Consider the following 44,512-nt stretch of genomic DNA (forward strand, 5'->3'; position numbering starts at 1 on the left):
ACAAGGGTGGGCAAAGGCGCTCTTGCGCCGTGCCCACGATCCGACTCCGGTGGAGAGAAGTGGTGGGCACGCGTTCGCTTTGCCCACCCTACGAAGCTGCCTCAGTAATTTATCCGTAAGCCCACGCCGCCGTGGATGGTGTTGCCGACCGGCTGTGGGCCGAGCGTGCCGTTGGCGAAGAGATCGACGACCCAGCCCTTCTGCACGCGGAAGCCGAGACGGCCGCCATATTCGAACCAACCCTGGTTGCCCATGGTCGGCACCACCACGCCGTCGCCGGTCACGGTGGCGACGATGCCGCTGCGGCTCGCAAACGACTGCACCCAGCCGCCATTGATATTGGTCTCGATGTTGCTGCCGAACAGATGCGTCCACTGGCCGCCGATCTTGACCAGGCTGGTGCGGTCGGTGCCGGTCGCAATGGTGGCGTCGAACGGGTTGAAGGCCACGGCATTGTCGCTATAGCCGGACACGCGCTGCCAGAGCTGCCAGACCTCGATCGAAGCTGCGACCTCGTCGCGCGGCGACACGCGGCTCATCCAGCCGGCGCGGCCGTAGACCGCGTAGTTCGAAGCGTTGGTCGAGCTCGTCACGCTCACCGGGCCGAGGCTGGTGTTGTAGCTGCGGGTGTAGCGCGCCTTCTCCCAGGGAGTCAGGATCGTTCCGACGTCGAAGAACGGACGCGACGATCCCCAATCGGTGAAGTCGTAGCGCAGCGCGAAGGCGCCGATCGGCGCGCTCGTGATCTTGTAGCCACCCTCATTGTAGTGCGTGTAGGCGATGCCGGCGAGCAGCGACAGATTGTTGGTGAGCTCCTTGCGGCCGTGGATGCCGGCCGAGAACGAGCCGGCCGAGCCGAACGCGCTGATGCAGTCGCTGCAATTGACCTGCTCGTTGACGCCGAGCAACACCGTGCCGAGCACGCGGTTGGTGATCATCTGGTTGAAGCGCTGGCCCGCGAGGCCGCCGATCGAATTGCCGCTGGAATCGGCGCCGGTCGGTGTCGGGCTCGGCGACGGATAGGGCGACGGTGACGGCGATGGGTATGGCGAGGGGGATGGGGACGGCGACGGGCTGTAGGTCGGCGTGGGCGTCGGCGAGCAATTTGTCTCGCAATTGGCCAGAGTTAGGGTTGCGGCGGCGGCCGGCTGCAGAGCCCATGTCAGCATCACGGCGGCCATGGCCATCAGCGCGGAGGCAAGCAGCAGGTCGCGGATGCGGAGCTTTGCCATCGTCAGCGCCCGCACAGCATGCCGTCTTCCTGGACGGCCGGCGTGATGGTCGGCGAGGCGCCGGCATACTGGTTCACCGCGCACAGGCCGGCACTGGCGGCGCAGTTGGCCGCGAAGGTCCAGGGCGGCGTGTTGGCCTTGGTGATCGAGACCTTGCCGCCGGTCGATGTGATGATCGCAGTGTCGCCCGGCTGGGTGAGCTGCACGCATTGGGAGCTGGTCGTGCAGACGCTGGCCGCGCCGTCCTGAAGCACGACGACGGAGCGTCCGCGCTGCGAGAGGATGTCGAGCGTGGTACCGCGCACGCCGATGGTCGCCAGCGGCGTCGTGATCTTGTAGGCGGTCTTCTCGGAATGTCCGGTGACGAAACGGAACGCGCCGGTGGTCATGCGGATCGCGACGTCGCGGTAGCTGTGCTCGTCGTTGAAGACGGTCCGGTCGAGCTTGAGCGTGGCGCTGGGGCCGAGCGACAAATTGGTGCTGTCGGCCATCACGAAGCGCGCGGCACTGTCGGCGCCGGTGCGCACGGTCTCGTCGCGCAGCATGCTGTCGCCGACACTGATCGGCGTGGTGGCCGCGGCCACGCGCACCACTTCGTTCTGGATCACGACCGCTTCGCCGACGCGCGTCTGCGCCTGCGCAGCAGGCGCCGCGCACAATGCGGCCGACGACAGGATGGGGAAGAGCCAGAAACGGAAATTCATTTCGCAACCGATCGATGTGTCCCTGATCGTACCGGATCGCGCGCGCTTCTGATGTGGCGAAATTATCACAAGCGGAGCGGTACGTGCGTTATGCTTAGTGACAGCCGCGGCGGAATGCGTTCAATGAAAGCAGCGATCTCTATTTTTGTCCGCGGTGACGCAAATTTGCCACGCAAAACATCCCCACAGCAGCTGCTTGAACGGTCCGCAGTTCCGAGATTGTCGCGAAGCGCAGTGGTAGCTGTCGCTATTTTCCTAGCTGCCCATCTCGCGCTGCTGATCGGCCTCGCGACGCCGGAGAAGTTCGTCTTCGACGAGGTGCACTATGTGCCGGCGGCGCGGCAGATGCTGGCACCGGCGATGTCGCAGCCGATGCTCAATCCGATGCATCCGCCGCTGGCCAAGGAGCTGATCGCGGCCTCGATCGCGGCCTTCGGCGACAACGCGCTCGGCTGGCGTTATCCCGCGACATTGTTCGGCGCATTGGCGATCGTCGCAATCTATCTGTGCGGCCTTGCGCTGTTCTCCGCGCAAGGGCCGGCGATCGCCGCGGCGCTGATCGCCGCCTTGAACCAGATGCTCTACGTGCAGGCGCGCATCGCCATGCTCGACATCTTTGCGCTTGGCTTCGGTCTGCTCGCGACCGCCGCCTTCATGCACGGCTTTCGACGGGAGCGGCCGCAGGCGCTGTTCGCGCTCGCTGGCAGCCTGTTCGGCCTGGCCGCTTCCTGCAAATGGAGTGGCCTGTTTCCACTCGGCGTCTGCATCGTCATCGTCGCGGTGATCCGCCTGATGCAGGGCTGGCGCACGCTATTCGCCGACGCGAAGCCGGACGACTGGTACCGGCCGGACCTGTGGCCCGGCCTGAGGCTGCATCATGTCGCGCTCTGCTTCGCCATCCTCCCGGCGATGACGTATCTTGCGGCTTTCGTTCCGCTCTACGGGGTGTCGCTACCGGATCTGGTCGAGGCGCAGCGCCGGATCTTCGCCGACAACACCACGACCGCGATCGCCGGACACACCTATATGAGCGCGTGGCCATCCTGGCCGCTGCTCGCGCGCCCGGTGTGGTTCCTGTTCGACAAGACGGGGGAGGACAACGTCTCCGCGATCGTCTTCCTCGGCAATCCGCTGGTGTTGTGGCCGGCCCTGCTCGCGGTCGCGCTCGTGCTGCGCGATTTCATCGTGCTGCGACGGTGGGATGCGTTCCTGATCGCGGCGTTCTATTTCGGTCCCTGGCTGGCCTGGGCATTGCTGCCGCGCACGCTGGGTTTCATCTACTACTACCTGCCAGCCGCCACCGCGGCGTCGCTGGCCCTGGTCTACGTGCTGCGCCGGGACGGCCTGCCGCGCTGGCTGCTCTGGGCCTATGTCGGTGTCGCCGCGACCGGTTTTGCGGTCATGCTGCCGATCTCGGCGGCCTTCATCGGCGCCTCGATGCGGAGCTTCAGCCGGCTGATGCTGTTCCAGAGCTGGATCTAGTGCCCGCTTGCGTGCATAGGTTCGGCAGAATTGTCTTGCCGGAATCAATCTGGGCGTGTGGACTGGCCTGACATGATCAGAATCGGAGAGTCGTCCCGGTGAACATGGAGGACCGTAGCGCCAGGCCAGGCCATCCCAACGCCGACTGGTTGCGTGCCGTCGTCGATACCGCGGTGGACGGCGTGATTCTGATCGACGCGCGCGGCGGCGTCCTGATGTTCAATCCGGCCTGCGAGAAGCTGTTCGGCTATCCCGCCGAGGAAGTCATCGGGCGGAACGTCAAGGTTCTGATGCCATCGTCCTACCGCGATGCGCATGACGGCTATCTTCATAATTACCACGTCAGCGGCGAGCGCAAGATCATCGGCATCGGCCGCGAAGTCGTGGGGCAGCGCAAGGACGGCTCGACCTTTCTGATGCATCTGTCGGTCGGCGAGAGCAAGCAGGCCGCCGGCGATTCGATCTTCGTCGGCATCATTCACGATCTCACCGAGCGCGAGCGGGTCGAGCGCGAGCTGCGCGAGAGCGCGGCGCGACTGCGCGCGGTCGTCGACACCGCCGTCGACGGCGTGATCCTGATCGATTCCGACGGCATCATCCTGAAGTTCAATCCGGCCTGCGAGAAGCTGTTCAAATACGAGGCCGACGAGGTGCTCGGACACAATGTCCGGATGCTGATGCCGGAGCCTTACCGCTCCGAGCATGACGGCTATATCCGCAATTTCATCGCGACCGGTGACAAGAAGATCATCGGCATCGGCCGTGAGGTGCTGGGCCGGCGCAAGGACGGCACCACCTTCCCGATGGACCTTTCGGTTGGTGAGGCCCAGCAGGACGGCTCGTCCATCTTCGTCGGCATGATCCACGATCTGACCGACCGCAAACGCACCGAGGCGCAACTGCTCCAGGCGCAGAAGATGGAGGCGGTCGGACAGCTGTCCGGCGGCATCGCTCACGACTTCAACAATCTCCTGACCGTGATCGTCGGCAACGCCGAATATCTGGCCGAGCAATTGGTCTCGCGTGGGGATATGAAGCGTCTCGCCGACGACATCTGCAGCGCCGGCGAACGCGGCGCCGAGCTGACGCAGCGACTGCTCGCCTTCAGCCGCAAGCAGTTGCTGCGGCCGGTCGAGACCGAATGCAACAAGCTCGTCGAATCCATGCACAAGCTGCTGCGGCGAACGCTGCGTGAGGACATCGAGATCGCCACCCAGGCCGATCCTGCGCTCCGGCACGCCTTTGCCGATCCCGCGCAACTGGAATCGGCGATCCTCAACCTCGCCCTCAATGCCCAGGATGCGATGGCATCAGGCGGACGCCTGACCATTTCGGCGGCGAATGCATCGCTCGATACGGGCGACCACAACGCGCATCCCGACGTCGCGCCGGGCGAATACGTCGTGATCGCGGTGACCGACACCGGTTCCGGCATGCCGAAGCGGGTGCTGGAACGCGCGTTCGAGCCCTTCTTCACCACCAAGGAGGTCGGCAAGGGCAGCGGGCTCGGGCTCAGCATGGTGTACGGCTTCGTCAAGCAATCCAACGGCCATGTCACGATCTACAGCGAGCCGGGCCTGGGAACGACCGTGCGGATCTATCTTCCGGCCGTGTTGACCAAGTCGCAGGGCGTGCCGCTGGCGGTCGCGAACGAGGTGCCACAGAGCGGTTCGGAAATCGTGCTGGTCGTCGAGGACGATCCGTTCGTCCGGTCCTACGCGGTCATGAGTCTGGAAAGCCTCGGCTACAAGGTGATTTCCGCCGTCGACGGCAAGTCTGCCTTGCGGACGCTGGCCGCAACGCCGCATATCGACCTTCTGTTCACCGATGTCGTCATGCCCGGGGGTGTCAACGGATGGGAGCTCGCGGGTCTGGCCCGCAAGGAGAGGCCCAGGCTGCACGTGCTGCTGACCTCGGGTTACGCCCTCGAAACGCTGGCGGCGAACGGCCACGTCCGGCAGGGCGCCCTGATCCTGGAAAAGCCTTACCGCAAGGCCGAGCTCGCACGGCTGGTCCGGGAGGCGCTCGCCAGCCCGGTGCCGGTCTGAGCTGCTGTTACTGGAACGCCTGCCGCATCGACGGCAGGCGTTGGGTCGTCATCGGATCACTGCCCACATCACTTCGACGCGGTCTTGGTGTCCATGTTCACGACCTGGACGCGGCGGTTGACCGGGTCGGCCCCGTTGGCGGTGTCCTTCAGCTTGGTCTTGCCGTAGCCGACGGTGACCAGATCAGTGCCGTTGAGGCCGTAGTTCTGCACCAGGTACTTCTTGATGGTGTCGGCGCGGCGCTCGGAGAGACCTTGATTGTACTCTTCGCCGCCGACCGCGTCGGTGTGGCCGGCGACCACGAAGGTCGAGCCCTTCAGCGCCGGATCGGACAGTGCCTTGCCGAGCGCCTGCACCGAGGGCACCGAGGTCTTGGCGATGTCGGCCGAGTTGTAGTCGAACTGGATCTCCAGATCGATCTTCGGTTTGGTCGCGGCGAGCTCGGCAATCTGCTCGCGCTCACCCGTCGAGAGCGAACGGGTCGAGCGGTTGCGCACGGTGTTCAGGAATGTCGATTCCTTGGCCTGCACCGCCGGATCGGCCTGCGGACCGGCGGACAGGCCGCGGGTCGCCGGCTTCGGCTTCAGTGCATCCAGGATCTGGCCTGTGGAGACATTGTTGTCACCGGCCAGGGCCAGCCCCGCCGTCATCGACAGCGCGGCCGAGAGAGTTATCGCCTTCAGTCCAAAGAACTTATCAAAACGGGTCATTGTCGTATCCTCGCTGTTACGCCTGATAGCGATTTGATGCTGCGAGCATAGGGCAGGTTCAAAGGCCCTGATGTGATCTTGGTCACGGTGGCTACAGCGCTTCCAGGCCCATCCTTGCGCATTCCCGGGCGTTTCGGGCATCGGACCGGCGCGTTTCGCGATCGCCCCGGGGGCAGGACCAATCGCACCAATAGCAGTCGTCGTAGGCTCCGCGGCGTAGGTTCAAGCAGCGGCAATCCCCGGTGTGATTGAAATCACGCTGCGAGCGCAGGCTCATTCCCTCCGTATCGCGGAGGAGCTGGCTGGCCGAAGGTTCCGGCGCCGGCGAGGGCCGGCAGGCGTGCGGGAAACCCTTGCACGCCGATGGTCGCAAAGCCGTCGCCGCACGGCCCGGCCGTGAACAAGAAATCGGCCAGATGCGCGCCTAGCAGGACGTTTGCCCCCGCCAATCGCCGAATGAAGGAGCCGAGTTCCGTCCAGTGCCGAGGCCAAGTGACTATCAGCGAGACTACCAGTTCTATCGCAGTGGCCCGCCGGATCGGACAGTGTCCCTGAGCTCAATGCCCATCTATATCGGTGCAGCCATGATCGCAGTGGCGATCCTGCTGTCGACGCTGATCACGGGGCTGACCTCCCGCTATGTCGGACTTGAAGCGCCGACCGACGAGAACGTGTGGCTGGTCGACCGCCTCACCGGTAGCGTCTATCGCTGCCAGGCGGAGGCGCGCGGCAAGGCCTTGTGCGAGCCGGATGTCGCCACCGGAAGCCTCGGCGACCGGCCCAAAGCGTCGAAGGATGGCCGCTGAGACGGCCTGTCTTTGCATCGCAGCAAGAAAGAAAATTGTCTTCTCCACGAAACGTCTCTGCTGGAAGATACGTAATTGCGAAGGCCGGCATGACGCCGGTTTCGTTTTACTTGAGGAGATGTTTCGATGAAGACTTTGCTCACCGCCGCAGCCTTTGTCGCGTTTGCTTTTTCGCCCGCGTCCGCCGCGATGATGGCGTGCACCAGCGATAACATGATGAAGACCGCCGCCACGATGGGCGGCACACCCGACACGCCGGCAAAAATGGCGGCGAACAAGGAAATGGCCATGGCCAACATGGACATGAGCAACGGCAAGATGAAGAGCGCCTGCATGCACTACATGAAGTCGCAGAAGGCGATGATGATGAAGTAGGCGCGAGGCGCGCCTACCATCCTGCCGCGCTGTCAGCAGCTGGCAGCGCGGTTTTTCTCTGACCGCTCCTTTGCCGTCTTCGTTCTCTTCTCCTTTCTCTTGGCGCGAATCTCGCTACATTGCTTCCCGCAATGTCACGCGCGCCCAAACCGCTCCCCCTCACCACGACACAGGCCCGGCAGATCTGGCTGCATGCGCAGCGGCTGGATGAGCGCGCGCCGTTCGGCGACGGAGCTCAGGCCGTCGCGGACGCGGTCGCTCATCTCGGCTATGTGCAGATCGACACCATCAACGTCATCGAGCGCTGCCATCACCACATTCTGTTCAGCCGTATCCCGTCCTACCGGCGCGCCGACCTGCGCCACGCCCAGAGCGTCGACAGAAGCGTGTTTGAGTATTGGACGCACGCGCTCTCCTACGTACCCGCCGGCGACTTCCGCTTCTTCCTGCCGGCGATGCGCGAGCACCGCCGCGAAGGGCACAAATGGTTCGCCTCGGTGAAGCCGGCCGACACGCGCAAGGTGATGCGGCTGGTGCGCGCCGCGCCGCTGACGATCCGCGACATCGAGGACGACGTGCTCACCGAGAAGGAGCATCTGTGGCAAAGCCGCAAGCCCTCGAAGCGGGCCTTGCAGCTCGCCTTCTATACCGGCGCCGTGACCATCAGCGAGCGGCAGGGCATGCTCAAGACCTATGAGCTGATGACGCGGCATTTCGGCTGGGACACACTGCCGAGGCCGGCGTCGGCCAAGGAGATTACGACCTATCTGCTCGATCGCGCGTTGCGGTCGCAGGGCGTGGTGAGTCTGGATTCGATCTGCCACCTCGATGCGCCGCGCAAGAAGGCGGTGGCCGGCCTGATCGCCTCGCGTGTCCGCCGCGGCGAGCTCGTGCCTGTTGCGATCGACGGCGCCGGCAAGCAGGAGCATTGGGCCGCGCCGGCCGCGCTCGGGGTGGACGGCGAGGCGGTCTCACCTGATCTCGTCCACATCCTCTCGCCGTTCGACCCGCTGATCATCCAGCGCAAGCGCACCAGTCTCATCTTCGGCTACAACCACCTGTTCGAGGCCTATGTGCCGAAGGCCAAACGCAAGCTCGGCTATTTTGCGCTGCCGGTGCTGGTCGGCGACGAGATCGTCGCCGCGCTCGATCTGAAGACCGACCGGCAGGCAAAGAAGCTGCTGATGCAGAAATGGACCTGGGTCGGGCAGGGCAAGAAGACGGCGGGGCGCAAGGAGCTCAAGCAAAAGATCGAGGACGAGCTCGATCGCTTCGAGCGGTTTCAATTGGCGGAGTGAGCACGCTTCGCCACGGTCTCGGTCTCGTAGGGTGGGCAAAGCGAAGCGTGCCCACCATCATTGGAAGCGAAGCGAAATGGTGGGCACGGCGCTAAGGCGCCTTTGCCCACCCTACGAGACTACGCACCGCGACGAGCCGATCGATCCAGACGCCGAACGCAACCCCAACCGCATAAGTCACCAGATTCCACAGCGAGAAGATGCGGCCGAGCAGCAGTGCGCCGGCTGTCGTCAGCCGGAACGCATCGAACCAGGGCGCATGCACCAGCCGGGAGAATTCCACGACGACTGCGATCATCGCCGCGATGGCCGCAATCTGTGTCCGCGTCAGCCGCGGCAGCAGAACCCCGACCAGCAGAAACACCATCGTCGCCCACAGCAGCGAGCCGCCGTATTTCACGACGAAGGCAGGCAGGCCGAGCGGAAAGCCGTACCAGCGCAGGGACAATCCGCAGACGATCATCGCGAGCGCGAGGGCGGCGCGGGTCAGCGATGTCCGTAACAGCGCAACAGGTTTATCCGGCTGCGTCCCGTGCATTGCTTGCTCCATTGACTCTTTGGCCGCGATGCTGAAAACCGCAACCAGCCCATAAAAGCAACAACCCAGGGGGAAGCCATGAGCCAGACCACGACCTATGCCGGTTCCGCCGGCGCCACCAAGTCGGAAATCGAGACCTCGACGATCCGCGCCATCTCCTGGCGCCTGATTCCGTTCCTGGTGCTGGCCTACTTCTTCTCCTATCTCGACCGCGTCAATCTCGGCTTCGCCGCGCTGACCATGAATGCGGAGCTGAAGTTCACGCCGCTGATCTTCTCCTGGGGCGCCGGCATCTTCTTCTTCGGCTATTTCATCTTCGAGGTCCCGAGTAATCTCGCGCTGGAGAAGTTCGGCGCCAGCCGCTGGATCGCCCGCATCATGGTGACCTGGGGCATCATCTCCGCCCTGATGGCGCTCGTCAGCGGTGTCACGAGCTTCTACGTCCTGCGCTTCCTGCTCGGTGTCGCCGAGGCCGGCTTCTTCCCCGGCATCATCCTCTATCTCACCTATTGGTATCCGGCCGAATATCGCGCCCGCTTCCTTGCGGCCTTCGCCATCGCCGTGCCGGTCTCGACCGTGATCGGTGCACCGATCTCGGGCCTGCTGCTCGGGCTCGACGGTACGATGGGCCTGAAGGGCTGGCAGTGGCTCTTCATCATCGAGGGCATTCCCTCGGTGCTGCTCGGCATCGTCACCTGGTTCTATCTCACCGACAAGCCGGAGAAGGCGGATTGGCTGTCGGCCGAGCAGAAGGCGTGGCTGAAGGCGAAGCTCGATTCGGAAATCGCAGCGAAGCAGGCGGTGAAGCATTTCTCGCTCGGCGAAGCGCTGTCCTCGCCCAAGGTGATCGCGCTCAGCCTGATCTATTTCGGTTTCGTCGGCGCGCTCTACGGCATGCAGTTCTGGCTGCCGCAGATCGTCAAGGCGTTCGGGCTGACCAACGCGCAGACCGGCTTCGTCACCGCGATCCCGTATCTGTTCGGCACCATCGCCATGATCCTGTGGGCGCGGCACTCCGATGCCACGCGCGAACGCGTGAAGCATGTCGGCGCGCCGCTGCTGCTCACCGCCGTTGCGCTCGCCGTCTCCAGCTACCTCACCGATCCCACCATGACGATGGTGGTGCTGACGGTGGCCGCGATCGGCGTGTTCTGCTGTTTCGGCGTGTTCTGGACGCTGCCGACCGCCTGGCTCTCGGGCACGGCCGCGGCCGGCGCCATCGCCCTGATCAACTCGATCGGCAACCTCGCCGGCTTCGGCGGGCCCTATTTGATCGGCTGGGTCAAGGAAGCCACCGGCCAGACCTCGACCGGCCTGCTGGTGCTCGCTGTGCTGCCCCTGATCGCCGGCATCCTGGTGTTCGTCGGTGGCCACGACAGCAAGCACGAGTTTGTCGAGCACGGGCGGTAGAGCAGGCTAACCTTTTGGCTCCGTAGGGTGGGCAAAGGCGCTCTTCGCGCCGTGCCCACCATTTTCCAAATGATTTGGCGTGGCGGGCACGCTGCGCTTTGCGCACCCTACGATAGCACCTTCGGCGCAGACGTTCAGCGCTCCTTACGACCCCTTAACGATCACGCATTCCTGATGACTGACGATTATTGACTTTCATCAGTGATTAGTCGACATTCCTCTCATTCGAGATGGAGTGTCCTTCGATGTTCGTCCGGTCGGTTTTGTCGAGCTATTCCAGGCTGTTGGCAGGTGTGTCGCTGGCCCTGATGGCGGCCAGCCTGGCCGGGTGCAATGACACCGTCGCCGAGAAGGCCGAGCCGCCGCGGCCGGTTCTGGTCGCAACAGCGCACTATGATGCCGAGACGCCGGAGCGCAGCTTCGTCGGCACCGTCAGGCCCCGGATCGAGAGCGATCTGGGCTTCCGCGTTGCCGGCAAGGTCGCCAAGCGCCTTGTGGAAGTCGGCCAGACCGTCGAAATCGGCCAGCCGCTCGCCACTCTCGACGAGGTCGACCTCAAGCTCCAGGCCGAGCAATCCGTCGCCGAGCAGACCGCCGCGACCGGCGTGCTGGCCCAGGCCGCCGCCGCCGAGCAGCGCGCCAAGGATTTGAAAGCCAAGGGCTGGACCACGGACGCGCAGCTGGATTCGAGCCGGGCATCGGCCGACGAGGCCCGCGCGCGCCTTGACCGTGCCGTCCGCTCGGTCGAGCTGACCAAGAATTCCCTTTCCTACGCGACGCTCAACGCCGACGCCCGAGGCGTCGTCACCGCAACGCTGATCGAGCCCGGCCAGGTGGTCTCCGCGGGCCAGGCTTCGATCCGTGTCGCCCGCTTTGCCGAGAAGGAAGCGGTCGTCGCGATCCCTGAGACGCTGGTCGGACGTGCCAAGTCGGGCGCCGCCAGCGTCACTCTTTGGTCGGAGCCGGGCAAGAAATATACGGCCAAGCTGCGCGAGATCGCGCCCACCGCGGATACCGCCACGCGCACCTATCTTGCAAAGTTCTCGCTGCCGGAGGCCGACGACAAGGTTTCGCTCGGCATGACCGCGACGCTGACGCTGTCGGACGCCGCAACCGAGCGCGTCGCGCGGCTGCCGCTGTCGGCGCTGTTCAACGAAGGCGGCAAGCCCTCCTTCTACGTCGTCGACGACAATGGCTCCGTCACGCTGAAGCCGGTGGTGGTGAAGTCCTACGAGAGCAACGACGTCGTCATCACCAGCGGTGTGGAGGAGGGCGCCAAGATCGTTGCCCTCGGTGTGCAGAAGCTCGATCCGGGCCAGCGGGTGCGGATCGTCTCGTCGCTGTCGTTTTAGGTCACGTTTTACGAGTCACGTCGTGTGAGGCGAGTTTCGGCCCGAGCGCAAATGCGAAGGCTGAAGCGGCGAAGCGATCCAGAATCTGCCCAGCCCCCTGGATTGCTTCGCTGCCTTGCGACGACGGCTTGAACAGAGTGGCTGTCGTTTTTTGGCAATTGGATCGTCTTTTCGGAGAGAGCGATGAAGCGCTTCAACCTTTCGGCCTGGGCCGTCAGCCATCCGACGCTGGTTCTCTTCCTGATGCTCGTGCTCGGCGTCGCCGGCTTCTTCTCCTATGAGAAGCTCGGCCGCGCCGAGGATCCGTTCTTCACCGTGAAGGTGGTCAACGTCTCCGTGATCTGGCCCGGCGCGACCGCGCAGGAGATGCAGACCCAGGTCGCCGATCCCATCGAGAAGAAGATCCAGGAGCTGCCCTATTTCGAGAAGGTGCAGACCTATTCCAAGCCCGCCTTTACCGCGCTCCAGGTCACCTTCCGCGACTCCACGCCGCCGAAGGACGTGCCTTACCTGTTCTATCTTCTGCGCAAGAAGCTGGTCGACGTGCAGGGCCAGCTGCCCTCCGGCATCCTCGGACCCGTCGTCAATGACGAATTCTCCGACGTCGATTCCATCCTCTACATGATGACCGGCGACGGCGCCGACTATGCCCAGCTCAAGAAGGTCTCGGAAGGATTCCGTCAGCGCCTCCTGAAGGTGCCGGGCGTGACCAAGGTCGACGTCTACGGCAACCAGGATGAGCGCATCTTCGTCGAGTTCTCCCACGCCAAGCTCGCCACCCTCGGCATCACCCCGCAGGCGCTGTTCGATTCGCTCGCCAAGCAGAACAACGTGACGCCGGCCGGCACGGTGGAAACCTCCTCGCAGCGCGTGCCGCTGCGCGTTACCGGCGCGCTCGACGGTGCCAAGGCCGTCGCCGAGACGCCGGTCGAGAGCAACGGCCGCGTGTTCCGCCTCGGCGATATCGCCACCGTCACTCATGGCTATGTCGATCCGCCCAGCTTCGTCGTCCGTCAGGAAGGCAAGGCCGCGATCGGCATCGGTGTCGTCACCGCCAAGGGCGCCAACATCCTCGAGCTCGGCAAGGAGGTCGAGAAGGCGACGGCCGAGTTCATGAAGGCGGTGCCGCAGGGCGTCGACGTCAAGCTGATTGCCGACCAGCCCAAGGTGGTCGAGCACGCCGTCGGCGAGTTCGTGCACTCCTTCATGGAAGCCCTCGTCATCGTGCTGTTCGTCTCGTTCCTGGCGCTCGGCTGGCGCACCGGCATCGTGGTCGCGCTGTCGGTGCCCCTGGTGCTCGGCATCGTCTTCGTCGTCATGAACATGATGTCGCTCGATCTGCACCGCATCACGCTGGGTGCGCTGATCATCGCGCTCGGCCTGCTCGTCGACGACGCCATCATCGCGGTCGAGATGATGGTGGTGAAGATGGAGCAGGGCTGGGACCGCATGCGCGCGGCGTCGTTTGCCTGGGAATCTACGGCGTTTCCGATGCTCACGGGAACGCTGGTCACGGCCGCTGGCTTCCTCCCCATCGGCTTTGCCAATTCCGCGGTCGGCGAATATGCCGGCAGCATCTTCTGGATCGTGGCGATCGCGCTGGTCGCCTCCTGGTTCGTGGCGGTGATCTTCACGCCCTACATCGGCGTCATGCTGCTGCCCAACATCAAGGTGCACCACAATCACGATCCGCACGCGGTCTACGAGACCCGCATGTACCGGGGCCTGCGCGCCATTGTACAATGGTGTGTCAACCACCGCATCACCGTGGTGGTCGCGACCGTCGGCGTCTTCATCGCCTCGGTCGTCGGCTTCGGCCATGTCCAGCAGCAGTTCTTCCCGCTGTCGGAGCGGCCCGAGCTGTTCTTCCAGCTGCGCCTGCCCGAGGGCACCGCCTTCAACGTCACCGAGAAGGCGGTGAAGAAGGCCGAGACGCTGCTGAAGGACGACAAGGACATCGAGACCTATACGTCCTATGTCGGCCAGGGCTCGCCGCGATTCTGGCTCGGCCTCAATCCGCAGCTGCCGAACGAGGCCTTTGCCGAGATCGTTGTCGTCGCCAAGGGCGTCGAGGGGCGCGAGCGCGTCAAGGCCAAGATCGAGAACGCGGTTGCCGACGGCATGCTGTCCGAGGCGCGCGTCCGCGTCGACCGCTTCAACTTCGGCCCGCCGGTCGGTTTCCCCGTGCAGTTCCGCGTGATCGGCCCCGACGCCAACAAGGTGCGCGAGATCGCCTATCAGGTCCGCGACGTGATGCGGCAGAACAAGAGCGTCAAGGATGTCCAGCTCGACTGGAACGAGCAGTCGCCCTACCTCAAGCTCGTCGTCGACCAGGACCGTGCCCGCGCCATGGGCCTGACCCCGCAGGACGTGTCGCAGGCGCTCGCGATGCTGATCTCGGGCTCGCAGGTCACGACCGTGCGCGACGGCATCGAGAAGGTCGGCGTGGTCGCCCGTGCGATCCCGTCCGAGCGCCTCGACCTCGGCGGCGTCGGTGATCTCACCATCACCTCGCGCAACGGCGTTGCCGTGCCGCTGCAGCAGATCGCCAAGATCGAGTATGCCCATGAGGAGCCGATCATGTGGCGGCGCAACCGCGACATGGCCATCACCGTGCGCTCCGACGTGGTCGACGGCGTGCAGGCGCCCGACGTCACCGGCCAGATCACGCCGAAGCTGAAGGCGATCAAGGACCACCTCGAGCCGGCCTACCGCATCGAGCCGGGCGGCGCGTTCGAGGAATCCGCCAAGGGCAACGCCTCGATCTTCGTCCTCTTCCCGCTGATGGTCATGGTGATGCTGACGCTGCTGATGATTCAGCTGCAGAGCTTCTCGCGCCTGATCCTGGTGTTCCTGACTGCACCGCTCGGCATCGTCGGCGCCTCCTTCGGCCTCAACGTCGCCAATGCCCCGTTCGGCTTCGTGGCGCTGCTCGGCCTGATCGCGCTCGCCGGCATGATCATGCGCAACACGGTCATCCTGGTCGACCAGATCGAGACCGACGTCTCCCATGGCCTGACCCGGCGCGAGGCGATCGTGGAGGCCACCGTCCGCCGCGCCCGTCCGGTGGTGCTGACGGCGCTCGCGGCCATCCTCGCCATGATCCCGTTGTCGCGCTCGGCTTTCTGGGGCCCGATGGCGATCACCATCATGGGCGGCCTGTTCGTCGCGACGTTCCTGACGCTGCTGTACCTGCCGGGCCTCTACGCGCTGTGGTTCAGGAAGAGCCTGGACGAGGCGGGGACCCCCGAGCAGCCTGCCGCGCCGCAGCATGGGAGCAATGACCCGCACGCAATTCCGCTTGCTGAAGCGGCTGAATAAGTGAGATGAAGTGCTGATTGACGAGTCCTGACAGATGACACTGATTGCGGAACATATCGAAGGCGACACCCGGGATCGTATTCTCGAGGTGGCCGAGCGGCTGTTCCGCCAGATCGGCTACCAGAAGACCACGGTCGGCGACATCGCCAAGGAACTCAGGATGAGCCCCGCCAACGTCTATCGCTTCTTCGAATCGAAGAAGGCGATCCATCAGTCGGTGGCGCGGGGCCTGATGGGCGAGGTCGAGCTCGAAGCACAGCGGATCGTGGCGAGGCCGGGTCCGGTGATCCCGCGCTTCCGCGAGCTGCTCACCACCATCCATCGCATGAACACCGAGCGCTATGTCGGCGACAACAAGCTGCACGAGATGGTCGAGATCGCGATGCAGGAGGACTGGGAGGTCTGCGTCTCCCATATGGAGTGCATTGCCGGGGTGATCGGCCAGATGATCGCGCAAGGCGTCGCCTCCGGCGAGTTCGAGGCGGGCGACCTGCAACTGGCCTCGTTGTGCTCCTGCACCGCGATGATGCGCTTCTTCCACCCCCAGATGATCGCCCAATGTGCCACCAAGCCGGGCCCCACCATCGACCAGATGATCGATTTCGTCATCGCGGGTCTGTCACCGCGCCACTGACGGGCGTTGGAATTTCCCCCTATAACGCGTCGGCCGCTCCAGCAGACGATGGCGGGCAATGACGATCAGGGGAAAGCCAGCGTGACCGACAAGGACCTCTACTTCTACGAGCCCTCCAAGGGCCACGGCCTCAAGCATGATCCCTTCAACGCCATCATCGCGCCGCGGCCGATCGGCTGGATCTCCTCGCGCGATACCAAGGGTCACGTCAATCTCGCGCCCTACAGCTTCTTCAATGCCTTCTGTTACGTGCCGCCGATCATCGGCTTCTCCTCCACCAATTGGAAGGATACGGTGGAGAACATCCAGCAGACCGGCGAGTTCGTCTGGAATCTCGCCACCATGGACCTCGCCAAGCACATGAACGCGACCGCCGCGCATGTCGGCCCTGAGGTCGACGAGTTCGAGATCGCGGGCCTCACCGCCGTGCCCGGCAAGCTCGTCAACGTGCCGCGCGTCGGCGAGAGCCCGGTCGCCTTCGAGTGCAAGGTGTCCGACATCGTCCGCCTCAAAGGCGCCGACGGCAAGGAGGCCGACGCCTGGCTGACGCTGGGCGAGGTCGTCGCCGTGCACATCGACAAGGCCATGATCAAGGACGGCGTCTACCAGACCGCCGCCGCCCGCCCGATCGTCCGCGCCGGCCGCCGCGGAGATTATTTCGAGATCAAGCCGGAAAACATGTTCGAGATGGTGCGGCCGGATTAGGCCGGGCCACCGCTCCTTCCACGCCGTCATTCCGGGGCGACGCGTCAGCGTCGAGCCCGGAATCCATTGAGCCGCAGAGTGCGTGGATGAATGGATTCCAGGCTCGCGCCAAGAGGCGCGCCCCGGAATGACGTGGGGAGACATCTGGCCCCATCCCTCTCCCGGAACTGCCCCCGCACCCCGGCCGTTATGGCCCCGGGGCGGCCGCCCGGCCGCGTCAATGTCGCAGGCGAAGTCTTCACCTTCGCCGCCCACTTTCCGCTAAAATGCCCGACAACCGCGCCGATGCATGAGGTCCGCCATGAGCTTCCGCCGCGACACCCTGACAAAACCGATCTTCTCCTGGGCTCGCGGCGTGCTGCCGGCGATGTCCGACACCGAGCGCGAGGCGCTGGAGGCTGGCGACGTCTGGTGGGATGCCGATCTGTTCACCGGCAACCCTGATTGGTCGAAGCTGCTGAAAATTGCGCCGGCCAAATTGACCGAGGAGGAGCGGGCCTTCCTCGACGGCCCCGTCGACGAGCTCTGCGCCATGCTCGACGAGTGGAAGATCTTCTGGGAATGGCGCGACCTGCCGCCGGACGTCTGGCACTTCGTCAAGCGCGAAAAATTCTTCGGCATGATCATTCCGAAGGAGTTCGGCGGCCTCGGCTTCTCGCCCTATGCCCATTCGGAGGTGGTGCGCAAGATATCGACCCGCTCGATCGCCGCGGCGGTGACGGTCATGGTGCCGAACTCGCTCGGGCCGGGCGAGCTCCTGATGCGCTTCGGCACGAAGGAGCAGCAGGCGCGCTGGCTGCCGCGCCTCGCCGACGGCCGCGACATTCCCTGCTTCGGCCTCACCAGCCCGGAAGCCGGTTCCGACGCGGCTTCGATGGTCGACACCGGCATCATCTGCAAGGGCACCTTCGAGGACCGCGAGGTCGTCGGCCTCAGGCTCAACTGGCACAAGCGCTACATCACGCTCGGCCCTGTCGCGACGCTGCTGGGCCTCGCCTTCAAGGCCTACGATCCCGACCACCTCGTGGGCGACCAGGAGGAGCTCGGCATCACCGTGGCACTGATCCCGACCCATCTGCCCGGCGTCGAGATCGGTCATCGCCATCTGCCGTCGATGCAGGTGTTTCAGAACGGCCCGAACCGGGGCCGCGACGTCTTCATTCCGCTCGACTACGTCATCGGCGGCAAGGAGCGGCTGGGGCAAGGCTGGAAGATGTTGATGACCGCGCTCGCCGCCGGCCGCGGCATCTCGCTGCCATCGCTTTCTGCTGCGGGTGCCGCCTACGCCGCGCGCACCACCGGTGCCTATGCCCGCATCCGCGAGCAGTTCGGCATCTCGATCTCCAAATTCGAAGGTGTCGAGGAGCCGCTCGCGCGTATCGTCGCCACCGCCTACCAGCTGGATGCGGCGCGGCGGCTGACCTGCGCTGCGCTGAATGCCGGCGTCCATCCCGCCGTCATCTCCGGCATCATGAAGCTGCACGCCACCGAGCGGATGCGCACCGCGATCGACGACGCCATGGACATCCATGGCGGCAAGGCCGTGATCGACGGTCCGCAAAACTATCTCGGCAATCTCCACCGCGCCGTGCCGGTCGGGATTACGGTCGAGGGCGCCAACATCCTGACCCGCAATCTCATCGTGTTCGGGCAGGGCGCCATCCGCGCGCATCCCTACCTGCTCGACGAGATGAACTCGCTGGCCGATACCGATCGAGAGCGCGGGCTGACCGCGTTCGACAAGGCGTTCTGGAAACATGTCGGCCATAGCCTCCGCACCCTGTTCCGTGCCTTCGGCCGCAGCTGGACCTTCGGTGCCTTCGCGCTGGCGCCTGACGCGGGCGATGCCACGCCGTTCTATCGCCAGCTCTCGCGCTACTCCGCTGCGTTTGCACTCTGTGCCGACATGGCGCTGCTGACCCTCGGCGGCGCGCTGAAGCGCAAGGAGATGCTGTCGGCCCGCTTCGGCGACATTCTCTCCGAGCTGTACCTGCTCTCGGCGGCGCTGAAGCGGTGGCAGGACGAGGGCCGGCAGAAGCAAGACTTTGCCGCGCTCGAATGGTGCATGGCGACGGGTTTCAGGACGATCGAGAACCGGTTTGCCGAAATCCTCGCCAATCTGCCCAATCGCTTTGTCGCTGCTTTCCTCAAGCTCGTGGTCCAGCCGTTCGGGGCTCGCGTGCTCGGCCCCTCCGACCGCGTCGTGCACCAATGTGCGAGCCTAGTGCTCGAGCCCTCGGCCGCGCGAGAGCGCCTCACGCCGGATCTTGCCCTTGTCGATGACGATGGTGGTTATGCCCGGCTGGAGCGCGCGTTCAAGCTGGTCTCAGGCACGGACGCGATCGCCAAGCGGATGCGTGCCGCGCATATAAGCGACTGCAAGGAGGCTGTTACAAAGGGCGTGATCACACAGCCCGAAGGCGAGCAGCTGGCCGCGGCCCGCGAAGCAGTCACAAAGGTGATTGAAGTCGACGATTTTGCGCCGGAGGCGCTGTCGCCGATTTACAAGAATACGGTCAACGTGCATCAGTTCTTCCAGGAACTCGGTGAACAGAGGGCAGCGAGCTGATGGCACGACCGGTTTTCATCGTCGACGGCAGCCGGACACCATTTCTGAAAGCGCGCTCGGGGCCGGGGCCGTTCACGCCGGTCGATCTTGCCGTGCAATGCGGACGGCCGCTGTTGGCGCGCCAGCCGTTCGCGCCTGATAGCTTCGACCAGGTCATCCTCGGCTGCGTCAACGTGATCGCGGACGAAATGAATCCGGCCCGTGTTGCGGCGCTCCGGCTCGGCATGGGCGAGGACATGGTCGCCTTCACCGTGCAGATCAATTGCGGCTCCGGCATGCAGTCGATCGACACCGCCTACCGCTACATCCGCGAAGGCCATGCCGACATGATCCTCGCCGGGGGGACCGAGGCGCTCAGCCATGCGCCGCTGGTTTGGCCGAACTCCGGCGTGCGCTGGTTCGCCGGCCTTGCCACCGCCAGGGGCATGGCCGCGAAGCTTGCCGCCGCGTTCAAGCTGCGCCCGCGCGACCTGAAGCCGATCATAGGCCTCGAGCGCGGGCTGACCGATCCCGTCACCGATCTGAACATGGGTCAGACCGCCGAGGTCGTCGGCCATCTCTTCGGCATTACCCGCGCCCAGTCGGACGCCTATGCTGCCGAGAGCCATCGCCGGCTCGCGCATGCGCAAGGCGCGGGCTATCTCAAGGGGGAGGTCGAGACCGCGTTCTCCCGTAATGGAAAATTCTTCGACCACGACGACGGCGTGCGTCCGGACTCGACGGCGGAGACGCTGGCAAAGCTCCGACCGGTGTTCGAGCGCCCGTGGGGACAAGTCACCGCCGGCAATTCCTCGCAGATCACCGATGGCGCTTCCTGGGTGATTTTGGCTTCCGACGCGGCTGTCGCAAAGCACAAGCTGACGCCGAAGGCTGCGATCGTCGACAGTAACTGGGCCGCGCTCGACCCCAGCATCATGGGCCTCGGTCCGGTGATGTCAGCGACGCCTCTGCTTCAGCGCAACGGCCTCACCATCAAGGACGTGGAGACCTGGGAGCTGAACGAGGCTTTTGCCACCCAGGTGCTCGGCTGCCTTGCGGCCTGGAACGACGACAAATTCTGCCGCGAGATCCTCGGTCTCGAAGGCGCGGCCGGCGAGATCGACCGCGACAAGCTCAACGTCGATGGCGGCGCCATCTCGCTTGGACACCCCGTCGGCACCTCCGGCAACCGCATCGTCCTGCATCTCGTCAACGCGATGAAGCGGCTTGGCACGCGGCGCGGAATTGCCACCGAATGCATTGGTGGCGGGCTCGGCGGTGCCATGCTGATCGAGGCGGTGTGACCATGGATTCAGGGATCATGACCGCGCTCGGTGACCGCGTCCTGGGAGCTCGGGCCCAGGCCCGCGGCGGACAGTCTGTACAAGCACTTCAAGCTGACGCGAGATGAAGACGGCGTCGCCTGGCTGCTGTTCGACCGCGCCGATGCCAGCGCCAACACGCTGTCCTCGGAGGTGATGGAGGAGTTCGATGCCGTGCTCGCGGTGATCGAGACCGAACGCCCGGCCGGCCTTGTGATCCGCTCCGCAAAACCCTCCGGTTTCATCGCCGGCGCCGACGTCAATGAATTCCGCGGCGCGTCCGATCCTGAGATGGTGGAGACGCGCATCCGCGCCGCACATGCGGTGGTCGACCATCTGGAAGCCTTGAAGCTGCCGACGGTCGCGGTCATCCACGGCTTCTGCCTCGGCGGTGGGCTCGAGGTTGCGCTGGCCTGCCAGTCGCGCATCGCCATCGACGGCGCACGCTTCGGCTTCCCGGAGGTGATGCTCGGCCTGCATCCTGGCCTCGGCGGCACCGCGCGCTTCACCGCACTGGTCAATCCGGCCCAGTCGATGGCGCTGATGCTGACCGGCCGTACCATCGACGCGCGCCGCGCCAGATCGCTCGGCCTCGTCGATACCGTGACGCAGGAGCGGCATGTCCGGGGCGCGGTGAAGGACGCATTGTTCGGCCGGCTGACACGAGCCAAGCCCGGCCTGCTCACGCGTGCAGCCAATTTCGGCTTCGTGCGCGGTCTCCTGGCCAGGCGCATGCGTTCGGAGGCGGCGAAGGCCGCGTCCCGCGAGCACTATCCCGCGCCCTACGCGCTGATCGACCTCTGGGAGACCCATGGCGGCAGCAAGGCCGCGATGCTGAAGGCGGAGCAGGCTTCGTTCGCCAAGCTGATGGTGACGCCGACCGCCCAGAACCTGATCCGCGTGTTCTTCCTGCGCGAGCAGATGAAGAAGGCGGCCGGCAGCGGCAACACCATCAAGCACGTCCACGTCATCGGCGCCGGCGCCATGGGCGGCGATATCGCAGCCTGGTGCGCAGGGCAAGGGCTCCGTGTCTCGCTCGCCGACATGAAGGCGGAGCCGATCGCAGCGGCGGTGAAGCGCGCCGCCGAGCTCTACGGCAAGATCATCCGCAAGCCGACCGAGGTGCGCGACGCGCTCGATCGTCTCATCCCCGACATGGACGGGGAGGGCGTCCGCAACGCCGATCTCATCATCGAGGCGGTGCCGGAGAAGCTCGAACTCAAGCAGAAGGTCTATGCCGGCCTCGAGCCGCGGATGCCCGGCGCGATTCTCGCCACCAACACGTCGAGCATTCCGCTTCAGGATCTGCGCACCACGCTGGCGCGCCCGGAGCGGCTCGTCGGCTTGCATTTCTTCAACCCCGTGTCGCGGCTGCAATTGGTCGAGGTCGTCAGCCATGACGGCAACGAGCCGCAGGTGCTGAAGGACGCGCTCGCCTTCGTCGGTGCGATCGACCGACTGCCGCTATCCGTGAAGAGTTCGCCAGGCTTCCTCGTCAACCGTGCGCTGACGCCCTACATGCTGGAAGCCATGGTGATGCTGGACGAGAAGATCGACCAGCGCCTGATCGACGCCGCAGCCGAGCAATTCGGCATGCCGATGGGGCCGATCGAGCTCGCCGATCAGGTCGGGCTCGACATCTGCCTCGACGTCGGCGACATGCTGCGCACCAAGTTCGGCGATCTCCTGCCGCCGACGCCGGCCTGGCTGCGCGAGAAAGTCGCCAAGGGCGAGCTCGGCCGCAAGACCGGCAAGGGCTTCTACACCTGGAAGGACGGCAAGGCCGAGAAGCCACCGCTCCCCGAGACCGGTCCGCGCGTCACCGACCAGATGATCGACCGCCTGGTGCTGCCGATGTCCAATGTCTGCGTTGCGGCGCTGCGTGAAGGCATCGTCGACGATGCCGATGCGGTCGACGGCGCCATGATCTTCGGGACCGGCTATGCACCGTTCCGCGGCGGCCCGCTGAACTATGCGCGCACGCGCGGCGTGGAGAATGTCGTGTCCACCTTGCGCGGGCTCGCCGAGCGCTTCGGCGGACGCTTCGCGCCGGATGCGGGCTGGGACAGTTTGCAATAGGGGGCCGTCGGTAAAAAGATGCTATCACGGGTGGTGGAGCCCGTGGGGAGTATCGCCGATGCCGACGATCCCGTTCTTCAAGCACGCGACCCTGCGCGAGATCATCATCACGCGGCTGTGCTGCGGGGCCGATATCGTCGTGATCCTTTGTTGCGCAGGCTATCTCGTCGGGCATTATCCCGCGGTGGGATTGCGCTGGCCGTGGTCGATCGTGGCGCTCCTGGCCGGATATTTCCTCGCTGACCTTTTTTCGGGGCTGGTGCATTGGGTGGTCGACACCTGGCTCGACGAGGGAATGCTCGGCCGTGGCATCGCGATCACGCGGGAGCATCACACCCACCCCGGCCACGTTCTGCTCTACGGATTCCTCGACCAGGCGTCTCTCGGTGCGGCGCCGAGCGCGGCGGTGGTCGGAGTCGCAGCCACCGTCACGGCGTTGTTTCCGGTTTCCGCGCTCACCTATGCGCTGATGATCGTCTGGTTCGTGATCGCGACCTGCATGCTGTTTGGCATGAGCTTTCACAATCTCGCGCACCGGCCGGTCCGCCCGCTGCTCCTGCGCATGGCGCAACGGCTGCATCTGGTCTGCTCACCCGAGCATCATTGGTGTCATCACCGTGACCACACCATCCGTTATTGTGTCATCAATGGATGGGCCAATTATCCGTGCGACCGTCTCCAGCTATGGAGCAGGCTGGAATGGCTGGTAACGGCAACGACCGGACGTGCGCCGCGGGCCGACGATGCGGAGTGGCAACGGAAATTGAACGATACCGGAATCTTCGTCGGGTCGCCGCGGCCGATTGGATAGCGCAAGCCTGTCTCGTGTCGATGTTGCGCAAAGCGCCGCGGCTTTGTATCCAGACCCGAGAGCCGCGGGAGATCAACCATATGACCAACACGCACGTCCACGCCCCTATCAGCTCCGCCACCGGGCCGAGCGGCGATCTCTGCATCCGTACGCTGGCGATGCCCGCCGACACCAACGCGAACGGCGATATCTTCGGCGGCTGGCTGCTGAGCCAGATGGACGTCGGCGGCGGCGTGTTTGCGTCAAAGGCCGCGAAGTCGCGCACCGTGACGGTCGCGATCGAGGCGATGAATTTTCGCAAGGCGGTCTATGTCGGCGATCTCGTGTCGGTCTACGCCAATCTCGTGCGCGTGGGCCGCACCTCGCTCACCGTGCATCTGGAAGCGTGGGCGCTGCGCCGCGGGGAGGAGCATCCGTTCCTCGTCACCGACGGCAACTTCACCTACGTCTCGATCGACGAGCACGGCCGCCCGCAGGCGGTTCGCTCCGCCGACGCAGCGATCGCGACGTAATCGCGCGCGACGCTCTGCCCCAGGCGCGCGGTGTCGCCAAACGCGGCGCGCGTGAGTCATCGCGCCGTGGCTTCGCCAAGAACCAGTCAAGAACCAGTCATAAAACGGATGAGGTCTCGGCGTACTCAATTGCGTGTCGATTCGGGGTGGAAACGGCCTCAAAATGCCTGGGAACCTTTGGGCAGGAGTGCCGTTATTTGCCCGCACTGAGGAATCCACGGACCATGCCGGACAGCTACATCATCGAAGTCAATTCGCAGACCGCAGGTATCGTCGTTCGTTCTTCGGGAGGCTATTGCTTCTTTGCCTCGTCCCACCGCTTCAACCGTCTCGAAGGCCAGCTCTTTCGCAACGCCCGCGAAGCCGAACGCGCCGCGCGCAAGCTGGTGAACGGTGACGTGAAGGAAGCGGCGTAAGTGCCTGCTGGTGATTTCTGACACGCAAGGCGTGGTCGGAATTTTTTGCAGCCCTTGATACTGCTGTTTTCTTCCTTCTCCCCTCATGTCCGCCGACGCCTTGGCGAAGGCGGATGCGGGAGAAGGTGGCGCGAGGCGCCGTACGCGTTATTCCGGGGCGCGCGAAGCGCGAGCCTGCAATCTATCTTGCCTTAAAGAACGTGCATTCCGGGCCCGCGCCTTTCGGCGCGTCCCGGAATGACGTCGTTGATCACAACTTCGTTGCTGCCCGCGACAGGAGCTTCCACTCGTCGCCCTGCTTCTGCCAGTTCATCAGGATGTGAAGGTTGGTCGACACTTTCTTCCCATCGGCCGCCATCTCCTGCTCGGCCATCCAATGGAAGCGCACGATCGCTGCGGGTCCGACGACCTTGATCGTGGGGTCCTTGTAGTCGACCGACAGGAATTTCGACTTGCCGTCGGTGGCGTTGGCGATGAAGGTCGCCTTGTCCTCGACCTTGCCGCTGGAATGGCTGTAGCTGAGATCGTCCCAGCACAGTGCGCCGAGCGCCTTGGGATCGGCCGCGATCTGGGCGAGGCGGAAGGCCTCGACCTTCTTCGCCACGGCGTCCTCGTCCGCCGAAGCGGCGAGCGCCGGTGTCGTGAGCGCAAGCGCGGAGACGGCAAGAGCTGAGACGGCCAGAGTCGAGAGAGCCAGATCGCGTCGGTTGATCGTCATCGTTTCCTCCTTTTTGATCTTGCGGCGAGTGTTGCAGCCGCGCGCGGCTTTGTCGAGTGTCACATCGTCGTCTGCCCATGCGTCATTGCGCGGTCGAAGCCATATTGATACGTCTCGCGCATCAATGCGCCGCGGATTTGGGAAAGTACGGAAATGATCGAAGCCAAAACGGAAGCGATGGGCAGGGCTCTCCTGTTCGACATCGACGGCACGCTGGCCGACACCGACCCGTTGCACTTGATGGCCTTCAACCAGGTGCTCGGCCCTCGCGGCCACGTCTTCGATCACGCGCGCTTCTCCAGAGAGCTGCAAGGTTTCGCCAATGTGTCGATCGGTGAGCGATTCCTGCCCGACGAGGCGCCGGAACGGCGCGCCCTGATCCTCGATGAGAAGGAGGAAGTCTTCCGTGCGCTCGTGGCCGGGCAGATCGAGCCGCTGCCGGGCCTGATGGCGCTGCTCGACCGGGCGGATGCGGCCGGCATTCCCATGGTGGCCGTGACCAACGCGCCGCGTCTCAACGCCGAGCTGCTGCTCTCGGGCCTTGGCATCACGCATCGTTTCAAGGCGCTCGTGATCGGCGCCGAGCTGCCGCACGGCAAGCCGCATCCGCTGCCCTATCAGGAAGGGCTGCGTTTCGTCGGTGCGAGCGCAGAGGCCTCGATCGCATTCGAGGACTCCCGTACCGGCGTGCAATCGGCCACGGCGGCCGGCATTCCGACCATCGGCGTCCGGACCAGCCTCAGCCATGCTGACCTGGTTGCAGCCGGCGCAGTCGCGTCCGCCAGCGCCTTTGACGATCCGCAGCTGCTCGCGCGTCTCGCCAGCGCCATGACTTGGTAAGAAATGGCGTGGTGACGGGCCGCATAAGTTAACCGTGATCGGCGCGCGCATTGACCGAAGGCGCGAACCGCCGCACCATGCATTCTCCTGATTTGAGGCTTTTGCCGTGACCGGACTGACCCATCGCCAAGCCGAAATCCTCAACATCGCGCGGGCCTCGGGCCGTGTCATGGTCGAGGAGCTCGCGCGCCGCTTCGAAGTCTCGGCGCAGACCATCCGCAAGGATCTCAACGACCTCTGCGAGCGGAGGTCGCTGACCCGCATCCATGGCGGCGCCATCATCGCCTCCGGCGTCGAAAACCTCGCTTATGAGGCAAGGCGCTTCGTCGCCGCCGACGAAAAGAAGGCGATCGGAGCCGCGGCCGCCTCGCTGATCCCGAACGGCTGCTCGCTCTTCATCAATATCGGCACCACGACGGAGGAGGTCGCGAGCGCGCTGACCTCGCACGAGGATCTCCTCGTCATCACCAACAATCTCAATGTCGCGATGCTGCTCTACCGTCATCCCCGCATCGAGGTGGTGGTCGCCGGCGGCACGGTCCGGCGGGCCGACGGCGCCGTGGTCGGCTCCACCGCGACGCAGCTGATCGGCCAGTTCAAGGTCGACTACGCCATCATCGGCGCGTCCGCGATCGACGAGGAGGGCGCGCTGCTCGACTTCGACTATCGCGAGGTGCAGGTGGCCCAGGCCATCATCGCCAATGCCCGCAGCGTGATGCTGGTTGCCGATTCCACCAAGCTCCGCCGCAGCGCGCCGGTGCGCATCGCCCACATGACCCAGATCCAGACCTTCGTCACCGACCAGGAGCTTCCCGAGCGTCTCGCCACGATCTGCCACAGCAAGGGCATCGAGGTGATGGCGGCGATGCCAAAGGGGGCGGACATCGACGATGCGCCGGCCGACGCTCAAGATGCCGCGCCCGAAGCCGCGCCGGTGGTGCGGCTGCGATAGGGGCTTAGACGTCGTCCCACGGATTGAGCAGCGGGACGCCGAACGCGGCAAAATTCTTCACGTTGCGCGTGACGAGCGTGAGGCTGTTCGCGAGCGCGGTCGCCGCAAAGAAGCCGTCCATGACAGACAGTGCGACGCCGCTTCTGCGGCTCTGCGCCATCAAATCACCCCAGCGCTCGGCGACGGCGTGATCTATCGGCAGCACGCGTTCTGCGAACCGCGACGGCAGATCATGGGCGAGCCAGGCGGCGAGCGCTGTGCGCCGGCGGCCGTCCTCCAGCAATGCGATGCCGCGGCGAAGCTCGGCGATCGACGCGACGCTGATGAACGCACGATCCTCATCGACCGTATCCAGCCACGCCAGAACTTTCGGCGACGGCGAGGGCCGCTGAATTTCCGACAGCACGTTGGTGTCGAGCAGGAGGTTCACGGCACCTCGTCGCGTGGCGCGGCGTGCACGCGATCAAGCGCGAGGTCGGCGCCGCGAAGCGGCGAGGCCAGCAGGAATTCGGCGAGCGTGCCTTTGCGCGCGGTCTTGCGCGCCCATTCCTCGGCGGAAACGACGACCGCATTGGGCCTGCCATGTCGGGTGATGACTTGCGGGCCCGTTTGGGCGCGGTCGATCACCTCGGACAGTCGTGCCTTGGCGTTGGCAAGCGTCCAGGTGTCATCAGTTGGAAGCGTATCGGGTGCAGTATTGCGGTCGGCCATGCGAGCGGAAACCAATATGACTATTATGACTATAATTCTGTGTGGTCAGCCATTCAAGCTTGCGATTGCTTTCCGAATTGCCGTCCAAGCTGCTCATTTCCTCGTCTGATTGCCTGCAGAAAACTTTCGCTTTCACTTCCCTCCTCCTCTCTTTCGTCTTGCTTTCGTTTTTCGGTGTGATCTAATCAAAAACGAAAGTAACCGCTCGACGGAACGAGCGGTCGCCGGGGGATGCGTCTGTTGGAGCGTATTTTCGACCTCGCCATCATTGGAGGCGGTGTTAATGGCTGCGGCATCGCGCGCGATGCAGTGGGCCGTGGCAACACTGTTTTCCTGTGCGAAATGAACGATTTGGCGAGCGGGACATCGTCCTGGTCGACCAAGCTGGTCCATGGCGGCCTGCGCTATCTCGAATATTACGAGTTTCGCCTGGTCCGTGAGGCGCTGATCGAGCGCGAGATCCTCTGGGGCATCGGGCCCCACATCATACGCCCCTTGCGTTTCGTGTTGCCGCATCACGCCGGCCTACGTCCCGCCTGGCTGCTGCGGCTCGGCCTCTTCCTCTATGATCATATCGGCGGCCGCCATCTCTTGCCGGCGACCCGCTCGGTCGATCTCCGGCGTGACGAGGTCGGCAAGCCGCTGATCCCGAATCGCTACTCCCGCGCCTTCGAATATTCCGACTGCTTCGTCGACGACGCCCGCCTCGTCGTGCTCAACGCGCGCGATGCCGCCGACAAGGGCGCCGAGATCCGAACCCGCACCCGCGCAACGGATATCAAGCAATCCGACGGCCTCTGGACCGTGAGCATGGTCAACACGCTGACCGGTGAGCGGTCGCAGATCCAGGCCCGCGCGCTGGTCAATGCCGGCGGCCCCTGGGTCGAGGACGTGCTCGGCCGCGGCGCCGGCGTCAACGCGAAAGCCAAGGTGCGCCTGGTGCAGGGCTCGCACATCGTGGTCAGGAAGCTCTACGACCACGACCGCGCCTACATGTTCCAGAACGCGGACGGCCGCATCATCTTCGTGATTCCCTACCAGGACGATTTCACCCTGATCGGCACCACGGATCGCGATTATGACGGCGATCCCTCCAAGGTGAAGGCGACGGCCGAGGAGATCCAGTATCTCTGCACCGCGGCGAGCGAATATCTGGCAAAGCCCGTGACACCGGACGACGTGGTCTGGACCTATTCCGGCGTGCGGCCGCTCTATGACGACGGCGCCAGCGAAGCCAAGGCCGCGACGCGCGACTACGTATTCGAGCTCGACACGCCCGGCGGCGTGCCGCTGCTGTCGATCTATGGCGGCAAGATCACCACCTATCGCCGCCTTGCCGAGGAGGCGCTGGAGCGGCTCGCGCCGTATCTTCGCAGCGCAAAAGCGCGGGAAGGGTGGACTGGCAAATGGCCGCTGCCCGGCGGCGACATGAATGTGTCCGACATCGACGGCCTGATCGCCGAGCTGCAGCGCGGTTATCCCTTCCTCAGCCATGAGCACGCCAGACGGCTCGCGCGCGCCTATGGCACCAAGGCCATCAAGCTGCTCGGCGATGCCAAATCATCGACCGATCTCGGCCAGGCTTTTGGCGCGACGCTGACCGAGCGCGAGGTCCGCTACCTCATGGCCAATGAATGGGCCGTGACCGCCGAGGACGTCGTCTGGCGCCGTTCCAAGCTCGGCCTGCGACTATCTGCCGATGAGATTGCTGCGCTTGACGACTGGATCAGGACCCACGCCGTGCCGCAAAGTCCTCTGCTGGAAGCGGGAGGACGCTCATGACCGTGACGCTCGATCACGTGACCCGGACCGTCGAAGGGGTCCAGCATATCCGCGACGTCTCGCTGACGCTCGAGAGCGGCACGCTGAACGTGCTGCTCGGGCCGACGCTGTCGGGCAAGACCTCGATCATGCGGCTGCTCGCCGGCCTCGACAAGCCGACATCGGGCAAGGTGCTGGTCAACGGCAAGGACGTCACCGGAGCCGACGTGCGCCAGCGCTCGGTCGCGATGGTCTACCAGCAGTTCATTAACTACCCCTCGCTCACGGTCTACGAGAACATCGCCTCGCCGTTGCGCGTGCAGGGCAAGCCGCGCGACGAGATCGAGGCGCGCGTGGCGGAGGCCGCAAAACTGCTCAGGCTCGAGCCGTTCCTGAAGCGCACACCACTCAAGCTCTCCGGCGGCCAGCAGCAGCGCACCGCGATCGCGCGGGCGCTGGTCAAGGGCGCCGACCTCGTGCTGCTCGACGAGCCGCTCGCCAATCTCGATTACAAGCTGCGCGAGGAGCTGCGCGCCGAGCTGCCGCGCATCTTCGAGGCCTCGGGCGCCATCTTCGTCTATGCCACGACCGAGCCGACCGAGGCGCTTTTGCTCGGTGGCAACACGGTGTGCATGTGGGAAGGCCAGGCGCTCCAGATCGGCGAGACCGCCAATGTCTATCGTCGCCCGCAGACCTTGCGCGTCGCGCAGGTTTTTTCTGATCCGCCGCTCAACCTCGTCGGCATCGAGAAGAAGAACGGCTCCGTGCAATATGCTGGAGGCGCGGCGTCGCCTGCATCCGGCCTCTATTCATCGCTGGCCGACGGCGCCTATCGCGTCGGGTTTCGCGCGCATCAGCTCGCGCTCGCCAATGGCGAGGCTGATCGCCATGCCTTCCATGCCACTGTCACGGTGACCGAGATCACCGGTTCGGAGAGTTTCGTGCATCTGACCCGCGACGGATCGAACTGGGTGGCGGTGCTGCACGGCGTGCACGAATTCGAGCCCGGCCAGACGCTCGACGCCGTGCTCGATCCCAACGACGTTTTTGTCTTCGATGCTGCCGACCGGCTGGTCGCAGCACCTGGATCGTAGGAGGAGATGCGCCATGGCTCGCATTGACCTCGTCGATCTCGCCCACTCCTACGGCGGCAATGATGCGCCGCAGGACAGCTTTGCGCTGAAGCCGGTGACCATGACCTGGCGGCAGGGCGGCGCCTATGCGCTGCTCGGCCCATCCGGCTGCGGCAAGACCACGCTGCTCAACGTCATCTCCGGCATCATCACGCCGTCACGGGGAAAAATCCAGTTCGACGGGGTGGACATCACACCGCTGTCAACCCAGAAGCGCAACATCGCCCAGGTGTTCCAGTTTCCGGTGATCTACGACACCATGACGGTGGGGCAGAATCTGGCGTTTCCGCTGAAGAACCGCGGCGTGCCGAAGGCCGAGATCGACAAGCGCGTCGCCGAGATCGGCCGCCTGCTCGATCTCGAGCCCTATCTGAACCGCAAGGCGACGCGGCTGACCGCCGACGCCAAGCAGAAGATCTCGCTCGGCCGCGGTCTCGTGCGCTCCGATGTCGCCGCCGTGCTGTTCGACGAGCCGCTGACCGTGATCGATCCCGAGCTGAAATGGCAGCTCCGCTCCAAGCTGAAGGCGCTGCATCGCGAGCTCGACCTCACGATGATCTACGTCACCCACGACCAGACCGAGGCACTGACCTTCGCCGACACCGTGGTCGTCATGCATGACGGTCGTGTCGTGCAGAGCGGTACCCCGGCCGAGCTGTTCGACAAGCCCGCGCACACCTTCGTCGGTTACTTCATCGGCTCGCCCGGCATGAACATCTTGCCGGCGGAGGTGAGGGGACGCGAGGCCAGGATCGACGGCCACGTCATCGCGCTGAACCGCGCTTACGACAATCTGCCTGTGGGGGCGAAGATCGAGATCGGCGTCCGTCCCGAATTCGTGGAGGTCGACGCGCCCGCGCCCGGCCTGCTCGGTGCAAAGATCGAGCGCATCGACGATCTCGGCCGCATCCGCTTCGCGCGCGTCCGTGTCGGCGAAGCCAAGCTCGCCGCGCGCGCACCCGCCGGATTCACCAGTTCGGACGGCATGGCCGGATTGAAGTTCGATCCGTCTCACGTCCACGTCTATGCCGACAGCCTTCTGGTGGAGGGAGCTGCCTGATGGACAAGATCGTCAACCAAAAAGCCTGGTTCCTGGTGCTGCCGGTGTTCCTGGTCGTCGCCTTCTCGGCGGTGCTGCCGCTGATGACGGTGGTGAACTATTCGATGCAGGACACCTTCGGCAACAACCAGTTCTTCTGGAACGGCGTCGGCTGGTTCAAGGAATTGCTCGATCCGTCGACCGATCTCGGCGGTCGCTTCCTGGCTTCGCTCGGACGCAATCTGTTCTTCTCGCTGGTGATCCTCGCGATCGAGGTGCCGCTCGGCATCGTCGTCGCGCTGTCGATGCCGCGCGAGGGCTGGACGGTGGCGGCCTGCCTCGTCATCCTCGCGCTGCCGCTTTTGATTCCGTGGAACGTGGTCGGCACGATCTGGCAGATTTTTGGCCGACCCGACATCGGCTTGCTCGGCTATGTCCTCAATGCCATTGGGGTCGACTACAATTACGTCTCCAACGACATCGACGCCTGGGTCACCGTCATCGTGATGGACGTCTGGCACTGGACCAGCCTCGTCGCACTGCTTTGCTATGCCGGCCTGAAGTCGATCCCGGAGGCTTATTACCAAGCCGCCCAGATCGACGGTGCCTCGCGCTGGGCCGTGTTCAAGGCGATCCAGCTGCCGAAGATGAACCGCGTGCTGCTGATCGCGGTGCTGCTGCGCTTCATGGACAGCTTCATGATCTACACCGAGCCGTTCGTCGTCACCGGCGGCGGGCCCGGCAATTCCACTACCTTCGTGTCGATCGAGCTCGTCAAGATCGCGCTCGGCCAGTTCGATCTCGGCAAGGCCGCGGCGCTGTCGCTGGTCTATAATCTGATCATCCTGATCGTCTGCTGGATTTTCTACACCGTCATGACCAATGCCGGCGCCGAGCGGAAGCCCCAGGAAGGAGCCGCCTGATGCATTCGATTCCCGGCCGCCGTCTCATCATGGGGCTGTTCCTGATCTTCCTGCTGCTGCCGATCTATTGGCTCGTCAACATGAGCTTCAAGACCAACGCCGAGATCGTCTCGACGATGACGCTGTGGCCGCACACGCCGACGCTGCAGCACTACAAGCGCATCTTCACCGACGAGAGCTGGTATTCCGGCTACATCAACTCGCTGGAATACGTCGTTCTCAACACCATCATCTCGATTTCGGTCGCCTTGCCTGCGGCCTACGCGTTCTCGCGCTACCGCTTCCTCGGCGACAAGCATCTGTTCTTCTGGCTCTTGTCGAACCGCATGGCGCCGGCCGCAGTCTACGCGCTGCCGTTCTTCAACCTTTATTCGGCGATCGGCCTGTTCGATACGCCGTGGGCGGTCGCGCTCGCGCATTGCATTTTCAACGTGCCGCTGGCGGTGTGGATCCTCGAGGGCTTCGTCTCCGGCGTGCCGCGCGAGATTGACGAGACCGCCTTCCTCGACGGCTATTCCTTCCCTCGCTTCTTCATCAAGATCCTGGTGCCGTTGATCGCGAGCGGCATCGGTGTCGCCGCCTTCTTCTGCTTCATGTTCTCCTGGGTCGAGCTTCTGCTTGCGCGCACGCTGACCTCGGTGTCGGCCAAGCCGATCGCCGCGATCATGACCCGCACGGTGTCGGCGTCGGGCATGGACTGGGGCCTCTTGGCAGCGGCCGGCGTGCTCACCATCATCCCGGGCGCGCTCGTGATCTGGTTCGTCCGCAACTACATCGCGAGCGGTTTTGCGCTCGGTCGCGTCTGAGGAGGCATCAATGGAATCGATCGCATGGATGGCCTGGACGCTGCCGACGGCGATCTTCTTCGCCGCGCTCGCCTGCACGCTCGCCGTGATGACGTGGCTTGCGGCGGTCTATCCCGAAGCCGAGCGGGTCGGCGTGCTCCGAATTCCGACCACGCGCGGCGACCGCCTGTTCATTTCGCTGATATCAGCGGCGGTCATCCACCTTCTCTGGATCGGCTTCTTCGGCACCGATGCGATCGCAACGCTGCCGATCGGCGAGGAAGGCGTTGAAATCTCGCGCCTGTGGCTCGCAAGTGGAATTTCGCTGGTCACGGCCGTGCTCATTTTTCGCACGGTCTGAAGCTCGCGAAGGGACGGCCAGATCCGGGGGCAATCCGGGTCTGTATAAAAGTTTGTCGCTGCAACGGAGGAACAACATGCGACCGTTTAGGAGAAGGAAAGGTCCATTGACCAAGAATAGCTTTCTGACCATGTCCAGCGCCGCCGCCATCATTGCGGTGTCGTTCGCCGTCTCGGCGCCGGTCCGCGCCGCCGACGACGCCGTGATCCAGAAGTGGATCGCGGAATTCACGCCTTCGACGCTGTCGAAGGAAGACCAGAAGAAAGAGCTGGAGTGGTTCGCCAAGGCCGCCGAGCCCTTCAAGGGCATGGAGATCAACGTCGTCTCCGAGACCATCACGACTCACGAATATGAGTCGCAGACGCTGGCCAAGGCGTTCTCCGAGCTCACTGGCATCAAGCTCAAGCACGACCTCATCCAGGAAGGTGACGTCGTCGAGAAGCTGCAGACCCAGATGCAGTCCGGCAAGAACGTCTATGACGGCTGGATCAACGATTCCGACCTGATCGGCACGCATTTCCGTTACGGCCAGACCGTCGTGCTGTCGGACTACATGACCGGCGAGGGCAAGGACGTCACCGATCCCATGCTCGACGTCAACGACTTCATCGGCAAGTCATTCACCACGGGGCCGGACGGCAAGCTCTATCAGCTGCCCGACCAGCAGTTCGCCAACCTCTATTGGTTCCGCTACGACTGGTTCACCAACGCCGACTACAAGGCCAAGTTCAAGGCCAAGTATGGCTACGAGCTCGGCGTGCCCGTGAACTGGTCCGCCTATGAGGACATCGCCGAGTTCTTCACCAACGACATCAAGGAGATCAACGGCGTCAAGGTCTACGGCCATATGGACTATGGCAAGAAGGACCCCTCGCTCGGATGGCGCTTCACCGACGCCTGGCTGTCGATGGCCGGCAACGGTGACAAGGGCATTCCGAACGGCCTGCCTGTCGACGAATGGGGCATCCGCATGGAAGGCTGCCGTCCGGTCGGCTCCTCGGTGGAGCGTGGTGGCGACACCAACGGTCCGGCCGCAGTCTACTCGATCACCAAGTACCTCGAGTGGCTGAAGAAGTACGCGCCGCCGCAGGCGCAGGGCATGACGTTCTCCGAAGCAGGCCCCGTGCCCGCCCAGGGCAACATCGCCCAGCAGATGTTCTGGTACACCGCCTTCACCGCCGACATGGTGAAGCCGGGCATCGCCGTGATGAACGCGGACGGTACGCCGAAATGGCGTATGGCTCCCTCGCCCCACGGTTCGTACTGGAAGGAAGGCATGAAGCTCGGCTATCAGGACGCCGGCTCCGTGACGCTGCTGAAGTCGACCCCGGCGGATCGCCGCAAGGCGGCCTGGCTCTATCTCCAGTTCATCATCTCGAAGTCGGTGAGCTTGAAGAAGAGCCATGTCGGTCTCACCTTCATCCGTGAATCCGACATCTGGGACAAGTCGTTCACCGAGCGTGCGCCGAAGCTCGGCGGCCTGATCGAGTTCTACCGCTCGCCCGCGCGCGTGCAGTGGACCCCGACCGGCAACAACGTGCCCGACTATCCGAAGCTCGCGCAGCTGTGGTGGCAGAACATCGGCGATGCGTCGTCCGGTGCGAAGACGCCGCAAGCTGCGATGGATGCGCTGGCCGCTGCTCAGGACTCCGTCATGGAGCGCCTGGAGAAGTCCGGCGTGCAGGGCGCCTGCGGTCCCAAGCTGCACAAGAAGGAGACGGCCGAATACTGGTTCGCCAAGGCCCAGAAGGACGGCACGATTGCTCCGCAGCGCAAGCTCGCCAACGAGAAGCCGAAGGGCGAGACTGTCGACTACGACACCCTGATCAAGTCGTGGCCGGCAACCCCGCCCAAGCGCGCGGAAGCGAAGTAAGCGGCGCGTAGCGTCATCAAATGCGAAAGGCCGGGAGCAATCCCGGCCTTTTTTGTTTGTTGTGAGCCATTCTGCTCACCCCACCGTCACTGCGAGCGAAGCAAAGCAAAGCAATCCAGAGTCTTTCGGCGGAGGCAGTCTGGATTGCTTCGTCGCACCAGCGCAAAATTGCTTCACAATTTTGTCGCAGGCTCCTCGCAATGACGGCGGAGAGAGCGAAACCTTACTCCGCCGGCTCGGCCGCCAGCGTCGGATAATCCGTGTAGCCCTTCGCACCGCCGCCGTAGAACGTGTTCTTGTCCCAGTCGTTCAGCGCTACGCCCTGCTTCAGCCGCTCGACGAGGTCGGGGTTGGAGATGAAGGGCTTGCCGAAGGCGATGAGGTCGGCCGCATTGGCGTCCAGCACCTTGGTGGCGAGATCGAAATCGTAGCCGTTATTGGCGACGTAGGCGCCGGCAAAGCGCTTGCGCAAGGATGCATAGTCGAACGGTGCGATATCGCGCGGGCCGCCGGTGGCGCCTTCGACGACATGGAGATAGACCAGCTTCAGCGCGCTGAGGCCGTCGACGATATGGTCGTACAGGGCTTGCGGGTTGGAATCCGCGATATCGTTGGCCGGCGTCACCGGCGAGATGCGGATTCCAGTACGGTCGGCACCGGCCTCGGCCACGACGGCCTTGGACACCTCCAGCATCAGCCGCGCGCGGTTCTCGATGGAGCCACCATAAGCATCGGTGCGCTTGTTGGCGCCGTCCTTGGCGAACTGCTCAAGCAAATAACCGTTGGCGCCGTGAATCTCGACGCCGTCGAAGCCGGCCTCCAGCGCGTTCTTCGTGGCGCGCTTGAAATCGTCGATAATCCCGGGGATTTCGGAGAGCTCGAGCGCGCGCGGCTCGGAGACGTCGGCGAAGCCGCCGTTCACAAAGGTCTTGCCCTTGGCGCGGATCGCGCTCGGTGCCACCGGGGCTGCGCCACCCGCCTGCAGATCGACATGCGAGATGCGGCCGACATGCCAGAGCTGGATGAAGATCTTGCCGCCGCGCGCGTGCACCTTGTCGGTGACCTTGCGCCAGCCGGCGACCTGGTCCTTGGAATAGATGCCGGGCGTGTCCTGGTAGCCCTGGCCCTGCTGCGAGATCTGGCTCGCTTCGGTGATCAGGAGCCCCGCGGAGGCGCGCTGGCCATAATAATCGGCGGCGAGCGCACCAGGCACGAATGTGCCGGGCACGGCCCGGTTGCGCGTCAGCGGCGCCATCACCAGGCGGTTGGCCAGCGTGATCGGGCCGAGCTTATAGGTCTCAAACAATTTGGTCGAACGGCTCATGGGGGGATGCTTCCAGGGATGTGAGGTCCCGAACACTTGTGCATCGCGACATCAGGCGCAAGGGAGGAGCCATACGGAAAGTGCAGGCGAGCTACGCGGCAGGGGCCGCGTAGCATAATTCATGTGCGATTTTGCCCGCGACAGTGGATTGCGACTGCCGCGGCCGTGCGATTTCGCAAATCAGTTCGCGCCCATGAAATCGCGCTTGCCGATCTCGACGCCGTTGTGGCGCAAAATGCCATGGGCGGTCGTGGCGTGGAAATAGAAGTTGGGCAGCGAGAACGCGCTCAGGAATTGCTGGCCCTTCATGGTGATGGATTTGTCGGGGCCGGCGGGGAAGGTGACGTCCTTGGTCTCGGCACCTTCGAACTGCTCGGGCTTGAACGACTTCACATAGTCGATGGTCTTGGCCAGCCGCTGCTTCAATTCCGCAAAGCTGGTCTCGGTGTCGGGTGTCGAGGGCACCTCGCTATGGGTCAGTCGGGCGCAGCCCTTGGCGGCGAAATCGCTGACGAGCTGGATCTGCTTCGACAGCGGCAGCATGTCCGGGAAGAGGCGCGAGCCGAGCAGGACGCTGGGGTCGATCTTCCTGGCCGCGCAATGCGCCTCGGCTTTGGTGAGCAGGCCGGTGAGGCTGTTCAGCATTTGCAAATAGGCGGGGACGGCCGCGTCGTAGAAGGACATGTGATGCTCGCTTGTGAATGGGAAAATCTCAGGAGAAAACCTGAGCTACTCACATGGGAGGCTCACGAAAAAATACAATCGCGGGGAGCTGCTTGTGCAGTGCGAAAATTCTACCGCGCCACTGGCTCCGCTGCCGTGGCCACACTCTCCGCTGTCTTCGCCCGGCCTGACCGGTTGAATCCGCCCGGTATCCTCCGAGACGGTTGTGATAGGGCCGAGAGGCCGCAGCGTACTGGATTCCCCGCCTTCGCGGGGAATGACTACGGATAGATATTCTACCTCACCATCCCTGCCGGCTGCGCCTGCGCCGTGCCGCCGCGCATGCGCGCGAGGAGCTCGGCGGTCGGCCAGGAATCGGCCGGCAGGCCGTGCTTGATCTGCATCGCCTTGACGGCAGCGCGGCTCTGCTGTCCCAGCACGCCGTCGACCTTGCCGACATTAAAGCCGGCACGTACCAGCAGTTGCTGCAATTCCTTGAGCTCGTTGAACGGCAGTTGCGCCACCGGCGCCGACGACTTGCGCATAGGGGCTGCGCCCGCAATGCGCGAGGCGAGATAGCCCGCTGTCGTCGAGTAGATCAGCGAGTTATTCCACTCGGTGTAGGCCGCGAAATTCGCATAGGCCATGAAGGCCGGGCCAAAGCGTCCCATCGGCAGCAGCACGGAGGCCGCGAGATTGTCGTTCGGCAAGGGACGGCCGTCGGGATAGGTGACCCCTAACTGCGCCCATGTCGAGCGCGGCTCTCGGACCGTAAGATCGGTCTTATCCCAGGGCAGGTTTGGCGGCACCTTGATCTCTTCCAGCCACGGCTCGCCGCGCCGCCACTTCAGGCCGTTGGCGATGTAGTTCGCGGTCGAGCCGATCACATCGGCCGGCGACCGCAACAGGTCGCGCCGTCCGTCGCCGTCATAGTCGACGGCGTAATTGACGTAATGCACGGGCAGGAACTGGGTCTGCCCGAGCTCGCCGGCCCAGGAGCCGATCATCTCGTCAGGATGCAGATCGCCGCGGTCGATGATCTTGAGCGCGGCGATGGTCTCGCCCACGAACATCTCCGAGCGGCGACAATCATAGGCGAGCGACACCAGCGATTTCAGCGTCGGCAGATTTCCCATGTTGGCGCCGAAGTCGCTCTCCAGCCCCCAGAACGCGGCGATCACCGCCGGCGGCACGCCATATTCCTTTTCCGCGCGCGCGAATGCGGCGGCGTATTGCTTGATGTGCTGCTGCCCGTTCTGCATGCGATAGGGCGCCGCCATGCGGCCGGCGAATTCGGTGAAGAGCTGGCCGAACACACGCTGGCCGCGGTCGCGGTTGACGATGCCCTGGTCGTAGACGAGGTAGGGCGAGGCCTCCGCGATGGTTCGCTGCGAGACGCCGGCGGCCACGGCCTGTTGCTTCACGTCGGCGAGAAAGCGATCGAAGCTCGCGCCATTGTGGCACGACGCCGCGCGCGGCGACGGTGCAGTGGCTCTGGGCGCCACGGGCTTGGCAGGCGGTGAGGCGAACTGGGCGGAGGCGGGGACGGAAAGCGCGAAAAGCGCGACGGCCGCGATCAGAAATCGGGTCTGGACCATTGGGGTTCCGGCGGGGAAGGCGCAAGCGTAGATTCGCCCGAAGCTTAGGTCAAGTGATGGCTTCAAGCCATCCTTTCCGTGCCACCCTAACCGAACAGCCGCATCAGCAGCGCCTTCCCGACCGGGAGCGCCCTGACGCCCTGATAGGCGCGGACATACTCACCCGCATAGAACGCCCGGATGGCATGCACGCGCGTATCCATGCCTTCCTCGAAGCGGACCGCAAATCCATCGGTGGTTCGCCGCACCACGATCGCTGCGATCGAGCGGCCATAGATCTTGCACTCAATCGTGCTGCCGGGGTGCGGCGGATCGGGATCAATCAGCCGCGCGCCGGTGATGGAGATGTCGGCGAGCCGCGCGAGATGCGACTTGCCGTCCTGGCGCAGCAGCACCGTCTCATTGCGATCAAAGCGCTCCGCCTTGCGCTTGCGCGGCTGCTCGATGCAGACGAAGCAGACCACGGTGAGGATGAATGCGTTGTAGAGGCTCCAGGTCAGAGCCAGCCCGCCATAGGCGATGTTCTCGCCGCGCAGGTGCAGGATGAAGGCATAGGCGATGGCTGCGAGCGTGACGAGAAGCGCGGTGCCATAGAGCCGCAGCAGCGGCCATTCGACAAATCTCCTGTCCCGGTCTCCGCCTTTCGCCGTGACCTTGAACTTGTGTCCTTTCGGCTTCAGCAGACCGGTTGCCACCGCCTTCAGCACTGCGGGCGCGGCGATGAGTTGCGACACGTCCGTCATCATGGCCAGCGAGCGGCCGTGCGACAGCCAGGCCATGCTGAGACTGTGCCAGACATAGAACGGCAGAAAGAACCGGAGCAGCTCGCTCAGGTCGGCCCGGACCGCCTTGATGCCGAAGAGCAGGAACAGCCAGGGCACCACGAGGCCCGCCACCTTCGACGTGTAGACCGCGGACCAGCTCATGAAAGCATCGACCAGCGAGAGTCGGTCGATGAAGGAGAGCTTCGACTTTCTCGACAGCGGTCCGCTGCGGCCGCGCACGATTTGCATCAAGCCGAGGCACCAGCGGGCGCGCTGGGTGATGTATTCCTTCAACCCTTCCGGCGCGAGCCCGATCGTCAGCCGCTCGTTGAGATAGATCGTGTTGAGGCCGCGTTCCTTCAGGCGAAGGGTGACGAGATAGTCTTCCGTAACGGAATCGGTCGGAAATCCGCCGATCAGCATCAGTCCGTCGTAGCGAATGAGCGATGAGGTGCCGCAGCAGAATGCGACGCCCCAGGCGTCCTTCGCCGGCAGCAGTATGTCGAAGAAGAAGCGTTGCTCGTCCGGCCAAACGTCGGTTGCAGCAAGGTTGCTCTGGATCGGGTCGGGATTGATGAAGTGCTGCGGCGTCTGCACCACCCCGACCGAAGCATCGTCCATGAGCGAGATGGTCCGCGCCAGGAAGTCGGGCCGCGGCACGAAGTCCGCGTCGAGGATGGCCACGAATTGCGGCGGCTTCGGCATCGCACCGACATGTCGGAGCGCATGATTGATATTGCCGGCCTTGGCGTGATGGTTGTCGGGTCGCGTGAGATAATGGCAGCCGAGTTCACCCGCGAGTCGCCGCAGCCAGGGCCGTCGGCCGTCGTCGAGCACCCAGACGCGGTAGTTGCCGTATGTCATGCCGGTCGCGCCGATGATCGTGCGCTCGAGGATCGATCGTTCCTCGTTGTAGGTGCAGATGAAGACGTCGATCAGCGGCGCGCCCGGATCGAAGGCGCGGCTATCGATCCTGGCTGATCTGGAACGATCGATTGTTCGGCTCAGGAACAGCAGAGACAACGTGACCGCGACGAGCGAGGCCGCTTCCAGCAGCAGGAAGGGATAGCCGATCACGGCATCCGCGGTCAGATGCGGCGGCGGGAGAGTCGCTGTGACGCGCCAATGGAGATAGCGGAGCAGGAAAACGACTGACACGATGGCCAGGAACGAGCGTGCCATCGTGCTGTCGCGCCTGAGCAGCGGCACGATCGCCATGAAGGCGCCGAGCGCAATCAGGCCGGGCGTCAGCGCCGTCGTCACGGTGCGGTCTCTTGCCTTGCAAACACCACGCGGCCGGTGCGTCCCACCGTGCAGGCGTGGGCAGCACCATCACCGAGCGCAACGGTCACGCGATAGGGCTCCTTGCTCAGCGCGTCGGGATTGATGGCGAGATTGGCGGGCGCGCCGGCGGCGCCGGTCAGGTTGACCACGGTGCCGGAAATCGGCGCGCCGCCGTCGTTCGGCTCGAAGGTCGCGTGGTCGCCGAGCTGCAAACGGTTGTAGACGTTCTCGGTGACGTTCGCGGTGATGACGGCGCCGCTGCAATCGAGCACCTTGAGCAGCGGTTGGCCGGCTTGCACGTCCTCGCCCGGCGAGGTCATCATCTCCCAGACGCGCCCTGTGACGGGTGTCGTGATGTTGGCTTCGGACAGATCGGCGAAGCGAATCTCTTCGGTGATGATCTCGCTGGCGAGCCAGGCGATCTCGGTGTCGGTGCGTGCGAGGTCAGCGTCGAGGTCGCCGGCACGCTGGCGCATCTCTTCCTCGCGCTGCACCGAGCTCGGCCGGTCGTTGTAGCTGTCGCCGAGGAAGGAGCCGTTCCGTGCCGCGGCAAGCTCGACCTTGGCCGCGTCCAGCCGCTTGCGCGCACCGAGCTCGATCTGCTGCGACACGGAGAGCTCGCGGGTCAGCCGTGCCAGCTCGACGGTCGAGACATTGCCGGATTTCGCCAGCGAGGATGCGCGGTCGACCGCGGCATTGGCTTCCTCCCGCCGCGCTGCGGCGGCCTCGATCGAGGTCTGGATCTCGGCGATCCGGGCCTCGAGCTGGAGCACGCGCCCGTCGCGGAATTGCGTCGCCTGCCGCGCCAGGTCCTTTTGCGCTGCCTGGGCCGAGGCAAGCTTGGCGGCAAGGCTCGGCCGCTCGTTCTCCAGGCGTGATTTCTGCCGCCGGAGATCGTCGAGCCGGGTGCGATCGCCGCGCGGGTTGACCACGCGCAAGACCACGGTCCCGGCGTCGAGCCTGGCCTGATCGGTCAAGCGCTGCGCGGCTGCCACACGGCCGCCGATCGGCGTGCGCAGGGTGACGAGGCGGGAATTCAACACGGCCTCGACGCTTGAATACTCCCAGACCGCGCGCAGCGGCAGCCAGCCGAAAATGGCGATGAGGGCAAGTCCGATCGCGATCTTCGCGCCGCGCCTCAGATTTGGCCAGCGCCGCTGCGATTCCGGCTGTGTCTGCGCATCGGGTGCGGGGCCGGGCTCGTCATTGGCGAACATCTGTTCGTACAGCGCCTCCTGCAATCCCTTCGCGTCAGTCCTCGCGTCGATCTTGGCGTCAGTCTTGGCGTCGTGAGGGGAGGGAGCAGATGCGGGATCGACGGAGGCGGCGCTCGAGCGGTCCATCATGACGATCACCTTGCTGACGGGGTGCCAACGGAACCGGTCAATGCGCCGCGACTGCGCGGCGTGCCCGGTTGCCACGAATTAAGCCGCGATTGTGCTTTCCAGGCTGCTAAACTTATGCGGGTGTTTTTGCGCAAATCCCGCTCAAGCTTTAGCGGCGCGGGAAAGGCTGACGCCGCGATGGATGTGCGGCCGGGCGACGCACGAACCTTGCGGTAGCAGGCAGCATTCATACCTCGGGGTGCCGGCCAGAGGTTCGCCCGCGGCCGCCTTTGGAGACGGCCATGAACTATTTTCGTACTGCAATGCTGCTTGCAGGCCTCACCGCCCTGTTCATGGGCGTCGGCTATCTGATCGGCGGCGCCTCCGGCGCCATGATCGCGCTCGTCATTGCCGCGGCGACCAATCTCTTCACCTACTGGAACTCCGACCGCATGGTGCTCTCGATGTACGGCGCCCATGAGGTCGATCGTTCGACCGCGCCCGAGCTGGTCGGGCTGGTCGCGGAACTTGCGGGTCGGGCAGGCTTGCCGATGCCGCGCGTGTTCCTGATGGACGAGGCACAGCCGAACGCGTTCGCGACTGGACGAAACCCGCAAAACGCCGCGGTGGCCGTCACCACCGGCCTGATGCGCCAGCTCAGCCGCGAGGAGCTCGCCGGCGTGATCGCGCACGAGCTCGCCCATATCAAGAACCACGACACGCTGCTGATGACGATCACTGCCACCATCGCCGGCGCGATCTCGATGCTGGCGCAGTTCGGCATGTTCTTCGGCGGCAATCGCGAGAACAACAATGGTCTCGGCATCGTCGGCTCGATCCTGATGATGATCCTCGCCCCGCTCGGCGCCATGCTGGTGCAGATGGCGATCAGCCGTACCCGCGAATATGCCGCGGACGATCTCGGTGCGCGCATCGCGGGGCAGCCGATGTGGCTGGCTTCCGCGCTGGTCAAGATCGAGGGCGCCGCGCATCAGGTGCCGAACTATGAGGCCGAGCGAAACCCCGCGACCGCGCACATGTTCATCATCAACCCGCTCTCGGGGCATGGCGTGGACAATCTGTTCGCCACCCATCCCTCGACGCAGAACCGCATCGCGGCGCTTCAGCAGCTTGCGGCCGAGCTCGGCGCGCGGGCGGCGCCGTCGGTAGGCGCCAACGAGAACTATCCGCCGCGCGGCCCATGGGGCCGGTCGTCCTCGCGTGGTCCTTCACGCGGCCCCTGGGGCTGATACGAAGCCCGGGGCAATTTGCAGCCGGATTTGTGACCTGGCGCACACAGGATCGTCGGAGCCGGTGTTAACACCCCCGGCGAGACACTTTCTTCGAAAGGGGATGCGTGACCGGCCCGCTGCCGGCCACCGTCGAAGATGACCAGAGCTGCCGTACCATTGCTGATCGTCCTGTGCGTGCTCGTCGGCCTGTCCACGCACATGGTCGTCAATTGTGGCGACGAGGACGATCCCGACATCTGCTCGGCCGTGATCGGCTTCTCGCCGCTGCGCGGCTCGCTGATCGCCTTTGCCTATGAGGGGCGCGGACGGATCGCGCTGCGCCATGGCGACTTCAGGCGGGCGGTCGCCGATTTCGACGAGGCCATTCACCTCAATCCCAATCGCGCCTCGCTCTATCGCGACCGCGCGCTCGCGCGCCGTCAGAACGGCGATCTTGAACTCGCCATCGCCGACTATGACGAGGCGATCGCGCATGATCCCAAGCGCGCTGCGCCCTATCACCAGCGCGGTCTCGCGCTCGCCGCCACGGGCGATCTCGACCGCGCGATTCTGAGCTACAACACGGCGGTCCGCCTCGACCCCTCGGATGCGCAGGCCCGCCTCGACCGTGGCCTTGCGTTCCTCGCCCGCGGCCAGGCCGACGATGCGCGCGCCGATTTCGAGGCGGCGCTGGCGCTGCCCGCCGGCAAGGACGGCCGCACCCGCGAAGCCGCGCGCGCCAGGCTCGCCGAACTCGCCAGCGCCGAGCCGACGCAGGTGTCAGTGCCGAGGCAGTGAGGGGGCTCTATCCACCGAATCCTGGAATCGTAGGGTGGGCAAAGGCGCCCTTGCGCCGTGCCCACGATCTCTACAATACGGCAACAGACGGGTGGGCACGCTTCGCTTTGCCCACCCTTGTATTA

At 64.6% G+C, this 44,512-nt stretch carries 38 protein-coding genes and 1 pseudogene; 27 read left to right on the plus strand and 12 right to left on the minus strand.

The window, feature by feature from the left end:
• Positions 1 to 101: 101 nt before the first annotated feature.
• On the minus strand, positions 102 to 1,232 hold the full coding sequence (locus AABA84_RS34360) for a hypothetical protein (protein WP_212249225.1): 1,131 nt from the start codon (positions 1,230 to 1,232) through the stop codon (positions 102 to 104).
• 2 nt (positions 1,233 to 1,234) lie between these two features.
• Positions 1,235 to 1,936: a FecR family protein gene (locus AABA84_RS34365; protein WP_338314324.1), complete on the minus strand. Its 702-nt coding sequence runs from the start codon at positions 1,934 to 1,936 to the stop codon at positions 1,235 to 1,237.
• A gap of 51 nt (positions 1,937 to 1,987) precedes the next feature.
• On the opposite strand from AABA84_RS34365, the gene AABA84_RS34370 reads away from it, so the two are divergent.
• Together AABA84_RS34370 and AABA84_RS34375 are read left to right on the plus strand one after the other, a co-directional pair.
• Complete coding sequence (locus tag AABA84_RS34370; RefSeq protein WP_212249227.1) at positions 1,988 to 3,418, plus strand: phospholipid carrier-dependent glycosyltransferase; 1,431 nt, start codon at positions 1,988 to 1,990, stop codon at positions 3,416 to 3,418.
• Positions 3,419 to 3,522: 104 nt separating this feature from the next.
• A complete protein-coding gene (locus AABA84_RS34375; protein ID WP_338314337.1) occupies positions 3,523 to 5,466 on the plus strand; it encodes a hybrid sensor histidine kinase/response regulator in 1,944 nt (647 codons plus the stop codon).
• 68 nt (positions 5,467 to 5,534) lie between these two features.
• On the opposite strand, the gene AABA84_RS34380 is transcribed toward AABA84_RS34375, so the two are convergent.
• Positions 5,535 to 6,176 carry an OmpA family protein gene (locus AABA84_RS34380; protein ID WP_338314325.1) on the minus strand — a complete coding sequence of 214 codons (642 nt, stop codon included), beginning with the start codon at positions 6,174 to 6,176 and terminating at the stop codon, positions 5,535 to 5,537.
• 560 nt (positions 6,177 to 6,736) lie between these two features.
• Between AABA84_RS34380 and AABA84_RS34385 the strand changes: the two genes are divergently transcribed.
• The 3 genes from AABA84_RS34385 to AABA84_RS34395 all read left to right on the plus strand — a co-directional run bounded on the left by AABA84_RS34385 (position 6,737) and on the right by AABA84_RS34395 (position 8,655).
• Complete coding sequence (locus AABA84_RS34385; RefSeq protein WP_212249229.1) at positions 6,737 to 6,982, plus strand: hypothetical protein; 246 nt, start codon at positions 6,737 to 6,739, stop codon at positions 6,980 to 6,982.
• Positions 6,983 to 7,108: 126 nt separating this feature from the next.
• The gene (locus AABA84_RS34390; RefSeq protein ID WP_212249230.1) at positions 7,109 to 7,357 is read left to right on the plus strand and encodes a hypothetical protein; all 249 of its coding nucleotides are present in this window, start codon (positions 7,109 to 7,111) and stop codon (positions 7,355 to 7,357) included.
• Between the two features lie 131 nt (positions 7,358 to 7,488).
• Complete coding sequence (locus AABA84_RS34395) at positions 7,489 to 8,655, plus strand: winged helix-turn-helix domain-containing protein (protein WP_338314326.1); 1,167 nt, start codon at positions 7,489 to 7,491, stop codon at positions 8,653 to 8,655.
• Between the two features lie 91 nt (positions 8,656 to 8,746).
• Here AABA84_RS34395 and AABA84_RS34400 read toward each other — a convergent pair whose 3' ends face one another.
• On the minus strand, positions 8,747 to 9,193 hold the full coding sequence (locus tag AABA84_RS34400) for a ribosomal maturation YjgA family protein (RefSeq protein WP_212249232.1): 447 nt from the start codon (positions 9,191 to 9,193) through the stop codon (positions 8,747 to 8,749).
• Between the two features lie 78 nt (positions 9,194 to 9,271).
• Here AABA84_RS34400 and AABA84_RS34405 point away from each other — a divergent pair, with 78 nt between their 5' ends.
• The 11 genes and pseudogenes from AABA84_RS34405 to AABA84_RS34455 all read left to right on the plus strand — a co-directional run bounded on the left by AABA84_RS34405 (position 9,272) and on the right by AABA84_RS34455 (position 24,303).
• Entirely contained in the window at positions 9,272 to 10,603 is a 1,332-nt protein-coding gene (locus tag AABA84_RS34405; RefSeq protein ID WP_338314327.1) for an MFS transporter, read from the plus strand.
• Between the two features lie 245 nt (positions 10,604 to 10,848).
• Positions 10,849 to 11,955: an efflux RND transporter periplasmic adaptor subunit gene (locus AABA84_RS34410; RefSeq protein WP_338308888.1), complete on the plus strand. Its 1,107-nt coding sequence runs from the start codon at positions 10,849 to 10,851 to the stop codon at positions 11,953 to 11,955.
• 183 nt (positions 11,956 to 12,138) lie between these two features.
• Entirely contained in the window at positions 12,139 to 15,276 is a 3,138-nt protein-coding gene (locus AABA84_RS34415; protein ID WP_212249235.1) for an efflux RND transporter permease subunit, read from the plus strand.
• Positions 15,277 to 15,310: 34 nt separating this feature from the next.
• Positions 15,311 to 15,910 (plus strand): TetR/AcrR family transcriptional regulator, encoded by a 600-nt coding sequence (locus AABA84_RS34420; RefSeq protein WP_212249236.1) that lies wholly within the window; start codon positions 15,311 to 15,313, stop codon positions 15,908 to 15,910.
• A gap of 81 nt (positions 15,911 to 15,991) precedes the next feature.
• A complete protein-coding gene (locus tag AABA84_RS34425) occupies positions 15,992 to 16,615 on the plus strand; it encodes a flavin reductase family protein (RefSeq protein ID WP_212249237.1) in 624 nt (207 codons plus the stop codon).
• Positions 16,616 to 16,916: 301 nt separating this feature from the next.
• The gene (locus AABA84_RS34430) at positions 16,917 to 19,184 is read left to right on the plus strand and encodes an acyl-CoA dehydrogenase (protein WP_338314328.1); all 2,268 of its coding nucleotides are present in this window, start codon (positions 16,917 to 16,919) and stop codon (positions 19,182 to 19,184) included.
• Complete coding sequence (locus AABA84_RS34435; RefSeq protein WP_338308890.1) at positions 19,184 to 20,467, plus strand: acetyl-CoA C-acetyltransferase; 1,284 nt, start codon at positions 19,184 to 19,186, stop codon at positions 20,465 to 20,467. The genes AABA84_RS34430 and AABA84_RS34435 overlap by 1 nt, the downstream gene beginning before the upstream one ends.
• A 2-nt stretch (positions 20,468 to 20,469) precedes the next feature.
• A pseudogene (locus AABA84_RS34440) lies at positions 20,470 to 22,564 on the plus strand (3-hydroxyacyl-CoA dehydrogenase NAD-binding domain-containing protein).
• 58 nt (positions 22,565 to 22,622) lie between these two features.
• Positions 22,623 to 23,375, plus strand: a complete 753-nt coding sequence (locus AABA84_RS34445) for a fatty acid desaturase CarF family protein (protein ID WP_338314329.1) — start codon at positions 22,623 to 22,625, stop codon at positions 23,373 to 23,375.
• Positions 23,376 to 23,455: 80 nt separating this feature from the next.
• On the plus strand, positions 23,456 to 23,887 hold the full coding sequence (locus AABA84_RS34450) for an acyl-CoA thioesterase (protein WP_212249242.1): 432 nt from the start codon (positions 23,456 to 23,458) through the stop codon (positions 23,885 to 23,887).
• 224 nt (positions 23,888 to 24,111) lie between these two features.
• Positions 24,112 to 24,303 (plus strand): hypothetical protein, encoded by a 192-nt coding sequence (locus AABA84_RS34455; protein WP_018323258.1) that lies wholly within the window; start codon positions 24,112 to 24,114, stop codon positions 24,301 to 24,303.
• A 250-nt stretch (positions 24,304 to 24,553) separates the two neighbouring features.
• Here the strand turns inward: AABA84_RS34455 and AABA84_RS34460 are convergent, their stop codons facing one another.
• Positions 24,554 to 25,021: a nuclear transport factor 2 family protein gene (locus tag AABA84_RS34460; RefSeq protein WP_338314330.1), complete on the minus strand. Its 468-nt coding sequence runs from the start codon at positions 25,019 to 25,021 to the stop codon at positions 24,554 to 24,556.
• A 153-nt stretch (positions 25,022 to 25,174) separates the two neighbouring features.
• Here AABA84_RS34460 and AABA84_RS34465 point away from each other — a divergent pair, with 153 nt between their 5' ends.
• Entirely contained in the window at positions 25,175 to 25,861 is a 687-nt protein-coding gene (locus AABA84_RS34465) for an HAD family hydrolase (RefSeq protein WP_338314331.1), read from the plus strand.
• 106 nt (positions 25,862 to 25,967) lie between these two features.
• Positions 25,968 to 26,813, plus strand: coding sequence for a DeoR/GlpR family DNA-binding transcription regulator (locus AABA84_RS34470; RefSeq protein WP_212249245.1), 846 nt, complete (start codon positions 25,968 to 25,970; stop codon positions 26,811 to 26,813).
• Positions 26,814 to 26,817: 4 nt separating this feature from the next.
• Here AABA84_RS34470 and AABA84_RS34475 read toward each other — a convergent pair whose 3' ends face one another.
• Both AABA84_RS34475 and AABA84_RS34480 read right to left on the minus strand, forming a co-directional pair.
• A complete protein-coding gene (locus AABA84_RS34475; protein ID WP_338314332.1) occupies positions 26,818 to 27,243 on the minus strand; it encodes a type II toxin-antitoxin system VapC family toxin in 426 nt (141 codons plus the stop codon).
• Positions 27,240 to 27,524 carry a type II toxin-antitoxin system Phd/YefM family antitoxin gene (locus tag AABA84_RS34480; protein ID WP_338308897.1) on the minus strand — a complete coding sequence of 95 codons (285 nt, stop codon included), beginning with the start codon at positions 27,522 to 27,524 and terminating at the stop codon, positions 27,240 to 27,242. Before AABA84_RS34480 ends, AABA84_RS34475 begins: the two co-directional genes overlap by 4 nt.
• 231 nt (positions 27,525 to 27,755) lie before the next feature.
• Between AABA84_RS34480 and glpD the strand changes: the two genes are divergently transcribed.
• The 7 genes from glpD (at position 27,756) to AABA84_RS34515 (ending at position 35,399) form a co-directional block, all read left to right on the plus strand.
• Complete coding sequence (gene glpD, locus AABA84_RS34485; protein WP_338314333.1) at positions 27,756 to 29,306, plus strand: glycerol-3-phosphate dehydrogenase; 1,551 nt, start codon at positions 27,756 to 27,758, stop codon at positions 29,304 to 29,306.
• Positions 29,303 to 30,379, plus strand: a complete 1,077-nt coding sequence (locus AABA84_RS34490) for an ABC transporter ATP-binding protein (RefSeq protein ID WP_212249249.1) — start codon at positions 29,303 to 29,305, stop codon at positions 30,377 to 30,379. The genes glpD and AABA84_RS34490 overlap by 4 nt, the downstream gene beginning before the upstream one ends.
• A gap of 13 nt (positions 30,380 to 30,392) precedes the next feature.
• The gene (locus tag AABA84_RS34495; protein ID WP_338308899.1) at positions 30,393 to 31,478 is read left to right on the plus strand and encodes an ABC transporter ATP-binding protein; all 1,086 of its coding nucleotides are present in this window, start codon (positions 30,393 to 30,395) and stop codon (positions 31,476 to 31,478) included.
• Complete coding sequence (locus tag AABA84_RS34500) at positions 31,478 to 32,380, plus strand: carbohydrate ABC transporter permease (RefSeq protein ID WP_338314334.1); 903 nt, start codon at positions 31,478 to 31,480, stop codon at positions 32,378 to 32,380. The genes AABA84_RS34495 and AABA84_RS34500 overlap by 1 nt, the downstream gene beginning before the upstream one ends.
• Positions 32,380 to 33,186 (plus strand): carbohydrate ABC transporter permease, encoded by an 807-nt coding sequence (locus AABA84_RS34505; RefSeq protein WP_194406557.1) that lies wholly within the window; start codon positions 32,380 to 32,382, stop codon positions 33,184 to 33,186. Before AABA84_RS34500 ends, AABA84_RS34505 begins: the two co-directional genes overlap by 1 nt.
• Positions 33,187 to 33,196: 10 nt before the next feature.
• A complete protein-coding gene (locus tag AABA84_RS34510; RefSeq protein ID WP_018323269.1) occupies positions 33,197 to 33,526 on the plus strand; it encodes a DUF2160 domain-containing protein in 330 nt (109 codons plus the stop codon).
• Between the two features lie 130 nt (positions 33,527 to 33,656).
• Positions 33,657 to 35,399 (plus strand): ABC transporter substrate-binding protein, encoded by a 1,743-nt coding sequence (locus AABA84_RS34515; RefSeq protein ID WP_212249373.1) that lies wholly within the window; start codon positions 33,657 to 33,659, stop codon positions 35,397 to 35,399.
• A 223-nt stretch (positions 35,400 to 35,622) separates the two neighbouring features.
• Here the strand turns inward: AABA84_RS34515 and AABA84_RS34520 are convergent, their stop codons facing one another.
• From AABA84_RS34520 to AABA84_RS34540, 5 genes are all read right to left on the minus strand, one after another.
• Positions 35,623 to 36,723, minus strand: a complete 1,101-nt coding sequence (locus tag AABA84_RS34520; RefSeq protein WP_338308900.1) for an alkene reductase — start codon at positions 36,721 to 36,723, stop codon at positions 35,623 to 35,625.
• Between the two features lie 180 nt (positions 36,724 to 36,903).
• Entirely contained in the window at positions 36,904 to 37,407 is a 504-nt protein-coding gene (locus tag AABA84_RS34525; RefSeq protein WP_338314335.1) for a DUF1993 domain-containing protein, read from the minus strand.
• 275 nt (positions 37,408 to 37,682) lie between these two features.
• A complete protein-coding gene (locus AABA84_RS34530; RefSeq protein WP_338314336.1) occupies positions 37,683 to 38,984 on the minus strand; it encodes a lytic murein transglycosylase in 1,302 nt (433 codons plus the stop codon).
• An 86-nt stretch (positions 38,985 to 39,070) separates the two neighbouring features.
• Positions 39,071 to 41,011, minus strand: a complete 1,941-nt coding sequence (locus tag AABA84_RS34535) for a glycosyltransferase (protein ID WP_338308903.1) — start codon at positions 41,009 to 41,011, stop codon at positions 39,071 to 39,073.
• Positions 41,008 to 42,378, minus strand: a complete 1,371-nt coding sequence (locus AABA84_RS34540) for an HlyD family secretion protein (protein WP_338308904.1) — start codon at positions 42,376 to 42,378, stop codon at positions 41,008 to 41,010. Before AABA84_RS34540 ends, AABA84_RS34535 begins: the two co-directional genes overlap by 4 nt.
• A 281-nt stretch (positions 42,379 to 42,659) precedes the next feature.
• On the opposite strand from AABA84_RS34540, the gene htpX reads away from it, so the two are divergent.
• Both htpX and AABA84_RS34550 read left to right on the plus strand, forming a co-directional pair.
• Positions 42,660 to 43,607: a zinc metalloprotease HtpX gene (gene htpX, locus AABA84_RS34545; protein WP_212249258.1), complete on the plus strand. Its 948-nt coding sequence runs from the start codon at positions 42,660 to 42,662 to the stop codon at positions 43,605 to 43,607.
• A 138-nt stretch (positions 43,608 to 43,745) separates the two neighbouring features.
• Positions 43,746 to 44,387 (plus strand): tetratricopeptide repeat protein, encoded by a 642-nt coding sequence (locus AABA84_RS34550; protein WP_018323277.1) that lies wholly within the window; start codon positions 43,746 to 43,748, stop codon positions 44,385 to 44,387.
• The last annotated feature ends 125 nt before the right edge of the window (positions 44,388 to 44,512 follow it).

The organism is Bradyrhizobium sp. TM239 (genome assembly GCF_036247985.1).
In the GTDB taxonomy this organism is placed as follows: domain Bacteria; phylum Pseudomonadota; class Alphaproteobacteria; order Rhizobiales; family Xanthobacteraceae; genus Bradyrhizobium; species Bradyrhizobium ottawaense.

What these genes read in the sequence shown, in the direction of transcription:
- AABA84_RS34530 (WP_338314336.1), bottom strand. Translation starts at nt 38,984, where the DNA reads ATGGTCCAGACCCGATTTCTGATCGCGGCCGTCGCGCTTTTCGCGCTT.
- AABA84_RS34540 (WP_338308904.1), bottom strand. Translation starts at nt 42,378, where the DNA reads ATGATGGACCGCTCGAGCGCCGCCTCCGTCGATCCCGCATCTGCTCCC.
- AABA84_RS34515 (WP_212249373.1), top strand. Translation starts at nt 33,657, where the DNA reads ATGTCCAGCGCCGCCGCCATCATTGCGGTGTCGTTCGCCGTCTCGGCG.
- AABA84_RS34400 (WP_212249232.1), bottom strand. Translation starts at nt 9,193, where the DNA reads ATGCACGGGACGCAGCCGGATAAACCTGTTGCGCTGTTACGGACATCG.
- AABA84_RS34460 (WP_338314330.1), bottom strand. Translation starts at nt 25,021, where the DNA reads ATGACGATCAACCGACGCGATCTGGCTCTCTCGACTCTGGCCGTCTCA.
- AABA84_RS34370 (WP_212249227.1), top strand. Translation starts at nt 1,988, where the DNA reads ATGTGGCGAAATTATCACAAGCGGAGCGGTACGTGCGTTATGCTTAGT.
- AABA84_RS34465 (WP_338314331.1), top strand. Translation starts at nt 25,175, where the DNA reads ATGATCGAAGCCAAAACGGAAGCGATGGGCAGGGCTCTCCTGTTCGAC.
- AABA84_RS34420 (WP_212249236.1), top strand. Translation starts at nt 15,311, where the DNA reads ATGACACTGATTGCGGAACATATCGAAGGCGACACCCGGGATCGTATT.
- AABA84_RS34360 (WP_212249225.1), bottom strand. Translation starts at nt 1,232, where the DNA reads ATGGCAAAGCTCCGCATCCGCGACCTGCTGCTTGCCTCCGCGCTGATG.
- AABA84_RS34430 (WP_338314328.1), top strand. Translation starts at nt 16,917, where the DNA reads ATGAGCTTCCGCCGCGACACCCTGACAAAACCGATCTTCTCCTGGGCT.
- AABA84_RS34435 (WP_338308890.1), top strand. Translation starts at nt 19,184, where the DNA reads ATGGCACGACCGGTTTTCATCGTCGACGGCAGCCGGACACCATTTCTG.
- AABA84_RS34385 (WP_212249229.1), top strand. Translation starts at nt 6,737, where the DNA reads ATGCCCATCTATATCGGTGCAGCCATGATCGCAGTGGCGATCCTGCTG.
- AABA84_RS34500 (WP_338314334.1), top strand. Translation starts at nt 31,478, where the DNA reads ATGGACAAGATCGTCAACCAAAAAGCCTGGTTCCTGGTGCTGCCGGTG.
- AABA84_RS34445 (WP_338314329.1), top strand. Translation starts at nt 22,623, where the DNA reads ATGCCGACGATCCCGTTCTTCAAGCACGCGACCCTGCGCGAGATCATC.
- htpX (WP_212249258.1), top strand. Translation starts at nt 42,660, where the DNA reads ATGAACTATTTTCGTACTGCAATGCTGCTTGCAGGCCTCACCGCCCTG.
- AABA84_RS34480 (WP_338308897.1), bottom strand. Translation starts at nt 27,524, where the DNA reads ATGGCCGACCGCAATACTGCACCCGATACGCTTCCAACTGATGACACC.
- AABA84_RS34365 (WP_338314324.1), bottom strand. Translation starts at nt 1,936, where the DNA reads ATGAATTTCCGTTTCTGGCTCTTCCCCATCCTGTCGTCGGCCGCATTG.
- AABA84_RS34490 (WP_212249249.1), top strand. Translation starts at nt 29,303, where the DNA reads ATGACCGTGACGCTCGATCACGTGACCCGGACCGTCGAAGGGGTCCAG.
- AABA84_RS34450 (WP_212249242.1), top strand. Translation starts at nt 23,456, where the DNA reads ATGACCAACACGCACGTCCACGCCCCTATCAGCTCCGCCACCGGGCCG.
- AABA84_RS34505 (WP_194406557.1), top strand. Translation starts at nt 32,380, where the DNA reads ATGCATTCGATTCCCGGCCGCCGTCTCATCATGGGGCTGTTCCTGATC.
- AABA84_RS34550 (WP_018323277.1), top strand. Translation starts at nt 43,746, where the DNA reads ATGACCAGAGCTGCCGTACCATTGCTGATCGTCCTGTGCGTGCTCGTC.
- AABA84_RS34410 (WP_338308888.1), top strand. Translation starts at nt 10,849, where the DNA reads ATGTTCGTCCGGTCGGTTTTGTCGAGCTATTCCAGGCTGTTGGCAGGT.
- AABA84_RS34405 (WP_338314327.1), top strand. Translation starts at nt 9,272, where the DNA reads ATGAGCCAGACCACGACCTATGCCGGTTCCGCCGGCGCCACCAAGTCG.
- AABA84_RS34495 (WP_338308899.1), top strand. Translation starts at nt 30,393, where the DNA reads ATGGCTCGCATTGACCTCGTCGATCTCGCCCACTCCTACGGCGGCAAT.
- AABA84_RS34510 (WP_018323269.1), top strand. Translation starts at nt 33,197, where the DNA reads ATGGAATCGATCGCATGGATGGCCTGGACGCTGCCGACGGCGATCTTC.
- AABA84_RS34525 (WP_338314335.1), bottom strand. Translation starts at nt 37,407, where the DNA reads ATGTCCTTCTACGACGCGGCCGTCCCCGCCTATTTGCAAATGCTGAAC.
- AABA84_RS34415 (WP_212249235.1), top strand. Translation starts at nt 12,139, where the DNA reads ATGAAGCGCTTCAACCTTTCGGCCTGGGCCGTCAGCCATCCGACGCTG.
- AABA84_RS34375 (WP_338314337.1), top strand. Translation starts at nt 3,523, where the DNA reads ATGGAGGACCGTAGCGCCAGGCCAGGCCATCCCAACGCCGACTGGTTG.
- AABA84_RS34390 (WP_212249230.1), top strand. Translation starts at nt 7,109, where the DNA reads ATGAAGACTTTGCTCACCGCCGCAGCCTTTGTCGCGTTTGCTTTTTCG.
- AABA84_RS34520 (WP_338308900.1), bottom strand. Translation starts at nt 36,723, where the DNA reads ATGAGCCGTTCGACCAAATTGTTTGAGACCTATAAGCTCGGCCCGATC.
- AABA84_RS34455 (WP_018323258.1), top strand. Translation starts at nt 24,112, where the DNA reads ATGCCGGACAGCTACATCATCGAAGTCAATTCGCAGACCGCAGGTATC.
- AABA84_RS34395 (WP_338314326.1), top strand. Translation starts at nt 7,489, where the DNA reads ATGTCACGCGCGCCCAAACCGCTCCCCCTCACCACGACACAGGCCCGG.
- glpD (WP_338314333.1), top strand. Translation starts at nt 27,756, where the DNA reads ATGCGTCTGTTGGAGCGTATTTTCGACCTCGCCATCATTGGAGGCGGT.
- AABA84_RS34380 (WP_338314325.1), bottom strand. Translation starts at nt 6,176, where the DNA reads ATGACCCGTTTTGATAAGTTCTTTGGACTGAAGGCGATAACTCTCTCG.